Here is a 55728-nt window from a genome sequence, read left to right as displayed (position 1 = left end):
TCCTCACCCCCAGCCTCGCTCCCGCGCTGCGGGTCTTGCGGTGGCCTCCACGTCTGTCTCAGAAATACGCTAGGAGGCACGGGGTTGAAACCCGTCCCTACCAACGCGATGAAAGACAGAGCTGCGGGGGGCGCCCGCACCCCCAGCCCCGCTCCTGGGCTGCGGGCCTTGCGGTGGCCTCCACGTCTGTCTCAGAAATACACTAGGAGGGACGGGTTTGGAACCCGTCCCTACCAACGCGATGAAAGACAGAGCTGCGGGCCGCCCGCACCCCCAGCCCCGCTCCCGTGCTGCGGGAGCGGGGCTGGGGGGAAGGTGAGGGGGCTGGGGGGAAGGTGAGGGCCACCAGGCGTGCTCGCAGCACCGACACTGCCACTGTTTCCCTGACCATGATGGAAGTGTCATGGTCAAGACTCATCAAAAGCCCAGGTTTCTGAATCAAGCTCTCAGACGTCGCACTGTCGAGACCAGACGTGGTAACACCTCGCCAGCCTTGCCATGAATGGTAAACAGTGGTGGGCGAGCCGCAGTGGTTTGTTCAAGATTGAGGATCAGAACGGTTGCCCCTCTGGATAGGGCGATCCGGGGGAGAGAAGCTGCCGGTTCAACAACGCCTGACGTACCAATTGAAAAGAAGACATCGCAATCGAGCGTCGCAGTGTAAGCAGCCTCTAACGCAGCGACTGGCAGATATTCACCGAACCAGACGACATCGGGACGCAACAAAGCGCCACAATCGGGACATTGGGGCAGCTCTTCATCGTAATCCCAAGTTGTATGCACGGTACCGTCGGCCATGCAGCGCGCACGATGAAGACTACCGTGTAATTCGATCACATCTTGACTACCGGCACGCTGGTGCAAACCATCAATATTCTGCGTGATGAGAGTCAACTTTGGCACCATCTTCGCCAGATCGACCAGGGCATAATGAGCCGGATTGGGCTGAGCAGCACAGGCTTTGATCCGTCGCTCGGCGTACCAGCGCCAGACCAATCCTGGATTGCGGGCAAAGCCCGCCGGTGAAGCCAGTTCTTCCGGATCAAACTGCGACCAGAGACCGGTTTGGGCATCGCGGAACGTAGGAATACCACTTTCCGCCGAGATACCTGCACCGGTCAAGACTGTCACGTGCTGCGCGGCATGCAGATGGTGCGCTAGAGCAGTGATAACCTCATCAAGATCGCTCATACCTCATCTCCGCCCAATTTACGACGGTTTAAATACCAGATCAAAGCGGCATGCACGTTGCGGCGAGAAGCTGACGTGCCAGACACCGCAGGTTGGCGCCGGGTTGCCACCGGGGTAAACATGGGAACGGAGATCGATCTGATCATGGCTTAGTTCGAGCAGAAATGCACGAATTGGTGAGCCATGCGTAATGATAGCAACCCGCTGATACGGCGAATCGAACAGACTGGCTAGCACCTCGCGCACCCGCGCCCGCACCTGCTCAAATGTCTCCCCCGGTGCATGTTCCTGTACTAGTGTGGTAAATGAGACCGGTAATCCAAGGGCATCGACTAGCACCTCTGCCGTTTGGGTCGTGCGGGCAAATGGCGAGACTAGAAGTTGCTCTACCCCTTTATCGGCCAGAAATGCTGCTACCTGACGCGCCTCGGCCCGACCACGTTCAGACAAATCAGGTCCTGGCGGAAGCTGGTACGGAATAGACGGATTGTGCATTGGTTGCCCATGACGAATAAGAAAAAGATCGGAAAGCACTGAATTTCCTTACATCTTGATGTAGCAGTAGTGTTTAGGTATTATCATGAATAGTGTACCATAGAAGATTGACGGGCTGAACTGCAACATATACAATTGATGCGGCGTCGCATCGACAGCAGATAGTAGTTTCTGTGTAGAATCACCGATCAACAAAGGATACATCAATGCGGCTGATCCTCTATCTTGGTAAAGGCGGCGTCGGCAAAACTACTACCTCGGCAGCAACAGCAGTACGGGCAGCCGAATTAGGCTATCGCACCCTGGTTGTCAGTACCGATGTAGCGCATAGTCTGGCCGATGCACTTGACACTCCATTAGGTTCATTACCTACGCAGATTGGCGAACGTTTGTGGGGGCAGGAGATCAATGTGCTCGATGAGGTACGCCAGCATTGGGGTGAACTACGGGTGTACCTGAGTAACCTGCTCCGCCGCCGGGGGGTTGATGAAGTGGCAGCCGAAGAGCTCGCTATTATCCCCGGCATGGAAGAAGTGGTAAGTCTGCTCCACATTCGACGACAGGCGCGTGAAGGCAATTTCGATGTTGTGATTGTTGATGCTGCCCCCACCGGTGAAACGGTGCGTTTGCTAACAATGCCCGAAACTTTTCTGTGGTACGCAGCGCGCGTGATGGATTGGGAACCGACCACGCTTAAAGTGGCGCGACCGTTGGTCAAGCAATTGGTACCGGCAACCGATGTGTTTTCTAAACTCGAACGACTGACCAAGGGTGTAGAAGCGCTACGAGCGACATTGACCGATCCCCAAATCAGTTCTTACCGGCTGGTGGTCAATCCTGAACGGATGGTGATCAAAGAGGCGCAACGGGCTTCAACCTATCTGGCCTTATTTGGCTATCCGGTTGATGGGGTCGTGCTCAATCGGGTGTTACCGGTCGATAAGGTGGAAGGGGCTTTTATGCAGGAATTAGCCCGCATTCAGCAGGGTTATCGTCAGATGGTCTACGACCTCTTCCGGCCCTTGCCGATCTGGGAAAGCCCCTACTATGCCCGTGATCTCGCCGGCATAAAAGATTTGTCGATAGTTGGTCAGCAATTGTTCGGTGATGATGATCCGGTCAAAGTTCATTTTATCGGGAAGACGCAAGAGATTGTGAAGCAAGGCGATGAGTATGTGTTGCGCCTGCCATTACCGCACGTCGAGATTGGAAAAGTATCAATGACCAAACGCGGCGATGAGTTGTTTATTGAAATCGGAAACTTCCGCCGTGATATGCTGCTACCGACTACCCTGGCCGAGCGTCCGGCACGGCGTGCGTACTTCCGCAACGGCGTCCTTGAAGTCTTCTTTGGCCCACCAGAAACACTGTCGTTACAGACCGATGCGTCTGATGAGAAAGAGGAATCGACTTCTCCATGACGACCGAACAACAGATTGCGATTCTTGGGGTACCAATTGATCTAGGGGCAGGACGACGCGGCGTTGATATGGGACCGAGCGCGATCCGCTACGCCGGTCTGAGCCGTCGTCTTGGTGAATTAGGCTACCGGGTGGTCGATTGTGGTAATCTGGCGACACCGATGGTCGAAACCTCACCACTACCACCACCCAATACACGTTTGCGCTACCTTGAACCGATTGCTGAGATGTGTGCACACCTGGCGCAGCAGGTAGCCGATATTGTTCAACAGGGAATGCTCCCCCTGATTTTAGGCGGCGATCACAGTCTGTCAATAGGTTCGGCAAGTGGGAGTGCGCGCCATCGTCGCCTTGGCCTGATCTGGATCGATGCCCACGCTGATTTCAATGACGAACATACTACGCCAAGTGGGAATATCCACGGGATGCCGCTGGCGGTCTTAACCGGGCGCGGTCATTCGTCGCTGATCACGCTGGCCGGTCGGGTACCGGCTTTCGATCCGACACGAGTGGTGTTGATCGGGGTACGCGATCTCGATCCGCTTGAACGAGAAGCACTGCGTGCTTCGCCAATCACTGTCTTTACCATGCACGAGATCGACCGCTGTGGGATGGCAACCGTCATGGAAAAAGCCTTGACGATCGCTACCGCTGATACTGCGGGATTTCACCTGAGTTTTGATCTTGATGTTGTTGATCCACGCGAAGCACCAGGTGTAGGTACGCCGGTGAACAGCGGCATTTCGGCGCGCGAGGCACATCTGGCGATGGAGCTAATCGCCGAGAGTGGTGCGTTGCGCAGTCTTGATGTGGTGGAAGTGAATCCAATTCTTGATGAACGTAATGCAACGGCACAATTGGCGGTTGATCTGGTGTTGTCGGCTTTGGGCAAGCGAATTTTGTAAGTGCGAGACACTCATCACAAAAGGTTACCCGATCTTTAATTTGCGCTTGACGGGTGCATCATCCTTCCTTCATCCATCGCAGTTATGCTTTAATGGGAATGTTGAAAGAAGGAGCATAACCTGTGACAGCTTCATTCAGCGCAGCCGATCTACACATTCATACTACGGCTAGTGACGGCGCCGCCTCTCCTGAGGCGGTGTTGTCATATGTAGCAACACATACCGACTTGCGCATTATTGCAATCACCGATCACAATACTCTGGCAGGAGCATTGGAGGCGCGCCGCCTGGCGCCGCACTACGGTATTGAGGTGATCGTCGGTTGTGAAATCTCGACCCAGATCGGGCACGTGCTGGCGTTGTTTATCGAACACCCTATCCCGGCGGGTCTCAGCCTTACCGAAACAGTCATTCATGTGCGTGAGCAAAACGGTATGGTGTTTGCTGCCCACCCATTCGGTGCACTGGTACCATCGGTTGGACGTCAACACCTGCTGGGGCCGGAACGTAACGACATCGATTGGAATATCCTCGACGGGATTGAGGTCTTTAACGCCAGTCTCTGGAATCCGCTTAACAATCAGCGTGCTCTCCAGAAAGCTCAGGAGTATGGTCTGACCCAGCTTGGCGGCAGCGATGCGCATCATCTTGCCACGATTGGCTTGGGCCGCACCCTGTTCGCCGGTCATACTGTTGATCACTTACGACAGGCATTACAGCGCGGCGAAACGGTCGCGGTCGGTCAGTATTGGGGCTGGCGCGGGATTGCCGGTGCAGTAAGTGCCCGTATGCAGCGCTGGAGCAGATGGCAGACTGCTCCAGCACGATAAGTCAACCATTGCGCTGGACAAGGGCATTTCAACGATCTTTACTATCCTGGCAGTTGGTGATGGCGGAGGGAGGAGACAAAATAGTTTCCCAAGCCCATTGCAGACGCAACCCACAATGTACATAGCACCGACACTGTCTGAGTCACCGATCAATGAATGCTCAGAATGCTCAGACCAGCGCTAACCCTCACTGTGCAACAGGCGCTCGATCACCGTTGGGCCAAGTGCAGCGGCAACGTGATCGGCCAATCGGTCGAAAGGATCAACCTTCGGTGTATTGATTAATGTCGGTTTCCAGCCCAACTGACGTAACCATCCGCGACGGAAATCGTCGTTGGCAAAGATACCGTGCAGATAGCAACCCCATATCCGTCCATCGGGACTCAGGCAGCCATCCTCGGCAGTGGTTGGATCAGCGCCGCGCTGCACAATCTGTAGCAGAGGTTGAGCGGTTCTCAAGCGATAGCTCTGACCCATGTGAATTTCGTAGCCGCTGACAGGGGTGCGACCAGCCCAGGCGACGTGTGGGTATGCAATGGTGCGTGTAGTTTGTTTGTGGGTGCTGAACGTCGTTTCAATAGGGAGCAAGCCCAACCCGGCCTCTTCACCACCATCGCCTTCGACGGCCAACGGATCGCTGATGCGTTGGCCCAATAGTTGATAACCACCACAAATACCGACAATCGCGCCCGAAAATTGGTGTAACGCAGCATCAAAACCGTGTTCGCGCAGCCAACGACGAGCCGCCAGCGTGTGCTTTGTGCCGGGGAGAATCACCGCTGCTACGCCGCTCAGTTCTGTAGGGTGCTCGATATAACGTACCGTCACGCCGGCCTCTCGAACGAGCGGATCAAAGTCGTCGAAGTTGGCAATGCCTGGCAAGCGAATGACCGCAATAGTCAAGCCTTGAGACGGTCTATCTTGCATGTGCTCAAGAGCAACAGCATCCTCTTCGGGTAAGCCGATGTCTTCTAGCCACGGCACAACTCCCAACACCGGCAAGCCACTGCGCTCTTGTAAGATAGTGATGCCATCGGCGAACAATGACGGATCGCCGCGAAACCGATTGACGATCAGACCGGTAATGAGTGAGCGCTCGTCAGGTTCAAGGAGCATCAGGGTTCCCAAGAGTTGAGCAAAAATACCGCCGCGATCAATATCGCCGACAAGTACGGTACGGGCCTGAGCGTAGTGGGCCACGCGCATATTGACAATATCACCCGCTTTAAGATTGAGTTCGACCGGACTACCGGCGCCTTCGGCAATGACAAGATCGTAAGTAGCACGCAGGTGGTCGAGATTGCGCGTGACTACCGACCAGAGCTGGGCTTTGCGTTGCCAGAAATCGCTAGCGGTGAGTGTATGCCAGGGCCGACCCTCAACGATGATCTGGCTGCGACGTTGCCCCTCTGGTTTGATGAGGATTGGATTCATCGCTACATCAGGTTCTATACCGGCAGCAGCAGCCTGTACTGCTGTACTGCGGGCTATCTCTTTCCCATCCGCGGTGACAGCCGCATTGTTGCTCATGTTTTGGGCTTTGAAGGGCGCAACACGCAAGCCGCGACGATAGGCTAGTCGGCAAAGTGCAGTCACTAGAGTGCTTTTGCCAACAGATGAAGCAGTACCGACAACCATCAAGACAGGTGCTGGCATAGGGTTATCCTCTTGTTGTTGATAAGGTTTGCAGGGAAAGATGACCCCCTCGTTGCGCTATCCTCATTTAGACAGTATCTCGCGCCAAGCGGCCAGAAGCCGTGCATTGTCGCCTGGTCGGCGCGGGGCAACTCGTACCCATTCTGGCAAACCAAACGATGTGCAGTCTCGTACCACACACCCGCGCCTAAGCAATTGGTGCCGAACTACCCCCGCATGCGTACAGTTAACGAGCATGAAGGGCAGGTCTGCCCGCCAGACAGTCAGACCGATCTGACGCAGATTTTGAGCAAGCTCATCGCTGACGGCCCAGAGTTGCGGTATGGTTGCAGGCAAAAATGTGGTATCGGCAAGCATCGCCAGCGCTGCCGCCTGAGCCGCGCTGTTAACACTCCACGCCGGTTGGTAGTGCGCGATAGCGGTTACTGTTTTGGGGTCGGCGATCAGATAACCGATGCGGAGACCGGCAACGGCATAGCTTTTAGTAAGCGAGTAGATACGGATCAGGTGCGGTACGCTGATATGGTCAAGCGGATCATGAGGAGTGGCGTTGTGTTTGAGCGTCAGATACGCCCGATCAAGGATGAGACGTCCCCCGACAGCCACACAGGCCTGCGCCAGTTCACCGATCATATCAGATGAGAGATCAATGCCGGTAGGATTATTGGGAACGCAGAGCCAGCACAGACGAGGACGGAGCCGTTCGATGGTAGTGAATAAGTCGGGGAGATCGGGATGAAATCCTGTTGCAATCGTACTCTGTTGCTCGACAACCTGCATACCGGCCAGTCGTGACGCATGCGCGTACTCGCCATATGTCGGCCCGACAACCAACGCAGTAGCACCAGCTTCACCAAGGGCGCGGGCAACGAGATGGATCAGCTCGTTGGCACCATTTCCGACCAGGATGGCGTTGGTAGCACAATGGTGAAGCGCGGCCAACTGTGTGCGCAAACGAAGACAACTTCGGTCAGGATACGGTGCCGGATTAAGGCTCCGCAGCGCCTGCAAGACCGAGTCGGGTGGGCCGAAAGGGTTGATATTGCTGCTGAAGTCGACCAATTGACCGGCACTCAACCCTAAACGAGCCAGTTCAGTTTCATCGAGTGCGCCGTGCACTACTGGACTGTACGATTCCATGCTGCCTCCAGGGTACGCAATTCTACCGCAATACCGCAGGTCACCAGATAGACTTCTTGCGCCGCTGCCGCAACCTGTTGATTGACCCATCCCAACAGATCGCGATACCGTCTGCCGAGTGGGTAGGCCGGTACGATACCCATTCCCACCTCATTGGTGACGGCAATCAATGTGAGATTGCGACTATCTACAGTTGCCAGCAATGATGCGATTTCGTGATGAATTGCCGGTTCTGGTGCTGACTCATTGGCAAGTAAAAGATTACTGACCAGGAGTGAGAGACAGTCGAGTAGTACGACTGTACCGACCGGCAGATCGGCGAGCGCGGCGGCGACAGCAGTCGGTGCTTCAATGGTGTGCCAGGTTGTTGGCCGTCGAGCACGGTGATTGATGATGCGCTCGCGCATTTCGTCGTCGTCGGGCGTGGCAGTCGCTAGGTAGATAACATGCTCGCTGAGGCGAGCTGCGTAGCGTTCGGCACAGCGACTTTTACCGCTGCGAGTGCCGCCGGTGAAGAGGATGATGTTCTTCATAGGCGATGACCTTTCTGGATGATGAAACAGGCGATAGCACGGAGGTTGCAGACACACGCAAACAGGTGTTTTGAACGAGGCGAGATTCCTCACGCGCTAGGTGCAGGTTTAGAACTCACACCTTTTCTCACTCCTCTATCTTATACTGGCATTTCTCATCGCTGCGGCAACGAACCGTTCGGCAGCGTGTGGACAAGAGAGAAAGTGTATGTGAATGTACGAAGCCAGGGTATTCTTGATCACCACACCTTCGGTTGCAGTATGAGGCCGTAGTTCGTCGGGCAAACAGGTGTAGAGCGACGGTAGTGTTGGTGGTCGCTCTGCCCACACCGAGTAATGAAACTCGTGACCGCGCAGGGTCTCACCGGCACGCCAGAGCCACGTGTCGGTTTGAGATGTTATAGTGCGATACCCCAGTGTCAGACGCTGCGTCATACGCGATTGACCGGGCAGCACGCCGACCATAGGGAAAGCCTGACCGTGCTGGTCAATGAGTGTTTCGGTCAGGTACATCAACCCGCCACATTCGGCGTATATCGGCACTCCGGCTTCGGCAGCGATGCGAATTGCCTGGCGAAGCCTGGTATTGGCGCTCAGTTGTGCGGCATACAATTCAGGAAAGCCCCCGCACAGATAGATGGCAGCGGTCCGTTCTGGAAGAGTAACGTCGTGTAACGGGCTGAAGAAGGCTAATTCGGCGCCAGCAACCTGTAAGAGATCGAGGTTGTCGGGGTAGATAAAGTTAAAGGCTTCATCACGAGCAACTGCAATAACCGGTTTGGTGTTTGTGTCAGGTGGTGAAACGGTTGGCAGCGGCGTTACAGGGAGTGGTGGTGCAGTACGGGCAATATTGAGCAAATGGTCGAGATCAATGGTAGCAGCAACACGGTCGGCGACATGCGATAGCCATTCCTGCCAGCGCCCCGGCTCAATGACCGGTATCAGGCCCAGATGACGTTCAGGCAGCGTCAGTTCCGGAGCACGTTCAAGAAAGCCTAGTACCGGCACGCCAATCGTCTGTTCAATTGCACTACGGATGAGTGCTGCGTGACGCGGACTACCGACGCGGTTCAAAATAACGCCACCGATCCGTAGCCGACGATCAAAGTCGCGTAAGCCAGCGATGAGTGCAGCAGCGGTACGCGCCATTGCGCGCGCATCGAGCACGATAATCACCGGTGTCGCTGTCAGGCGGGCGATATGAGCACTACTGCCGGTATCGTCTGTCGCACCGTAGCCATCGAAAAGACCCATCACTCCTTCAATGAGCGCCAGATCGGTTCCAGCACTGCGTCGCGCCAGAATACCGGTCATCTGTTCGGGGGCAACAAGCCAGGAATCGAGGTTGTGGCATGGCCGTCCAGCAGCCAGCGCATGGTAACCGGGATCGATGTAATCGGGACCGCATTTGAACGGCGCAACTTGCAGACCACGCCGTCGGAGCGCAGCGATCACGCCGGCGGTCAGGGTCGTCTTTCCACTGCCGCTCATCGGTGCGGCGAACAGTAGTCTGGGGAGCAGGATTGTCTTTTCGCTCAAGGTGTTCATATCTCTTCCCAGAGCATTGGCTCTGCCGGATACTGAGCCGGGTCGTACCAGGCCAGGGTGTCGGCCAGCAGTGCCACGTCACCCACGACGAGCACTGCCGGCGGCGGAAGTTGCGCTAACCGTTGATGTTCAGCCATCGTGCCCAACGTTGCTCGTAAGGTTCGCTGTTGATGACTAGCCCCACGACTGATCAGGGCAGCCGGCGTGTCAGGATTACGGCCAGCAGCGATCAGCGCAGTGCAGACCTGCTCGATCCGACCGAGTGCCATCAGGACAACCAGAGTGGGGGTAGCGGCAAGCAATGACCAACTGATTCCACTACAGCCGTGGTCGGTGACTTCGTGACCAGAGACGACGGTGAACGCCGAGGCGATGCCGCGCCAGGTTAGGGGAATACCGGCGCAGAGTGGCACTGCCAGCGCCGACGACACACCTGGTACAATCTCAAACGGCAGACCGGCGGCGGCCAGAGCTGCCGCCTCTTCGGCGACATGGGCAAATACGCCCGGATCACCACCCTTCAAACGCACGACCTGCAAGCCATTACGCACCAGACGAACCAACGTCTCATTGATGCCATCCTGTCGCCAGGCGTGATGACCGGGACGCTTGCCGACAAAGATGCGTTCAGCGTGCGCTGGTGCTTCGTCGAGTAGGGATGCGGCAATGAGACGATCGTAGAGCACGACATCAGCCTGCCGCAATACATTCAGACCGCGTACTGTTATCAAATCGGCCCGACCAGGGCCGGCGCCAACGAGGTATGCTTTACCGCTCATGGGTGCTTACTCCAATAGTTTCTAGCCAACTGGCGATGGCATCGCGTAAGGCGGTAGATCGGGTGGGAGCGCTACCGATACTGCTCACAGTCACAGTGATGCCGCCACTGCGATAGACAGCCGGTACATGAAAGTCACCTTCGGTCGGGTTATCGGCTACATTGCAGAGCGCTCCGATGGCAATGGCAGCGGCAGCAATCCGTGCATTGACAGTACGATCGTTGGTTGCCGCAAATACCAGTCTTGCGCCATTGAGATCACCTGGTTGGTAGGTTCGACGTTCCCAGATGAGCCGCCCCTCCTCGGCCCATGCCATTAATTGAGTAGTCGCGGTTGGGCTGATTAGTCGTACCGGTACCCCGGCTGCTAGCAGGCCGCGTACCTTACGTTCACCGACATTGCCACCGCCAATAACGACTGCCGGGAAATGAGCGGGTTTGGTCAGAATGATCGGGTAGTCGCTCGCTCCGGTTGCCAGCATAGCAGTGGTCGGTTGATAAGGGCGCGTTGTGTAGCCGCGTGGAGTGACCACATGCCCAGACAGGTGAAAGCTCTGGCTATTCCCGACCAGTACCAGTGTCAGCATGTCGGCCAGAGCAGGATCGGTGGCTGCCAGCGTGGTAACGGTAATCTGTTCATCGTCACGGCTCACCTGTCGGCCAAAGACAACCGGTGTTGTTGGCGGGCGATGGTCGCGCAAAATAGCGAGAGCAGCGGCGAGTTGCCAGTTGCGCCCTTGTGAACGTGGGTTGTAGAGTGCGACGACGAAATCGGCCTGGGCCGCAGCACGCAATCGCCGTTCGATCAGCGACCACGGCGTGAGTAAATCGCTGAGGCTGATCAGACAAAGGTCATGATTGATCGGTGCACCGATGCGAGCAGCCAGCGCCTGAAATGCACTGACACCCGGAATAACTTCAACGACCGGATCGCGGCCATTCCAACCGATGGCCTGTAATTGCTCGAACACAGGAGCAGCCATCGCGTAAATCCCTATGTCACCACTGCTTACCAAGGCTACACGCCGACCAGATCGCGCCAGGTCAATCGCCATCTGTGCCCGTCCTATCTCGTCACCCATAGCTGGTGTTGCAATCACCTCTTGATCGGCACGGAGCAGGGGCCTGATCAGGTCGATATACCGTGCGTAACCCATCACAACCTCCGCATTGCTCAGCGCCCGCCGAGCTAACTCGGTGAGATGGGCCAGATCGCCGGGGCCAATACTGACCAGCCTGAGCTGACCGGTGGCAGAAGGCAAAGCAATGGAAGCGGCTTGGCCGAGGGCAACAGCAACCGTGCATTGGGCAAAGACCTGTTTGGGAACCAGGAGTGGCCCTTGGGCTGCGATTGTCGCACATGGCTCGGCTACACCGGGGAGAGCAAAGCGAGTTGCGGCACTTGGGCTAAACGCTTGCGGATCGAGGGCTTGCAGTTGATCGGTGTTAATGACCGTAAGCGGAACACCGAAATGATCGGCCAGCGCAATAATACCGGCCTCATCGGCCTTCAGTTCGGCGGTCGCAAGAGCAGCGACACACTCGGTCAGCAGATCATGCTGCGCCAGTGTTGTTGTGACTGCGGTAGCAAGTTCATCAACCGGAACACCACGACGACAACCGATGCCGATCACCAGCGATGGGAGAAAATAACGTAACGCTTTGTGGCGTAATTTATTCCAGAGAGGGTCAAGCCGCCGGTACGAAACAAGAATCGCTGCGGCAAAACGGGGATCGGTCAGCAGCTCGGCTTCATTCACCCATTCAACCGTTGCCACCGAAGCCAACTCGGTGGTTAACAGGGCACGCGCTGCCGGTAGCGCCGGATCGACCCACACCCCAACGGGATCGCCGTTCACCAGGCAAGCCATAACGTGAGTTGTGGCTGAATCCGGCGCCAGGCGCCAACCCTGTTCCTTTCCGATGAGATCGAGGGCTGGCAGGCCCTGAACGTCGCTTGCAGTCGTGATAGCGGCCAGACCGGCGGTGATGGTTGCAATCCGACGGGCTAGCGCATTCGCACCGGCACGATGCCCGCCAACCAGGGGTACAACAACCTGACCCTGTTCATCGAGGCAGATCACCGCCGGATCGACTGTTTTCGCGTTGAGCAGTGGTGCGATCAAGCGCACGGCAATCCCGGTTGCGGCGATGAAGATAATCGCGCTACTCTGACGCCAGGCCATCTGCACCGCTTCGCGCAGTGTTGTGTACGTCCGTCCGCCAGGAACTGTCGCAACGAATCGCTCTGGCACCCAGATCGTCGCCGGAACGTGTTGTGCCAACCGATTAGCAAGTTCGACGCCGGCACGGCTAACGGCAATGATCGACGATGGTGTCGTAGCTGCCTCTGCCGGGGTATATTGATCACTGAGTTTCCTCTTCATTTGCTATCTTTATCTGTCTTGGTCAAGAGGTGCTTGTTCTTGCTCAGGAGATCGCTCTCGTTCCTCATATCAGGCCTAAGAATGGAAAGCAGACTGATCGCTGTTCTCACCATTTCCATCATCTGACACGATACGCCGTCGAAGGCGATGGCTAAACTGCGGATTGTAGAGATGGCTGGTCGGTCGGTCAGTACGTTTGTGGGCTGGATCGAGCGCCGCACTGACTAGAATCAGAGCCTGACGGGTAAAGCCAGCAGCCTTCACGCTGGCGACAATATCGCCTAACGTGCCGTGGATGATCACTTCATCGGGCCAGGAGACGCGATAGGCCACTACAACCGGCGTTTCTGGCGTGTAAACACCACCGGCCAAGAGATCGTCAACCACCTGCTGAATACGGGTAATCCCCAGGTAGATCGCCAGCGAAGCACCGTGAGCCGCCAGGCCGCGTAGATGTTCGCGTTCTGGCAACGGTGTTCGTCCGCCGGGGCGGGTCAGGATGATGGTTTGCACCAGTTCGGGCACCGTCAACTCAACACCAAGGCGTGCGGCGAGGGCGAAGGCTGCGGTGACACCGGGTACAATCTCGTAGGGAATACCGGCTTCGTCAAGCGCCACCATCTGTTCGTGAATCGCTCCGTACAGCGCCGGATCGCCGCTGTGTAAGCGAACCACCACTTGCCCGGCCCGTGCCGCTTCGCTCATCACCTGTACGATCTGCGCGAGGTGCATTTCGACCGAGCCGATAATGCGTGCTTCAGGCCGGGCATACGCCAACGGTAGGGCTGCATCTACCAGACTATCAGCGTAGAGGATCAGGTTAGCCTGTGCCAGAAGATCACGTCCACGCACTGTAATAAGATCGGGGGCACCGGGGCCGGCACCGACAAAATAGACGGTACCTGGAGTAGCAGGGTAGATCATAGCCATCCTCCACGACGAACGATGACCAACGACAGATAAGGACGATGCTGGAGATCGAGTGTGCGCAGATCGCGGGTGATGAATTCGCCCTCCAACCCGACTCGCTCGGCGTAGAGGGCATTGTCGAGCAGATTGAGTTGCTGCAAGGCTGTGACAATTGTTGGTAGGGCCGTACCGGCTTTCATCAGCACAACGGTATTGAAATCGTTGAGCAGCCGTTGCAGAGTGAGCATGTCGGTTTCATAGCTGGCCGGCAACACGACGAACCGCTCGTCGGCCATGGTCAACGGGACACCACCGGCAGCGGCAGCCGCAGCAAATGAGGTGATGCCGGGAATGATCTTGACGGTGATGTTGGCAGCAGTGTGTAGTTCACGCCACAGATAACTGAATGTGCCGTACAGTAGAGGATCACCGAGTAAGAGATAGACACCCCGTTGTCGGCCGGTCAGTTCTTGCTGAATCGTTGCGGCAGCCGCTTGCCAGGCTGGGCGCAATTGACCGGCATCGCGAGTCATTGGCAGAGGCAGACTCACTAGACGCTGGCGCTCTTGATCGATCCAGGGTGTGGCAATCTGTAGCGCGATACTGGCATCACCCTCACGACTAAGGGGGGTGAAAATGACATCAGCGCTTTGAATGGCGCGTAATCCCTTAAGCGTAATCAATTCCGGATCACCGGGACCAACGCCGACGGCGATCAGCTCGGGAAGTTCAGTCATAGGTTGCCTCTTTTCGCCAGACAACGATATACACTGGGTTGAGTGCGGCAAACCGCAAATCAGTTTGAATTGGTGCCCCACGATTGATCTGAACATGGGTAACCCGGGCCCCTGGTAAGAGCTGCACTACCTGGGCAAGATGGCCGGTCATGACGAGATTGATCACCAATCGCCCGGCAGGGTGCAGTCGTTGGCGAGCCAGCGTTACGATGTCGGATAGACGCCCACCGCTGCCACCCACAAATACAGCATGCGGATCAGGCCACGACCGGCATGCTTCTGGCGCTTCGCCATGAAACACGTGCAGATTGGGCGCCGGGAAGCGGCGCAGATTCGTCTGAATGTGATCAATGAAAACCGCCCGGCGCTCAACTGCATAGACCTGCGCGGTTGGCCATGCCCGAGCTGCCTCAATCGCTACCGATCCACTACCGGCGCCGATGTCCCACAACACCTCACCTGGCCGAATTGCCAGTTCGGCCAGATTGAGCAGCCGAACCTCGCGTTTTGTCAATTGACCGGCTTCAGTTCTAAAAGCTTCATCGGGTAAACCGGGTGGAACCGGCTGACGCGGCTGGTCGTTCCAGACAATCAACACATTCAACGGATCGAACGTACTGTTCACGATCTCGGCGAGCGTTGCTCGTACAACTCGTTGTTGTGTTCCGCCGAGCTGTTCACATACCGCACAGCGACTATCTGGTGCTAATCCGGCAGTGATCAACGCCTGCGCAATGACTGCTGGTGTCTGCTGATGATCGGTCAGGATTGCTGCCTTAGCTGCGCCAAGAACCGCAGGAATGATATTGGCAAATGGACGCCCGTGCGCACTGAGTAAGATGGCGTCGTGCCAGGGTTCGGCGAGGGCGGCAAACGCAAGTTGGGCCGCCGTAGGTGCCGGTATGATCTCAAGCGCTTCGGGTGGAAACCGCCGGCGCAAGCTACTGCCAATACCGTACCAAAGAGGATCACCCGATGCCAGCACGACGGCGGTTTCTCCGCTCTCCCAGGCACTATACAACCGCGATAGGGCCGGTTCAACGCTAGCTTCGATGGTCAGGCGTTCAGCGGGAACATCGGCAAACGCCGCGAGCTGTCGCTTACCGCCAACCAGCAAATCGGCGCGCCGAATCCGTTCGCAGAGATGAACGGGCAGGCCCTCGGCGCCGGCAGCAGTCAGACCAACAACCAAAATAGGTGTGCGTCGACTCATACATCCTCCACCGGCTCGTCGGTCTCAGGCAACGGTTCGTTCGGTAGACGTTCGATCAGCGGTGGCGGTGGTGTTATCGGTGTCGTTGGTTGCATACCGGTTCTGGCCGCACGTGCAAGCACGTTCCCGTCGAAATCGACGAGAATCGTCTCAAAATCCATCGTTCCACCCAGACTGGTAATGAACCGCAGACATTGATCGAGCGCCAATTCGACAATCCGTTGCAGTGGTGCTATCAGACCATTGGCCTGGCACAGTTCGAGAAAGTGCCGACCAGTGTTGGCACGTGCTACTTCCTCGACGAAGGTATCTGGCGCACCAACTTCGCGACAGACCTGAGCCAGAAACGTAAAATCAACCTGATTACCGGCGACGTGGGTTTGCATGTGGCCCTGAGCGGTTTTGATCATCTTGCCGATCATACCTACAAATGCAGCCGCTGAAACCCCATGACTGACACATACCTTCAGAGCATCGCCAGTGAACACACTCAACTCGACAAACGCAATTTCTGGTAATTCGGGAAAAATCTGCATAGCGAATTTTTCTGAACGACCACCGGTACATAAGATAATTTTTGGCACACCGTTCCGAGCTGCCATTTCCACAGCCTGGATCACACTGGCTCGCCAGGCTGCCGTACTGTATGGGAAGACTTTGCCGGTTGTACCGAGAATACTGATACCGCCCACAATCCCAAGTCGGGGATTTAGAGTCTTCTGGGCGATCCGTTCGCCATCGGGCACACTGATGATAACCTCAAGCCCCTGCCGATCAAGAAAGGCCTCACCATCGGGCGCATATTCACGTACTGCATCGATAACATTCGCGGTAATTTGTTGGCGGGGCACCGGGTTAATTGCAGGACCGCCGATTGGTAAGCCGAGACCGGGCAGCGTTACTCGACCGACACCCTGCCCACCCTCAATATGTATCCCCGGTGTGGCAACAATCCGTACCTGGGCGCAGATCAAGGCCCCGTGGGTCACATCAGGGTCATCGCCAGCATCCTTCACCATACAGCAGTATGCACCATCGGCATCAAGCCGGGTGATGGCCGGGGTCATTGTTGCTGTCTCACCGATTGGCAGCGTAATCGTGACCTGTTCCGGCCAGCGTCCACTCAAGAGCGCGATGGTAGCCGCCTTCGCCGCTGCCGCAGCGTTACTGCCGGTGGTATAGCCGGTGCGTGTGCCGCGTTTATTCCGTGGTGGAACCATATCGGCCATGGGCATCTCCATTATGCGCTGTTATCTTCACCCGTTGCCAGCCGCAGCAGCGCATTGACAACCGCCGTCGCCACCGGCGATCCACCTTTGCGCCCGACGCTAACGATCCATTCGACATCGGTACAGGCCATGAGAGCCTCTTTGCTCTCGACAGTGTTGACGAAGCCAACCGGTGTACCAACGATTAACGCCGGTCGTGCACCACGATCGAGCAGAGCGATCACCTCAAGCAGAGCGGTTGGTGCGTTGCCAATCGCCACGATGGCTCCATCCAGGCGACCCTGCTCATACGCCCAGCGCATGGCCGCCGCGCTACGGGTAAGACCAGTAGCAGCAGCGAATGCCAGCACCGGTTCGCTATCGTTGAAACAATCAACACGACCACCGAGATGGTGCAACCGTCGTTGATCGATCCCGACTCGCACCATCTGCACATCGGTGATGACCGCACATCCACGCTGCAAGGCGGTAATACCGGCTTCAACTGCACTAGAGCTGGCCTTGATCAGCTCGGCGAACTCAAAATCGGCGGTGGTGTGAATGACTCGTTCTACGATGGCCACGAGTGGCGATGGTACGATAACGTTGCGGGCAGCCAGCTCGGCACGAATGATAGCAAACGAGCGTGCGGCGATCTCGGCGCCACTCGCCGTTGGCAACGCATGGTTGTTCATGGCATTGCTCCTCGCCGTAATTGAACTGCCACTTCTGCTACGCGCCGCCCCAGCGCGTATGCCTGAGCCAGGTCTTCCTCAGTCACTGCGCCAACAGCAGTTGCACCGTAGTATGATCCGGATCGGATCATCATTTCACTCCACGGTAAGCCAACAATAATCATCCCGCCACCCAACATCCAGTGCAGCACCGAGAGTAGGGTAAACTCGGTACCCGAATGTCGTCCGGCGCTGCTGGTGAAGGCAGCACCGATCTTTCCGGCTAAACTGCCTTCTTCCCATAGATCGCCGGTAGTGTCGAGCCAGCGTTTGAGCGTACCTTTGATCCCTGTCCAGTTTGGCGTACCGATAATGATACCGTCGGCCTCGATCAGATCGGCTTTGGTGGCATGATTGGGTTGGCTGATCTTGACCGTTACGCCAGGCACAGATGTGGCGCCATCGGCAATTGCCTGGGCCAGGTGAGCGATGGTATCACCTACGTCGTGCAGGATGAAGATATGGCACATTGTGTTGTTCATCGTTGAATATGCTCTTTCCAGTAGTGGTAGGTCTTGGCGACTGCCGTGACCACGTTTTTGATCTCTCCATCAAGGCGAAACTGTGGGCCTGCGGGCAACAGCAAGGTGCGATCTTCCCGTCGTACACTGACATTTTCTACGATGATCGCACGTAACAGCCAGATAGCCATCTCTTCGCTCTCGCAAATCAGACCAATCCAGCCTGGTGCGACATCGGTAGTGACCGGCAGATCGGTCACCATCGTCAAGGCGCGGCGAAGTTCAGCAATGACACGGGCGTAGCCTTCTGGATCGACCCGTATGGTTTCCGGATCAACCGGTTCGAGCAGGGTACCGCGATGAGGTGGGCCACCGGCTAATGCCAGTTCACAGAAGGGATTGCTCGGATCATCACCGCCCCAAATGCGATCCCACGCCACCTGCCCGGTTTCGTCGAAGACAAGCGGCGCTGCACTCATCGGTGCAGCACTTACCGGACGACCGCCACGGTAGCGTGGCGGCAAGATGGTTTTCATCCCGTTGTTCGCTGTCTCGCCACGCAACCCGTGTTCGTGATCGCTGGTCTGTGGCCGACCAAAGTCGGCGGTGTAGCCCGGAAACAGGCGTCGATATTTACAAACATCACAGTTTACTGCGGCGTACCCCTCGGTTGCCTCTTGAAATCGTTGCTGGATGGCGGCAATCACGCCTTCGTGAAGCCCAAGATGTTCGGTCACCACGAAATCATGATCAGGATAGCGTGAGCGTGCATCGTTGACCTGTGATCTGATCCGTTGCAAAATACGCCCACTGAAGAGCAGATACGGTATCACAATGATCCGACGGGCGCCAAGCGCAACACAGGCTTTTATCGTTTCAGGTACCCTTGGCGTGGTGATACTGTAAAAGCCATACATAACGTGAGCATAGCCGCGCCCTTCCCATAGCAGACGCGCCATACGCGCAACGTCGGCATTGCTGTCGGGGTCGCTACTGCCTCGTCCGATCAGAGCGAGGGCGGTCTCGGCGCGAGGAACCGGCGGTACTGCCGCTTCAGCCTCATGCAACCGGTCAGCTAACGCCTTGAGTAGGGCATACTGGACGCCGAGCGGAGCGCCGTAGTGAATGGTCACGTCAGGCCAGCGTAGTCTTGCCTGCTGCAAGGCCACCGGAATATCGTTCTTCTGATGACCGGCAGCCCCTAGGAGCAACGGTAGGGCGATGATGCGCCGATAACCAGCGCGAGCGCACTCATCGAGCGCCTGACCAATCGGGGGATCGGCCAGCTCCAGAAAACAGGGTTGTACAGAGCAATCGAGCCGTTCTTGCACCAGACTCGCCAATTGGTGATATTCAGCAAGGCCGTCTGGATCGTCGGTTCCGTGTCCAATCAAGAGAAGAGCTGTCTTCGTCATTGCCATTACCTCTGCCAGCGCTGGAATACCACGCCGATACCTAACCCGATCACCACCATCCCTACCGCCAAGCGCACGATCTGTCGGGCCTGCGCGATCATGGCGGCATTGGGAACGCACGAGCCACTGCCGAGCGCGTAATGATCACGCTTCGTGAGTATCGTATCGAGCGCTCCGGCCATTGCCGCCATCGGCCAGCCCGCGTTAGGTGAAGCCGTCTTCCCTGCGTCACGTCGTGCAATGTGCCAGGCCTCTCGTCCACGCCGGTTGACGATCTGCGCCGCTAATGCAATCAGGATCGCCGTCAGACGAGCCGGTATGATGTTGAAGCCATCATCGCAGCGCGCAGCGACCTTGCCCAGGTATTCGTAAGTTGGTGTACGATAGCCCCACATCGCGTCGGCAGTGTTGGTAAAACGGTAGATTACCATTGCCGGTAGACCGCCGATCAATAGCGCCAGGAGGGGTGCGATCACGCTATCACTGAGGTTCTCGGCCAGCGACTCGATTGCAGCCCCGGCAACCTCAGCCGCACTGAGATCGGCGGTAGGGCGACTGACCAGGTGCCAGCCCAGTAAGCGACGTGCTGCAACGAGATCACCGTTGGCGAGGGCAGTTTCTACCGCGGCCACGGCTCGATCCAGGTCACGATAGGCCATTAGGAACGAGGCACAGCCACTCTGTGCCAACCAGTGCTGCGGTAGCCAGGACACAACACTACTGCTCAACCACCAGCCCAACCCTAGCCAACCTGCTCCCCAAACTAAGCGCGCCCATGATGTATCGGGGGCATATCGCTCGCCCAGGCGCAGCCAGTGTCCCATGAGCGCAACTGGGTGCAGATTCCCCAATGGATCACCCAGACCCTGATCAATCGCCAATGCTAAGAGCGCGATGGTGCACCGCCGGCGTAGTCGTTCAATGCTCATCACACCATACCTCTGGCGGAGCGATGAGCAGACGGATTGCTTCATCGTTCCATAGTTGTCGGGGAGAACCAACCGCAGCGACGCTGCCTCCGTGCAACACAATCACCAGATCGGCCCAGCGCCTGGTGAGCGCGAGATCATGAGTCGCCATGACGACGGTTCGTCCTTGGGCAACCAATCGATCAAACACCCGCAGAATCTGCTGCCTCGCCCACAGGTCCAGCCCAGAGGTGGTTTCATCGACCAGAAGATACTGCGGCCGCATCGCCAGTACCCCGGCCAGCGCCACGCGCGCCTTTTGCCCACCGCTCAGCGCGTGGGTTGGGCGGTCGAGGAGATCGGTCACGTCGCACAATGCAGCGGCTTCACGTACCGCGTCCTCTGCTTCTGCAGGGCGTAATCCCAGATTGAGTGGCCCAAAGCTGATGTCTTGCCAGACACTGGCACTAAAGAGTTGCTCGTCCGGTGATTGCATCACCATTCCCACATACTGCCGAACGTACCGCATGTCGGCGCGTGCATAGCCGATTGGACGATCACCAAGACGAACCTGGCCCTGTTGCGGACGAAGCAGCCCTGCACCAACCAACAGCAACGTACTCTTCCCGGCGCCGTTGCGCCCCAGAATCGCAACCCGCTGCCCGGTGGGAATCGTCAAGGAAACGTTCTGGAGTGCCGGAACCGAAGAACCGTCAAAGCGGTACGAGACTCGTTCAAACGTCAGCATGGCTGTTATCCCCACATGCGTGCCAGGCTCACGGTGATCACCATGAGCACCAGAAAGGCCCACAAGCGCCAATCGTGGTGATACCTGATCGGTAACACGCGCACCTCGCCGCAGAATCCGCGACCGATCAACGCCTGTTCGAGCATCCGACTGCGCTGATACGCAGCCATGAACAACTGACTACCAATAAGCGCCGAGCTCCGCAGCGTTGAACGCCAGGAAGCATATCCCAGTCGGGCTTTCTGCGCGATGACCATGCGCTCGAGCGTGTCAAGCAAGAGAAAGATAGCCCGATAACTTAGGATCATCACCTCGATCAGAATAGTCGGTATCCGCCATCGGTGGAAGAGATCGATCAGATCGACCAGCGGCGTGGTCAAGGCCAGAACATTGAGCGCCGACACGCACGCGATCACCCGGATGAAGACCTGCCCCGCGAGCAGGACGGATGAACGGTCCATACTCACCCAGAACGGCCCAATCGGCACCGCAGCAGTCGATGCGTCAACGCCGAGGCGTACCGCAATCCCGATGACCGATAGCATCAGAAACATACTCTCGGTGCTCAGGACGGCAATCACGACTCGCCATGGGAGACGCGCATAGCCGATGGCAAGACCGACCATCCAGAGCAGCGCCAGCCCGCTGACCAACGGTCGGTCGAGGACGAGGCAGAGCACGATCGTTGTCAGTGCGATCGCGCTCTTCTGAGCCGGATCGACCATGCGGAGCCGATTGGTAAAGGCGTAGCGATCGATCACCCGCAGCATGGATCACCGATCTCGTTGTTGACGCCGACCGTGCTGCCAGCCAAAGAAGTAGCCGATCACGCCGGCGCCTAGCCCGGCTTGAAGGGCAAACAACAGACTTTCTGTCTCGCTCCCCGGTGGCTCAAACAGGGGCACAACCCATGGCGTATAGTCGGGGTTCACCTCGGTAATCGCCTGTGCTGCCGCAGCATCGGCACCACCGAACTCGGTATCGCGAATGAGCAGCAGCGGCGCGACTGCCAACGCAACGACGATCAGACTCAAGATCATAACGACCGGCCAGGATAACGGTTGTGCGTTCATGGACGGATTCCTTTCACCGCAAGGGCTTCCAGTTCTGCTTTGGCATTCGTTTGCAAGGCATTCATGATCAACACCGTCAGGACCCCTTCGCTGATCGCGAGCGGTATTTGCGTGACGGCAAAGATGGCGCCGAATTTGATAATGGATGCGCCGATGCCACCGACCGGATCGGGATGCGCAAGTGCCAATTGCAGGGCGGTGACCACATACGTGGTGAGATCGGCCAGCGCTGCCGCCAGAAAGACGGTTACCCAGAAGGGTGCGCGTCCGTTCAGACTCCGCCAGATGAGCCATGCCACCCACGGGCCGACGACCGCCATACTAAATGCATTCGCGCCGAGGGTGGTGAGACCACCGTGTGCAATCAAGAGGGCCTGAAACAGCAACACGATCGAGCCGAGAATACTCATCACCCATGGCCCAAACAGGATGGCACCGAGCCCGGTGCCGGTCGGGTGACTGCTCGATCCGGTGACACTGGGCAATTTCAGGGCACTGAGAACGAAGGTAAATGCGGCGGCAAAGCCAAGCAAGAGACGGACTTCAGGAGTATCGCTGATAAGTGCACGGAGGCGACGAACACCGATGACCCAAAAGGGAATGACCACCACAAACCAAAACAATGCCCACAGTGGCGGGAGAAACCCCTCCATGATGTGCATCGCATACGCCGGTCGCGCCTCAAACACAAGGAAGAGGACCGCCCCTACACTGACGATAAGCCACCGCTGCCATCGTTTCATCGGAGACCTCCATTGCTGATACATTGCTACTTCGATTGCTGCTCACCTTCCGACACACCAGCTTCAGCAAATGTTGCCATCTCGTCGAGTATTTTGCAAGCTGCCTGACAGATTGACATTGCCAGGACTGCACCGGTACCTTCTCCCAGCCGCATGTTGAGATCGAGGAGCGGTTGGAGATCGAGATGGCTGTAGACGGCACTATGCCCACGCTCAACCGAGCGGTGACCGGCGATCATATACGGCGTGGCGGCAGGTGCTAACGTTGCTGCGATCAGGGCTGCTGCCCCCGAAATGAAACCGTCGATAACGACCGGCACCCGTCGGGCCGCCGCGCCGAGTATGACACCAGCCAGGCCGCCGATTTCCAGGCCGCCTACCTTCGCCAACACGTCGAGACCATCGTTCGGATGAGGACGATGGAGCGTCAGGCCCTTCTCGATGACCGCAATTTTTCGAGCCAAACCGGCATCGTCAATACCGGTACCGCGTCCGGTCACCTCGCTGGCCGGGCGACCGGTGATCGCGGCGACAATGGCACTCGCTGCCGTGGTGTTGGCAATGCCCATTTCTCCGGTAGCCAGCAGATCGACTCCACTATCAATCGCTTCATTCGCACACGTAATACCAACTTCTATTGATTGTCGGGCAAGCTCGCGACTCATTGCCGGTTCTTCGGTGAAGTCGGCTGTACCATACGCAAGTTTGCGACTGATTAGCTCAGGATGGGCCGGTAAATCGGTTGCAACACCAATATCAACTACGATCACACGGGCGCCGACATGACGGGCCAGCACGTTGATCGCTGCGCCCCCACGCAAGAAGTTTAAGACCATTTGTGGAGTAACCTCTTTTGGAAATGCACTGACACCCTGGCGGGCAACACCGTGATCACCGGCCATGACAATCACAGCCGGCGTAGTTAACCGTGGCCGTTCGCGTCCGGTGATACCGGCAATCCGGATCGATAGCTCTTCCAATCGTCCGAGTGAACCTGCTGGTTTCGTAAGCGTATCCTGGCGGCGACGCGCAGCAGTAGCTGCCTGATCGTCGAGTGGCCCGATCTGATTGATAGTTGTTTGAAGCAGATCCATGGGTTCCTCCTTTCCTTTGTTTATTGCTACGCTGATTCGTGATAGTCGTCCTGTGCCGTAGACAGTCCCTCGCGCACAGCTTCACCCTGGTTCAGAATCTCGGCGATGGTGGCTTGGGCTTCCGGTGAAGGATTACGCCACATTCCTCGACCAATTGCTTCGTTGAGCCGTTCGGCAATCGCCTGTAATGCCCAGGGATTCACTTCTTGCAACCACTGCTGTACGTCCGGATCACGTACATACCGTTCTGTAACCTGCTCATACATCCAGTCGGCCAGTACCTGGGCCGTCGCATCGTAGCCGAAGAGGTAATCAACAGTTGCCGCCAGTTCTAGGCCACCTTTGTACCCGTGCCGACGCATACTTTCCAGCCATTTCGGATTGACCACCCGCGCCCGAAAGACACGACGGGCTTCTTCACGTAGATCGCGAGTGCGCGGTCGTGACGGATCACTGCTATCACCAAAGTAGCGCGCCGGATTCCGTCCGGTGAGGGCCCGAATCGTTGCGATCATGCCACCGTGAAACTGAAAATAATCATCGCTGTCGAAAATATCGTGTTCGCGATTGTCCTGATTTTTGGTAGCGACCTGTACCGTGCTGAGCGCAGCCGCAAAAGCTGTTTCTGCCGGGACACCCTGTTCAGTGGCGGTGTACGCATAGCCGCCCCAGCGTAGATACACGTGCGCCAGATCGGTATCGTTCGTCCAGTTTTGCCCATCGATCAGGGGGAGCATCCCGGCACCGTAACTTCCCGGTGGGCTGCCAAAGATGCGGTAGCGCGCTTCACGTTGTGCCGTTTCAACGGGCATACCACCCTCTGCCAGGGTCTGCGCTGTCAGGTGGGCATGCTTACGCGGGAAATTCAGTTCAAGCGGTTCCTCAAGATCAATGATCGTCTGCACTGCCTGATCAAGCAGCTCAATCAGATGCGGAAACGCATCGCGGAAGAAGCCACTAATCCGACAGACGACATCGATGCGTGGCCGTCCCAATTCGGCGAGCGGAATAACCTCAAAGCCGATAACCCGCCGATTTTCGCGTTGCCAGCGCGGTCGCACGCCCAACAAGGCCATCACCTGCGCCACATCATCACCCGCAGTACGGATAAGACTAGTACCCCAGATGCTGATACCCACACTTTCGGGCCATGTGCCGTATTCCCGCTGATAGCGGCGCAACAAATCATTTGCCAGCCCCTGGCCGGTCTCCCAGGCAGCCATACTGGGCACGCTACGCGGATCAAGGCTGTAGAAGTTGCGTCCAGTGGGCAACACATGCGCCATTCCTCGTGTGGGGGCACCACTTGGCCCTGGTGGTACGAAGCGTCCGGCCAAGGCTGCCAGCAGATGTTCGATTTCGGCAGCGGCACTCTGGCGGAGCCGTGGCACAAGCTGGTCACAGGCGTAGTGTAGGGCTTGCAAGATAGGTGAACTGTCACTGCAACCGGGTAGCACCTGTGCTACCACCTCACCAATTGCCGACGCAGCCCAGTCGTGGTCACAAAGCTGACGCAGTAGGGTTCGACAGAGTGTTTCGATGTGTTCAATCAGATCGGCATTCGTCAAAAAGTGCTCGTCTCCGGCGCGCCGCCGCCCTGGCGCTTCCTGTAATGCCGACCAGTCAACGCCAAGTGCAGTGGCGACGGCGGCTGGCAGACTAGGGGCATCGAGATTTGGCAACCGCAGCAGATGATACACGAGATCGACGAACTGCTCACCTTCTGGCAATGTACCGAGAATATGCAACCCATCACGAATCTGGGCACCGGTCAGCTCGCACAGATACCCTTCAATGTCTTCGAGGAGATGGGCCACCTCGCGCCCCTCTAGTTCAGCCAGGACAGTCGGTGTGCCATCATCCAGCACACTGCCATCCCACTCGTGACGATGATCACCGTGATCGGCCTGCAATATGTAGCGTAGGTCATCGGCCAATTGACTACGTTGGAGCACATTCCAAATCTGCCGTTGCAAGAGTGGTAGCTTGGTTGGATCGAGTCGCTCCATACGATAGTACTCATCAACCAGTTGAGCCAGCTCGGCCAGATCACCATATGCACCGGCACTTGTCATCGGTGGGGTGAGATGATCCACAATGACCGCGTGGGCGCGCCGTTTTGCCTGTGTACCCTCACCGGGGTCGTTGATGATGAAAGGGTAGATCAAAGGCATATCAGCCAGGAAGGGATCGGGAAAACAAAGGGCACTCAAACCAACCCCTTTACCAGGCAACCATTCGAGGGTACCGTGCTTGCCGAGATGGATCATGGCATCAGCTCGCCATTCATCACGCAACCAGCGGTAAAGGGCGTAGTAGTTATGCGGTGGCGGTAAATCAGGTCGGTGATAAATGGCGTCAGGGTCCATATCGTAGCCACGTGGTGGTTGGAGGGCGATAAAGCAGTTGCCAACTTCCATTCCGGCCAGCGCCAGATCACCGCGGTGTACATACGCCTGGCCGGGGGGCGGTCCCCACTGACGGATCATAGCCTCTTGCAACGGCAGCGGTAATTCGGCAAACCAGCGCCGATAGGTTTCGCCAGGAATACGATAGGCCTGTGCCAACTGCTCGGTTGTCAGCCAGGTCTCATCATACGAACAGCGTGCGATTAGACTGGCAATCAGGTGATCACCACTCTCTGGTAATTCACCCACGGTATAACCAGCTTCACTGAGAGCCGCAAAGATACGCATCAACGACGCCGGTGCATCCAGGCCAACAGCATTTCCGATCCGTTGCGCTTTCGCACTGCTATTCGTCAAGATGATAGCAATTCGCTTCTGGCTGTTCGGCTTCCGGCGCAACCGGGTCAATCGCCAGACCAACCCAGCTAGGCGCTCGATCCGTTCGTGATCCGGTAATGAATGGGCGGCTGTTTCCCCTTCCTGCGACTTGAACGCAATCGGCACCCCGATGATACGGCCATCGAGTTCTGGTAGAGCAACGTTCATGGCTGTATCGAGCGGCCCAAGGCCACGACCATCGCGTTGCCACACCTCACGACTGCTGCTACTGAGCAGTGCCTGCACCACCGGAACATCAAGACGACTGAACGGATGCGGATCATCAGCACCAAGGGCGAAACTAAGGGTCGAAACGATCACATCCGGTGGGCCAGCTTGCTGCAACAATCCTAACCCAATCGGCAAACCGTCGGAAGCGGTTGACTTTAGCGATTGCGTATAGACAGCGCGTACCTGCATCCCACGTGCCTGCAAGCCCGTGATCAGTGCATCAACAAACGCTGTATTCCCGCTCAGAAGATGGGCACGGTAAAAGAGCACACCAACTGTCGGTGCATCGCTTGCTGCCGCCGTGATAGTCGCCGCATCTTGTCTGCGGCCACGGCGTGCCGGTCGTGGCGGGGTATACATCCCATGCAAGGGGAGATCAATCGGCGGATCGTAGCCCCATCCGCTTACCAGCAGATGGTCACTCAGACATTGCAGTCCGTTGGCCAGATTCACCGCCCCGCCTGCCCGAAAATAGGCGCTGATCAGCATCGCCAATGGTACTCCCACCGTTGATCGGGCCATTAGATCAGGGTCTACCTCATCGACTGCTGGCAGGCAGAGCAGAAAACCATCGGTAGCCGCAGCCCACTGCTGTAACCGTTCCAAACCGTACAGAAACGCAGCCGGACTATGGAGCCGCACCACCACAATGGCTGCCGCCGGTAGATGTTGTTCAAGCAAGCGATCTATTGCAGTTGGTTCGGTCAAGCGGCCAATATGCGCCATATACAGCGGAGCAAAACCTTCTGGGAGCAGCGTCTGTGCCTGCTCGAGGGCCAAGAGATCGGTGTCGGCCTGACTCAAAACAAGAATCCCACTGCCGGCCACTGCTGGCAAACGGTCGAGAGTAGTTGTCGCAGCTTCCACGCCATTCCAGGCAAAGCCATTGAACACATGCGGCGCCAGCGCTGGTGGTGGCGCAACAGGACGCTCAGCAGCCAACAAGTCTTCGATAAAATCGTACAGAACCGGTACTAACGCCGGATCATTGAGCGAGTGAAACCAATAGGGACGGCCATCAAACAACAAGAGGGCAACATTCGCCAGCGGGCATGGCCCCAGACACCCACCCTGACTGAGATGAACGCGATTGCGCAAACGACGGCGTTCCCATTCTTGATGGTACAGATCGGTCGGAACCGGCGCAAAACCACGTTCCGTATGACCACAGCAGCAACCGGTTGCGCAGACGATCAACATCCCCCGACGGGCGCCGGCATTTACCAGCCGCCCATCGAGCCGCTGCACCATATTGCGCTTAAGCTGTTCGCCCATGTGTCCCCCGTGTACCGGCTTAGGGAGCTGTTAGTACTCAATCCCTGGCTGTGCCCGAATCCCCTGGTCGCGGAATGGATGCTTTACTTCACGCATTTCCGTGACCAGATCGGCATACTCGATCAGTTCTGCCGGTGCATAGCGACCGGTAATGATGAGATGTAACATTGGCGGCTTGTTCGCTCGCAGCCACTCTACAACCTCAGTGGCAGGCAGCCAGCCATAGTGCATCACATATGTAAACTCATCGAGCAGAAAGACATCGAAATTACCACTCGTAATCTGTTGTTTGGCGATTTCCCAGCCATGCAATGCACGGGCCTGGGTCTCATCGAGATTGCGGCTCGTCCAGGTAAACCCATCACCGAGGGGCGTCAACGTAATCCCTATGCGTTCGAGTGCCCGCAATTCACCAAATCTTGCCTGTTCGTGCTTGATAAACTGCACACCACCGACGCGCATATTTCTTCCCCAGGCGCGCAACAAAATGCCAAGCGCGGCGGTAGTCTTCCCCTTCCCTTCACCGGTGTTGACAATCACCAGCCCCTTCGCTTGATGACTGGCGCGAACCGCTTTACGACGTGCAGCCGCTTCGGGCGAGGAACCCGGCCCAACCGGTGCAGTTGTCTCCTCAGACAAGGCCATCTCCTTCCATTGACATATAAACAAAAACCCCGACCTTCTCGGTCGGGGCTATGAAACGATGACGCCACATGATAGCCTCATGCAGGCCTCGTTCATCCTCCTTAGCTCGAGAAGGGCTGAACGAACACTCTATCGCGGCAGGCGTCCTGGCTTCCGGCTTATAGTAGCCGGTTACAGTTGCGGCACAGCGCTGGACTCTCACCAGCTTCCACCTTTACGCCCTGGCATCCGGGCCTACGGGTCACCGCGACGGATGATTGAATGTGCAATGTACAATGTGCAGCAATTATAGCACAGGTTTGGCAGCGAGGTGTGCAGTGGTGAGACATCGATCACATCTGCGTACCGGCTATCCCTCACTACACCGAACAGGGTGATTTCTAAACCTGTTCACTGAAGCGTGTGGATGTAACCCCGCCATCATGTTGTTATCCATCTACCCGTACCCATCCCCACATCGCCACTATGTCACTATGTCATAATGTGGTAGGGGCACAGCACCGCTGCGCCCCCTGGGTGCGCGGGCCACTGGCCCGCATTGCCCAGCGCCATATTCATCCCCGCATCGCCACTATATCGTAATGTGGTAGGGGCACAGCACCGCTGCGCCCCCTGGGTGCGCGGGCCACTGGCCCGCATTGCCCAGCGCCATATTCATCCCCGCATCGCCACTATGTCATAATGTGGTAGGGGCACAGCACCGCTGCGCCCCTACCAAAACTCCGTCTTGACCTCTGATAGCTGTATCCAACCACGGACTCTAAACCCGCCCTACCGTTTCACGACCATCGAAACGCCACCAGCTAAGGCCCTTACGGCCCAGTCGCCGCCAGAGTGAACTGATCAGACGGCGGTGCCGTCGTCGGGCACGGCGCGAGGCGTAAAAGGGGTCACTCTTGCAGAGCTGGCGGCGAATATGGAGACTCCGCCCAGAGAACAACCCACCGATAAATGCACTCAGATCGGCCAGTGAAGCCAGTTTGTCAGCTACCGCTAATACCCACCCTTCACGAGTGGTTGGACGTGGGCCAAAGGGGTACATGTGGCTAATGATAGCTGCCGAAACTGCTTCCGGCTCGCCCAGCTCAGCAGCTACCCGTGCCGCAATAGCGCCATGAGTGGTCAGGGTACCATAACGCGAGTCGAGGTCGTGTAAGAGGGCAGCACGAACACACGTTACCTGATCGGCGCCAAAAAATGGTGCCAGATAGTACGAGAAGTGTACCGAACGCATAAGATGATCATGCTTGGGAACACTGTGGTGCATATGGTAACGTGTCTCGATAACTCGTGGGTGGTGTAACAGATCAGTGATGGTTTCCCAGTACATCGCGACCCTTTTCCTGTATGTTGTTACCTGTTATGTTATACCATCTCTCGCACACTAACGCAATAGTAGCACAATGATTCTACCAGAGTATAACCAAGCTTGCCTTAGAAAGTTCTGAGAATGCTCCTATGACCCGGAAGCGCGAGCTGCTAGCCCGCGCTTGGCGTGAGCGGTGAAACCTGTTCAGACTGCTGTTCAACCGTCCTGGTATAGGTTGGCCCGATTGATACGGACGATGTAGCGGTCATCTGCGGCAAACCTCTGGTTGTCCCACCAATCATGCTCGTCACCGTATGGTAAGGGAAGGTTTCCCCGACCTCGCCTTGCGAGGGCCTGGGGGATGATGGCATCCTCATGCGACACACGATGGTTTCTTGCCATGTTACTGCAAGACCCAGACCAGAGACCTGCGCGCCCAGGCAAGCGCATGGGTCGGGGACCATCGGCAACCGTTCGGTCCAAACGATGAAAACTTTGCAAACGCCGACTGTCCCTTCATCAGCGCCGATTTTATTTTATTCTTCAGGTATAATATCTATGAAGCCGTGATTTCCAGCAGTATTCGGAGAGAATGTCATGAAGTTAAGAGGACGAGTTGCAATTATTACCGGTGCTTCTAGTGGGGTTGGTTACGCCGCTGCCCGGCTCTTCGCTCGCGAAGGAGCGACGGTCGTGGTCGCTGCCCGGCGACGTGAACGGCTTGAACATTTGGTCAGCATGATCACAACCGAGGGCCACAACGCTTTCGCAATTCCAACCGACATTACGGTCTCATCACAGGTCCAGTATCTGGTGGACACGACCGTCCAGATGATGGGGCGAGTCGATATCTTGTTAAACTGTGCCGGCAATATCGAGAAGATTGCGCCGCTCGAGCAATTTACCGACGCCGAGTGGCAAGAGGTTATGAATACCAATCTTAACGGCGTATTTTATTTGATGCGGGCAGTGGTACCGTATATGAAGCGTCAGCGGAGTGGTACCATTGTCAATCTCGGCTCACGGGTTGGGAAGGTTGGCGTGGCGAACATTGCACCGTTTTGCGCCGCCAAGTTCGCGTTATCGGGCCTGTCACAAGCCCTGGCACAAGAGTTACGCCCGTACAATGTCTTTGTGACTACCGTATACTCTGGGATGATCAATGCTGATATTGCACCGCTGAACCCGGCTGAAGATTTGCGTAAGCGTCTGATGACGGTTGATGATGTGGCGCAGGCGTTACTCTGGGTGTGTACACTGCCACCGAGTCTGCGCGTTGATGAATTGCCAATTATGCCGCGCACTGTCGATCTGTAGGCGGGTCAGGAGTTTATAATGCCCGAACAGGCTTCGCGTGAGTGGTGGGAAGAGTTATTTCAGGTCTATGAATTTGCTCATTATCGGCAATACGCCGATGAGCTAACCCGCCGTGAAGTTGATTTTCTGATCAACGCCCTCGGCTTACAAGGCGTTGAGACAATCCTTGATCTAGCATGCGGCAATGGGCGGCACAGTCTGATGCTGGCCGAACGTGGCTGGACGGTGGTTGGGCTTGATGCTGCGGAGTCGGTGATCAGCCATGCCCGTACAGCAGCCACCGAACGGGGGCTGAATGTCGAGTTTGTCACCGGCGATATGCGCAGTTTACCCTACCACGAGCGCTTTGATGCCGTTTTGTTGATGAACAGCAGTCTTGGCTTTTTCGACGATGAGACGAATCAGGCCGTCTTGAACGGCATTGCGCACACTTTAGTGCCCGGTGGCAAGCTCTTGTTACAGTGTCTCAATCCCTACCAGATTGGTCGTTATCTGCATGACTTTCGGAGTGGCTGGTATCCCATTGGAAGTGGTTTCGTTTTACGCGAAGCCCGCTTTGACCCGCGCCGGGCAGTGCTCGAAATTGATTACCGCTATGTTGATGTCAGTCGTGGTATTGATGTTACTCATCCTGGCGATCAGATTCGACTATACGGGTTTCCGGAATTAACAGCGATGCTACGCACTGCCGGACTACGCCCGCTCAGTGTGTTCGGCGATACAAGCTTGCCGCCAGTTCCGTTCGATGAGACGAGTATCTGGCAGGTGGTCGTTGCAGTTCGCGACCGACCGGTCGCGAGGGAGGCAGAGGATGCGGATTGCGCTGATCGGTGAATTTGAGGCAGCGTACCATCCTGAAGCAACACCGGCGTTGGTGTTACACCATCTAATCCGTGGCTACGATGCTGTGGTGCTGAATGCTGATGAGGTAGCTGTACTACGCGAACTGCTCGGTTCGGTGCAGAAGCGGATTCGTGAGCTGGGATCGTACCGTCTCATCCTTGGCGCTTCCGGCGATCTGGCTTTTTATACAGCCTCTGGGCAGCGGAGTGCATATCTGAATGCTGATCAAATGCGGCAGTTAGCACGTCTGATCGATGCCTCACCACCCCAACCGGCTGAAGTTCACCAGTAGCGTAAGTGCACCTTTTCGGCAAGTGCGTTGACGGTAGCGTAGGCGATGTGGCCGGGAGCCAGCGTTTGGGCATCGGCTGCGCCACAAGCGGTAGCCAGCCGGAGTGCCGTAGCGAGTGGTTGCCCGCGTTCAAGCGCGATAGCCAGGCCGGCAAAGAATGAATCTCCGCAACCAATCGGGTTTTGAACCGATACTGCCGGCGGGGTAGCTTTGACAACCGTTGTTCGATTGACACCAATCGCACCATCGGCACCAAGTGTAACGATCACCTGCTCGATCCCTTCCCGGTGTAGACGGATGGCGGCCTGGTAAGCGGTGTGTTCATTATTGATATGGTCGCCGAACAGACCCCCTAGCTCTTCGCCATTGACCTTGACCACGTCCGGTTGAGCGGTAATTGCCATTGCCAGCGCTGCACCGCTGGTATCGATCAGAACCCGTTTTCCTCGTATACGCAACGCTCTGATTAATGCTGCTAGCGTTGATGCTTCAACCCCCGGCGGGAGGCTACCACAAAAGAGATGCCACGTCGCCGGATTGTCTAGGATCGCTTGCTCGAACGTTACCCACTCCGTAGCAGTAAGCTGTGGCCCAATTTCGTTTAGGACGGTGACCTGTTGCGTAGCCAGATCGACGACCAACGTACAAACTCGTGTCTCATCGCCGATAGGAACATCACTGAGCGCTAAACCCTCACGCCGAGCCAGGTGTGTAGCCTGTTGACCGGTAAAGCCACCGAGTGGCGCCAGGATCGACGCAGTAACACCAAGTGACTTCATTGCTCTGCCTACATTCAAGCCTTTGCCGCCAGCCGCGATCCGCGATTCTTGTACCCGTTGCGCCTGACCAATCTGGAGTGCGGGAACGACCAGTATCCGATCAATTGCTGGATTGGGTGTAATGATGAGGAATGGTGATAGTTCGCTCAGGTCGTTATATTCTATCATCGCGCAAGACCTGCTTTCAAATGTTGAACGGATCAGTAGAGGCGAGGCACCGCCTCGCCCCTCCTACCTCCCAATGGACGGGCACAGGGCTGCTCGCCCCAACCGAATTCTGTTGCTGCAACAGGGTATGTCGGACAGGCGCTCCACGATCATCACCGTGGACACCTGTCGGGGCGAGGAGGCGCCTCGTCCCGACCAGTACCCGCCACCCAGCGCATCGACCATTCCCACGTTGCCTACCCCGCAACGCCACCATCAGACGCATCCCGCCGCCCTCTTCTCGGCGCAGCGACGCTGCACCCCGACCAATCTTCTGCTGCGATAGGAGATTTCGGATAGGCGCTTGATATTGTTCGCTGATGGCAGAGCGACGCCTGCTTCATTCCGATCAGCAAAGGACTGAAAGCAGCAACATTAACCATCACTTTCCCAGAAATCCGGATCATACGCTGGCAGTTCACAGCGTAGCTTCGGATATTTGCGGTAGCCCATCACAAAATCGGCCTGCAACAACTCTTGCAGTTCGCGAGTGCCTTCGTAGATAATCGCACCGCGCGCATTGCGCAAATACCGTTCAACTGGATACTCATCGGCGTATCCGTATGCACCGTGAATCTGAATGGCATCGTCGGCAGCCTCAAAGCTACTGACAGTCGCATGCCACTTGGCTAATGTCGTCTCACGAGTGTTGCGAATACCCTTATTCTTCATCCAGCCCGCCCGGTAGACGAGGAGCCGCGATGTATCGAGTTTGCGCACCATATGACTGATCATACGCTTCACGAGTTGATGTTCAGCAATGGGAACGCCAAACGTTTGTCGTTCGCGGGCGTAGCGGATACTCGCCTCAAGGCTGGCCTGGATCAGACCGGTTGCGCCAGCGGCAACGGTATAGCGTCCATTATCAAGCGCAGCCATCGCGATCTTAAAGCCTTCCCCCTCTTCACCAAGCCGGTGCGAGAGCGGTACCCGCACATCGTTGAAGACAACGCCGCCGGTGTTGCCGGCGCGTACTCCCAATTTGCCGTGAATGGGGTAACTGCGGACACCGGGCATCGAGCGCTCGACGATAAAAGCAGTAATACCGCGTGGCCCGGCGCTGGGATCGGTCTTGGCAAACACCAGAAAGTTATCGGCCAGATCGGCAAGGCTGATCCAAATCTTCTCACCATTGAGAACGTATTCATCACCTTCACGGCGGGCGGTCGCCTGCATCGCTGCGGCATCAGTACCGCTATTGGGTTCAGTGAGACAGTATGCAGCCAGCTTCTCACCGCGCGCCTGCGGTACCAGAAAGCGTTGTTTTTGCTCTTCCGTTCCCCACTGAAAAATCGAGAGTGAGTTTAGCCCGGTATGCACACTCATCACCACACGCAGAAAGCTATCAACACGCTCAAGCTCCTCGCACACCACGGCAAGCGCCAGATAATCCATGCCGGCCCCGCCGTAGCGCTGCGGAATACAGATACCGAGAAAACCCAGCTCTCCCATCCGTTTCAGAACCGGACGCAGATACGGTCGATCCTCTGGCCCTTCCGCCTTTGCGCCGCTTCGATCCCACTCGCGGATGTATGGTGCTACTTCCCGTTCGGCGAAGTTACGCACGGTCTGGCGCAGCATCTCGTGTTCGGGGCCGAGAAACATATCGTAATTTGCCGTCAAATCCATTGTGATACTCCTTTGTATCGGGCAGCGCAAAAATGCACGCTTGCCGTTCGTCGAATACTCTGATTATACCGCGATTTGGGGGCAAGGCTCTTTCCTTCGCCAGTAGTTGCACAGAGCGACAAGAACACATTCACACCCCTGCCAACGGATAATCACCGATCCGTATGGTCACCTGGTAGCACGGGCTGAAAGGCCGTGTTTTGGGATGAACGGCTGGAACCCTCACCCACCTCATCAACCCCTTCCTCATCTCTCCCCATACCAGTACATCTGCTACAGGCCCCTCCGCGAGCAGGTTGGGAACCTGATTCTATCTTTCCGGTGAAGGGTATTGTCCTCCGTACTCCCTGCTCACTTCTCACTCCTCACCTCATTTCCGCTCTCTCCGCTCTCTTCTCAATTATGCACCCCTTGTGCTATAATACAAACCGACCGGTCGGTCGGTATAAGTACAAAATTGAGGAGAGTACAGCTTATGAACAGTGAACGACAGCGGAATCAAATTCTGGGACTCCTATTTGTCGGTGTCTTAATGGCAGCGCTCGATATTGCGATCGTTGGGCCGGCATTGCCGGTCATTCAGCGCGTCTTTGCCGTCGATGAACGAGCGCTGTCATGGGTCTTTTCAATCTACGTATTGGGCAATCTGGTTGGTACACCCACCATTGCTGCCCTCTCTGATCGCTTTGGACGCCGTCTCTTGTACGTCGCCAGTCTGGGCGGATTTGCCCTCGGCTCACTGTTGGTTGCTATCGCACCATCTTTTACCCTACTGTTGGTAGGTAGGCTAGTGCAGGGAGTCAGCGCTGGTGGTGTCATTCCGGTCGCTAGTGCCGTTATCGGTGACACATTTCCACCCGAGAAACGGGGATCAGCCCTCGGTTTGATCGGGGCGGTCTTCGGGATTGCCTTTCTCATCGGGCCGATTATTGGTGGATTGCTATTACTGCTCGGCTGGCAATGGCTCTTCCTGGTCAACATCCCAATTGCAGTAGTTCTGATTCTGTTCAGCCTGCGGCTCTTGCCCGGACGCACGCGCACAACGACGACACCGTTCGATATGGTAGGGCTGGTAACTCTTGGCATCATGCTAACGGCACTGGCTTATGGGTTGACCAGCCTCGAGCCAGATCAGCTTCGCGGCGGGACATTACCACTACTGGCGATAGGTGCGCTGATCGTGGCCGCCGCACTTGTGCCGGTATTCATTGCCGTCGAGCGACGGGCTGTCGAGCCGATCCTGCAACCAGCCATCTTTCGCTCACGGCAAATCTGGTTGACAACAGCATTAGCCATCGGCGCAGGGGTCGCCGAGTCGTCTATCGTCTTTGTACCAGCATTGCTGACCGCAGCCTACGGGGTAAGCAGCTCAACGGCCAGCTTTATGCTCTTACCAATCGTGCTGGCAATGGCTGTCGGTTCGCCGATTTCGGGGCGTATGCTCGACCGGTTTGGCTCGCGGATGGTCGTGAGTGTTGGAGTTGTGCTCAGCGGGATCGGGATGGTACTGCTGGGAGTGTGGTCAACCTCGCTTGTCATGTTCTACATTGCGTCAATCGTTATCGGCTTGGGGCTAGCAATCTTACTGGGCGCAGCGTTACGCTACATCCTGCTCAACGAAGTACCGGCCAGCGAACGTGCCGCTGCGCAAGGCTTGCTGACGGTTACTATGGGTAGTGGTCAGTTGCTGGGGGCAGTGTTGGTCGGCTTACTGGCAGCAACCGGTGGCGGTGCAGTTGTCGGCTATAGCTTTGCATTCCTGGTGATTGGAGTCATGATGCTGATCCTCACACCGCTGGCACTCGGGCTGAAGAGTCGGGCGGCTGAACGGGCGACGGCACTGGCAGGCGTTCATTCATGAAATACACCGTCGTTATCGGGCGGGGCGGGGCCAAACCCGCCTTTCTTGTATGTTCCTCAGCCCCCACAACTAGGCGCAGACCGGCGACCTGCGTTCGTAGGGAAACGGTGGGGGCCAGGCAACCTGATGACCCTCGTTGTCAACTGCCTGCGACATCGGAGTACAATATAGGATAGGTATATACCGGCATTATTATCACGAACCATCGTATGAGTCGACAACAGCATTCAGAACAGACTCGGAACCGGATTATCGATGAAGCGGCGCGCTTGATCGTGACGTATGGCTACGACGGCATTGCCATGCGCGAGATTGCCGAAGCTGCCGGTTTATCGAAAGCTGGCCTCTACCATCATTTTCGTGATAAAGAAGACCTCCTGGTCGCAGTACTGAACAACTGGGCGAACGAGATGGCGGAACTCGTTCAGTCTGCTGAACGCCAGCCAGATACACGCAGCCAGTTGACAGCGTTGATCCGGGGGTTGTTTACTCAGGCACCTGCTCAGCGGGCACTGCTGCGGCTGAGTAATCACGATTTACCTCGTCTGAGCACAACTGCCCGTGCCAGTATCGAGCATTGCTATGCCAAGGGGTTAATTGCGCCGATCTCAGCCATTATTCGCGCCGGCATCGAACGTGGCGAGCTGCGACCGGTTGACCCTCATACCGCAACCTGGTTGCTGTTGGGGATGCTTTACCCATTCTTTCACACCGAACAAGCTAAACCTGAGATGCAAGGTGATGTGGTTGCCGAACTGATCATTACAACCTTCTTCGATGGATTGGCGCAGCGGTAGTCAAGCGAGCCCGTTGCGCAGCGCATAGATAGCGGCCTGAGTCCGATGTGCCAGGCCGAGTTTGCGCAGAATGCCGGCAACATGTGTCTTTACCGTCTCTTCACTCACCGACAGCCGTACAGCAATTTCGGCATTGGTCAGCCCCTCTGCCAGCAGTCTTAGCACCTCGCGCTCGCGTTCGGTCAAGACATCGCTACTTTTCATCGTCTGAGCCTGAATGATACGCTGCATAAGCGTTGGTTCAAATATTGCTTTACCCTGCACTGCTCCCCGCACTGCTTCAAGCAACTGCTCCGGCTGGCTGTCTTTCTCGACATAGGTGATTGCACCGGCACGCAAGGCACCAATGACGCGAGCGTCGTCAGCGTATCCGCTCAGGATGATGATTTGCACCTGTGGGAGAAGGCGCTTTAAGCGACGAGTGGTTTCGATGCCGTCGATACCACCTGGCATAAGCACGTCGATCACAATGACATCCACCTGCCAGCTCTCTGCGAGTTGTAACGCTTCCTCTCCACTACTGGCCTCCCCAACGACAATAATATCGGGTTGAGCGGCAAAGTAGGCGCTTAATCCGCGTCGAACGATTTTGTGATCGTCAACGAGAGCAACACGGATAGGATTCATAGGTTGTCTCTCTATTTCTTGTACTCCCTCCCCCTACGCTCACAGACGCAGGGGGAGGTTGATAATACCCGACAAGGGTTCCTTACAACGTCGATGGGTGACTCGCCTCTAGTGTTATTCTCTGAGTTTTGCCGTAAGTCAGGCTACGCCACACCCACTCCAATGGGCCGTACTGGAAGTGGCGAAGCCATAAGCGGCTGATCCCGATTTGCCCTACCCAGATCACGATACTGATCAGCAACCCGGCGAAGGCGCCTACCTGTCCAAACAACCCCAGTCCATAACTGTAGAAGATCAGGGTACAGATGATTGATTGAAGGATGTAGTTGCTCAACGCCATCCGACCTACTGCCGCCAGCGGTTGCAGACGACGGCGCCAGGCAGCAGTGCTCGTTAACGCTACGAACAGTGCCAGATACCCGTAACTCAGGATTGGGCCAGCAACCAGTATCAGAACAGGCCACAATCCTGCCAGTGGTGATAAGGGATTCGTTACCTGAATCTGCCACGCCAGTGCAAGATTGACGGTCAATCCTGCTACAAGGCATACACTACCAGCAGGTAGCCGACGCTCAGACGCTGGCTTTTCGTTCAGACGCTGGAAGATCTGGCGCTTGCCGAAATACATACCGATCAGAAAGAGCGCCAGAATTTGGAGCATACCTCCGTTCAGGAACAAGAAAAACTGGAAAAGCAACCACTCAATGGTACGCCAGACGAAGATCTCCCCCCACGAGCCACGGGCGTAGATTTCGATAGTGCGCTGCTCCAGGTCGCGAAACATCGCCATTCCTTCTGCCGCGCCGCTCATGTCACCCGCCAACAGTGTGCCTAGGGCCACGAAGCCGGTACCAAAGATGACCGGAATTGCGACCAGGACGCCTGCCCAGATCAGGAGCGTGCGCGGTTGAACCTTGCGGAAGAGGAGCGCTACCAGCCCGACCAGCGCATAGACGAACAGAATGTCGCCGTTCCAAATGAGCAGCGCATGTATCAGACCAAATCCCATCAGGACCAGCAAGCGGCGCACCATAAAACGCCCCGGATTGCCACCAACCGCCTGGATGCGTTCTATTTGCATCCACATACCCAGCCCGAAGAGAAATGAAAACAACGGGTAAAATTTCCCGGTAGCCAACGCCATGATGAGGAACTCGGTTGCATAATCGAGTACACTATCGCCGCGTGGTGTACGAGTGAACTGGGCGATATACGGGAAACTGAAGATACCCATGTTGACGATCAGAATACCCAGGAGCGCGAATCCGCGCAGGATGTCGAACAGGTCAATCCGTTCATGTGCCGGGGTTGGGGTGATGCTCTGTTCCATCACAGTTCCTTTCCATTATAAGCCACTAGACTCCGGTTGCAACTCATACCACGAATGAAACCACCAGTTGAGGTTCAGGCTGTCACTTCCGCTGCGCCAGGGCGCGGATGCGCTGCCAGGAGATGATCACCTGCATCGACAGATAGATCCATGTACCGAGCCACCAGGTTCCGAACCCGAAGATCGTCCACGGCGCAATGGTCGGCAGCATACCGGCGCCGTTATCGAACGCCGTGTTGGACGTGTCGAGTCCGCTCCATGCCATTGCCGTCCCTAAGAAGCCTCCCAGGATGCCGGCAATGTTGGTGAGCAGGAAGGTGAGGTAGAGCGCCATCGCCGACTGCTGCGCTTGAAAGGTTGACCATTCGCCAACACGTGCTGTAAGAGTACGTTCGACGCGCCACTTGATCGCCAGTAACACGAGCGCAATCACCCCCATTGCTATCGCGACTGGCGGAATGTTCATCCATATAAACCATCCAATCGCAACACAGAGTGCGTGGTAGACCAGCGTCAAACCACGGGCGATCATACGTAACCGGCGCACCTGCGCATCGCCGACCGGCTCGGCGACCGGTTGCTCTAGTGCCTCCAACCGCCGGATCTGCCGCCGGGTAAGAAAGATGTTGAGCATACCGAGAGGAATAAGCAGAGGATATCCGAGTGCAAGGAATGAGATGAACCAGCGCTGATCGAGCTTATCGTGGAAGAGAGTAACTGCCTGTATCGGCCCAAATAACCCGCTGTAGACCAGAACCTGAAAAACGACCATAAATCCAAGGAGGAAGTAGTATTCGCGCAACTGAGTCCGCAGCGCAGGCATCGTTGCCCATTCAGTCAACCGGGCATCGAGCACCCGGTAAAGGCGCACAAGACTAACGATGGCAACAACCAAAGCAACGGCGATGATCAGCCCTATGGCAATGCTACGTAGTGAGAAGGCGAACCATCCTAGCAAAACCATTAGAAAGATAGCTGTCATGATGTCATACGATCGCAACACCTTCCGCCAGATCGAATCTGGATCATGCTTCAAAGTACGACGGCGCCAGTTCCATGTTGCAAATGCCAGCGGCACACCGGCGATGGCACCGACGATCCCGAAGCTTGCAAGATAAGATAGACCGCTTCCGGTGATCGCAATCAGTAACGGGAATAGAGCGAGCACGAACGCAGTTCCCGTCAGTGCAGTCAGACCACCTGCAACATAGACATGCTGAAGGTTTTCTTCTTTCATACGTCGTTCCTTTTCCTTATCAGCTTCGAGTTCCAGGAGTGGAATGCGAAAGCATACGGTGGTTCCGGCATTCGGTGTCGAGCGCACCGCCAACGTTCCACCGATCGCCTCGATGCGCGTGCGCATGTTGGTCAGCCCCATGCCAGAAGGGGTTGTCGCCGGATCAAACCCCTGTCCGTCGTCAGTGATACAAACGTGCAGCACCTCACTTCCGTTCGTCGTCTCGCAAGTCAGGGCCACCTGAGTGTGGCGAGCCCGTGCGTGGCGCGCCACGTTCGACAGTGCCTCTTGCACAACGCGAAAGATGGTTTCCTGCGCGCCGAGCGGCAGGCGGCCCTCATCGGGCAACACATCGTAATGCAGCTCGGTGGTCACTTCGGCGCGAAAGCGCAGCGCTTCGAGTTGATCGCGGATGGCTTCGATCAGGCCCACGGTTGCCAGCGGTTGCGGGCGCAGTTGGGTCAACAGCGCTTTCATCTCTGCCATCGCCGCCTGCGACAGGTCACGCACATGCTGAAGGTGTTGCACTATGGCTTCAGGGTTGTGATGAAGCAGACTTTGCGCCGTCGCAGCAGCAACATTGATGCTGAACAATTGCTGCTTGATGGTATCGTGCAGATCACGCGCCAGACGGTTGCGTTCCTCTTGGATGGCAGCCTCGCGCAATTGGGCGATCAGTGCCGATTGTTGCTCACTAAGATCGCGCATCCGCAGTTCGATTTCTCGCCGCAACTGAGGGATGATCGCCTGTCGTAAGGTTAATGTAACCAGGAGCAATACTATTCCCTGCCCAACAACGACTGCCAGGGCTATGAGACGGGCTACCTGACGCGATGCTGGTGGAAAACCTGACCAGATGGCGATCAGATCCTGCCCGGAAACAATCAGGAGCGTGGAAGTTACTGCTAGAACTCCAAAACCGGCTTTCAGGATCAGGATGATCAACATCGCAGTTGAGGCTTTTTGATGTTGAGAAGGACGAACGCTCAATGAGAGCAGTACGCTGATGATCCCAATTGCCAGAAACGCGACGCCTATTACCCAATCACCGATAACGATGGATCGTGCACCAAATCCACCTAGAAACCCGCTTGTCACTACCACCAGAGCTGCAGCAACGATTTCGATCCGTCTGATACTTTGATCGCGATCTACCATCATAATCGGCTCCACCTGCTCTATCCAACCGAATGTACAGGAACAGCATACAGGGAGCGGTATCGGTATGCTACCCTTGATACGGTGAATTCAGCTCACTCGTTTGGGGGAGGGATTTGGGAATCGATACCTATGGGGTTGGTATGACTTTGACCGGACGATGCAAAAACGGTGGGACATCGATGAACACCTGGGTGCGCGAGCCGCCAGCCCGCGTTATGTGGAGGTTGGTCCCCACCCTGACCGTGCGCTGACGAGGATAATCAGCGCATCGACGAAGAGCCTGACCGTAGACCACCGTCGGAACAGGAAGCTGCCCCTTCTGCACGCGCTTCTGCTCCTCTCCCCCTCTTTCCGCATCATCTGCTGAGTCGAAGGCAAACGTTTAACAGCCCCAGCACAACACCCCACCACCTTGACAAGCCGTCAGTGCTCTACTACACTGGCAAAGCATTGAACAGCATCCGCATAAGGAGTATCGCATGGCGCGGGTGGTCGCCGTTATCAATCTCAAAGGTGGAATCGGCAAAACCACAACTGTCGTAAACGTCAGTGCTGGTCTGGCGCTGAAGGGCGCTCGCGTGCTGCTTATCGATATAGATGCCCAGGGTAATCTGGCAATGGCGTTGGGTGTGCAGCCAAAGCGTACTCTGTATGAAGCGATTGTTGATCACAAACCGTTGGCCGATGTGCGCGTGTCTGCTCGCCCTAACCTCGATCTGGTTGCTGCCAACGAGAGCTTACTGCTGGCTCATCAGGCAATTGCTGGACGGGCCGATTGGGTGCGTGTGCTCGAACAATTGGTGCGGCCATTGCGTCAGGAATATGACTTTATCTTCTTCGATTGCGGTGGTTCGCTGACGGTTCTCAATCAGAATGCGTTGATCGCAGCAACCGATGTCATTATTCCAACCACTGTCGAGCCGTTTGCGATCAAGGGTCTTGAGAAACTGATAGCCCAAATTGGTCGGGTGAAAGGGGGAACGGCAGTTGTGCGGGCAATCATTCCGACGATGGTCGATCCCCGAATGAAGCAGTCAATTACGTTGCTCGCCCATCTAAATCGCACCTATGGTCAATTGGTGTTACCGCCAGTGCGGGTGAATGTTCGCCTTTCTGAAGCTTCAGCCGTGGGCAAGACGATTTATGAACACGATCCGCGCTCGCGTGGTGCTATCGATTACGCACAGATTGTTGAGTTGTTGAGTAAGATGTGGAATATGCAACCGGCCCGGCTGGTTGCCGCGCAACCACCCGCACCACCAATGGCTGCACCATTGGTAACAGGAGATGGCGCTGTGCAGACAACCACTTGCCCGAATTGTGGTCACGCTCTGCAACGAGCAACGGTCGCCGGATACCGGATTACCTACTGTACGAATTGTCGGTACCGTCGGCAAGAGCTTATCAATGGTGATCGATAGCAAGCAAAACCGTTGAGTGCAGGGGCAGTAAGGACACCGGATCACCTGTGTTATCTGAGCGAAAGTTCTCCCATTTGTTGTATCGGTTGCTGTGTGTCGCAACGATGATGATCGGTGTTGGCGGCTACTGGTTGATTCAGCGTCGACCAGTGAGTATTGCGCAGGGGATCATCGTCGTTGACGGCTTGAGTTGTCTGGTACTCTTCAGCGCTGGGCTGCTGGTGCTAACAATACCGGTTCAGTGGCGACAAGTATGGCAATTGCTGGCGCTGATCGGGGCAATGACCAGTGGGCACATTGCTGGTCTGGCAGGTGGGTTACTGGCTGCAACAGCTCTCAGTCGGCGGTGGGATCATCGGCTTGCCGGGCTGGCATTGGCCGGTGGGTATCTCGGTATTGGCGGAAATGCCACTTCCTGGTGGATCACACTGAGCGGTGATGGCCTCAATAGTGTGAGTTTTGTCAGCTTACTGGTAGGGGCAGCACTTGCGGTCGGGGCGCTCGATGGCGCGATGAAGCGAGTCTCATCATTTGAGCCGCTGATGGCGCTGACAGCGTTGGCTGCGCTGCTTCGTCTCTACAGTGTGGGGCCGTGGAATCTGGGCTGGCAATTTGCGACGTTATTAGTGGGAAGTAGCCTGGCATTGCACGCTGCCTGGCGAGCCGTAACTGCTCAAGATGCCCAAGACACCGAAGTCTGGTTACAGCGTGGTATAAGTAGCCTGGCGCTGATTGCAACCGGCTGTGCTACGCCGGCTGGTGTAGTCGCCACCGGCCTGCTTGTGCTCCATCTCAGTGTGCGACAACTGGGCCAGCCCGCTCTGGGGATCGCGCCATGGGCTGGCTGGCTGCTTACCGGTGCTGTGCCGGGATCGCTCGGCTTTATGGCGTTCTGGTCGGTCAGTGCAGCAGCAATGGCTGCCGGAATCGCCGTGCTGGCTATGGTGGTCTGGGCAACGGCACTCTGCCTCATGCTGGCCGCTGGACGCCAAATCAGTGGGACCCCACAACGACGTGGTGCATTAGCGGCTGTCATTAGTCTGGCCGCAGGTCTGGCAACGCCGATCCTGGTACGCTGGATGCTACGTCCCCTGAGTGATCACCTTCAGGGAGGCCTAACTCCCTACGGCGCCATTGAACCATGGGGGTGGGCCGGTCTACTGGCACTCGATGCCGGGTCGCATCCTGCTGCAACTGCACCCGGTCTGGTACTCCTGATCATGTTAGGACTGATCGGGGCGCTGGCCTGGGTAATCATTCGTTGGCGAGAGCGAGGATGAGCGATATTCTCGGCGCACTTGGTCAGGCATGGTCGCGACTCTTGCTCTACCCCGGTGGCCTGAGTGCAGTGTTGATGGTGCTGATCGTCGCACGTTTGCGCGGGATACCACTGGCAACAGTTGGGCCATTCACCCTGCTCGATCTCCTCCCATCGTTGGGCGTTATCACGTTGCTGCCCCTGACACCAGCCGCACCGTTTGCCTACGGTCTTGATGTTCCAACGGCGCTTCTAATGTTGTTGTGGCCGTCGTTCCGTCGGGCAGCAAGAGAACGGATCGCGCCACAACAGATGCTCGAATGGTATCTCCCACTGCTAATAGCGGCAACAGCTTTGGTCAGCGTAACGACCACGCTCGATCTGAGCGGCCTGCTACGCTGGCCAGCCGAACCACTACGCCAACTTTGTTTTCTGCTTGGGGTACTGGCGTGGATCGCAGCCTTGCCACCGGTCACTTCACTGCAAAGCAATCTGGCAGGAGCCTGTAGTGAGGTGGGATTGTTGCTGATCGGGGTCTTACCACTCATCGCCGGTTTGAACACTCTTCCCATCACGAGAGAGATACCATCATTGATCCTGGTACCGGCAATGCTGATCGTGGCCGTCATGGCTGCCAGTGGCGCTTGCAATCTCTCGTTGCCTGCTCGGTATCTACTCGCCGGTATCGCACTTCTGGTAAGCGGATTTCCCGTCAGGTAAACCTGATTCATGCGGCATCCACCGTGCGATACCCACCATTCCCATGCGGATGAAACGTATCGCTCAGATTCGCGATGATGGTGCGGGCCAGATTCAACTCAGAACGCAAGAGCTGGCGTAATGTCTGGGCATCACGATCTTCCCACTGCTCAAATAAATCAACCATCGTCGAGCTAACCAACTGCACGGCCTCCAATTCGACACGCTGACCGACCGGTTGATATATTCGACGCACTTCAACCGAGATCCCTTCGCCGTCAACAATCTCGGCGGGAAAGTGCCGTTCAAACGCCTGATAAACGGCTCGCTGAAACATCCGCACCAACTCAATATCGCTGCGATCACGGTGATTCGTTAGGGTGACCGTGTACGTCAGGGTCAGTTCAAGCGGATCGGCAGGAAGGTCCCGTCCTTCGCTGATCAATTGATGTACAGGCGACCAGGTGAAATTAATTTCTAACCATGGCGGCATCGTCGCCAACGTCAACGGCTCGGCGTGTTCGGGAAAGAGTTCTATTTTACAAGTACGATCATGCGTCGCCGGAATGACGCTCTCTATCAGCGCATGCTCGTGCAGACCGACGCTCAGCCATGCATCTTCCAGCGCCATCACGAGATCGTCGTAGGTTACCATCAAAGCTACTCCTTGCGTCAGTATCATAACCTTTTGATTGTACCCCAGTCTGGCAATGATAGCAAACCTGTTTATCATCCAGGACATGGCAACGTTTTCATCCTACCCGGCAGCAGGGAGCGGATTGGAGAGGCAATTTCCGCCCTGCTCCCACTTGCTGCCATACCATGGCACACTGTCGGTCACTGCACGGTAGGGGTGAGTTCCGGTCATCGCACGACACAGACCAACGCTCTAACCGACTATGAAGCCAACTGCCGCAACTGCGCTGGATCAACCAGAATGATTGCATCATCAACAACACGGATCAAGTTTGCTTCGCGCATATCACCCAGCGCTTTAGTGACAGTCTCACGGTATGCGCCGATCATCTCAGCCAGTTGCTGATGCGTGTAACGCACGAGACTTGGTGGTGTCATGCCGTCAGCCGAGTCACCGGCCAGATCGAGCAATAAGGCAGCGAGGCGTTGCGGTACACTCTTGAATGCAATATCGGCCAGGCGCTGCTCCATCGTGCGGAGACGCACACCCATCAGCTCCATCACATCAATGGCGGCACTGGGATAACGACTGAGAAAGCGCCGTAACGACTCTCGTTCGATCTGTGCCACCACACAGTCAGTCATTGATTCCGCGCATGTGTCGTGGGTTCCCGTTCCAATGAGTGCCATCTCGCCAAAGAGACTCGGCGGATGCAGAACTAACAGCGTTAGCGCACGTCCTTCGGGCGACAGCTTGTAAATGCGAACCCGACCCTGTTGCAGAAAAAAGACATGGCTACCGACCTCGTTCGGCAAGTGAAAGATGTGGCCTGCCGGATAGGATGCCACCTGCAACAACGCCTTTAGGTCGGCGCGAGCAGCCGGATCAAGATCGTGAAACAGATTTAGAATATCGCTTGCCTCCGTCATTCTTGCCTCTCTGCGGCTATAAAGCGTGTACCACCGTTGTGCAGACCGGCCAGGTTGACAATCCGTACACTGGCTGCACCACGGTTCAGGGCTGACAGGGCTGACCGCACTTTCGGGATCATGCCGCCACTAATAACACCGGTAGCAATGTAAGCTTCCACCGCAGCCGGCGTCAGAGTTGGGATCACCTTTCCCTCAACCAGAACACCGGGGACATTACTGATAAAAACTAGTTCAGTACTACCGAGTTCACCGGCAATCGCTTCGGCGACCATATCAGCATTTACATTGTAGCTCAGACCATCCATGCCCAACCCGACCGGAGCAATAACCGGCAACCAGCCCAGGTTAAGTAAGGCGCGTAATGCAGCACCGTCAACGGACGTAACTGTTCCCACCCGACCTAAATCGCGACCAGCCGGGCGGTACGGTTCACAGCGCAACAAGCCAAGATCGAGGCCACTCAACCCCAACGCTTTTACCCCAGCCTGCACCAGCGCGGTCACAATTCGTTTATTAATCGTACCGCAAACGACGCGCTGCATAATATCCATAATCGCCGGTGATGTTACACGCAGGCCATCAACAAACTCGACCGGTAACCCGGCCTGCTCAACCGCAGCGCTGATCTCTTTCCCGCCGCCGTGCACCAACACTGCCGGCTGCTGAAGATCACGAAGAGCGACTACCAAACCGTCGAGGAATGTCGGGTCATCAAGTTCATGACCACTAACTTTCATCACACTAATCATTGTCACCATGAAGCGTACCTGTTCTGTCAGATTGATTGACCAACCAATTTCTGCTGTTGTACAGCCACCCGATGCGCTAAATCGCGACCGGTGTACCTGATCAATGCCTGCTGATAGTGGAGTGTGCTCCAGATCGGGACAAGCGGCATTGCCACGGCCAGCCCAATCACCCAGGCAATTGCACTTAGCCCACGGGTAAGCGGATGTTCAGTACCAAGGAGTAACCCAAACGGCACCGGTAATAAAACACCGATTGCTACCGTCACGATCAGGGCAATGGCACTGAAGATCAACGCTGCACAGATAAAAACCAACAGATTATATCCGAAACGAGTGAACAAAAGGCTCCACGATACACGAAAAGCCTTACGCAGCGAAAGGGTACGATCGAGTAGCGGTTGTGCTCCGTACAATGCCGCCAGCAAACCTGCACCGACAAACACAAAATAAAGGAGATACGTTACCAGAAAAAGAAATAATAAGAGTGGCAAAAACAATGCACCAAATAAAGAATTGGTCATGACACTCACAAAAAGAATGATATACAAAACAAAAAAGATCACACCACAACTTATACCAAAGAAAAATCCAAAAATGACAAAAAAGATCGTCATCCACATCATCGCCAACAGACCACTGTACCCGACCGCCAACAATCCACGCCCAATTTGGGGTCGCTGCCAGATCACGTTACGGAGCGATGGTGGATGTCCAGCAAGTACCAATTGCATCGCTCGGATGAGCGGTGGTGTCATAAGTAGGGGCACTAACAGCAGACTGCTAGTAAGGAGCAGAATATCTTCAACGCTGGCTTCAAACAGGTCTTCGATAGTAAACAAGAGTTGAAAGGTAATAGTCATTGCTGGTAAGCTAAAAATGCCTGCCAGGGCCAGAAAAGAACTTACGTGACGCCGATAGATCATCACACCGGCGTCGAGCAAGATGATCACTTCATCGAGCATTGCGCGGAAATCGCCTGCCATAGAATAGTCACCGGGCTACAGTTCGTGATGATAGCATACCACAGATAGTTAGATAGATCGAAGTCGCAGGTTAAGCGGAAAGCACATTATTGTTCAAGGTTGTCTTCTGAAAAGCCACACTGATCCGGCATCATCTTGATACACCTGGGAAAAACGCGAATGATCTGAAGCCATCCACTCACTCTCCGGCCAGATTATTGTCTTATCATTAAAAACGACAATGAGATCGATTTGATTTTCAATCAGATTCTGCAACCACATCTCTCGATTTGGTTCACTGCTACGGTTGTCAGGGAGTGAAGTAATGGGCTGATTAGGAGGAATTGGTTGCTCAACTTCGTGGAGAAGCTGTCCCTCGCCAACATTTATCGCCATGACGCGATTTTTTATATGATGACCAACCAGCGGTAGTGGAACATTCGTCCCAATGTAGGCAATGCGCTGGCCCGTTGTATATTCGTTCACCCATCTCCAGATGCGACCTAAATGAGCGTAATGTGCCCGATTGTAGGCAAAAAACTCATACCGGTCGTACCATTCTAGCCCTACAGATAGTGCACACATGAGACTGAAGCTGCTCAAAATCAACACCAATCGTGGGCGTTGTAACCAGCGATTATAGATATACTGGCCAAGATAAGCAAATACACCGATACCGAGCAGATATTGAATGACCGTCCAGGCCGGTATTTGTTTGGCATAATCCCACAACACCTTGCCAACGTTTAGATCGAAATGGAGGGAAACAGGAGATGGCTCGAACAAGTTGGTTCCCATCGATAGTGCGCTGGTAAGCAAGCTAATGATAATTCCGATACATGCTCCCATGAATAGCCATCGCTGTTTCATCTGTTCAGAAGAAAGGATGTCAACCGAAACGAAATGAGCGACCAATAGCAAAACTAATAACATTGGCGCTGCTAGAAAGCGAGGAGATTTGATTGGTAGTTGCACCATGAATATAAATACGTAGGAAATAATCAACAAGAGTAAGAATATGTGTTGAAGTGACCATTTCTTCTGAAGAATTGATCGGAAAATAGAAGGGATTGCCAGGATGAGCAAAATGCTTATATTGAAATATCCTGGCTCGAACGGTAACAGATGTAAATCATAGATAGCAAAAGGATGCAGCATACTATCAAGTATTTTCTTATCAATAACTCCAGGAAAGGAGAACAAACCGATCGTCAAGCGATATGGATACAGCGGATTACCTGTTACCAGCCAATTTCTTATATAACTGAAACCTCCAAGGAGCACTATAGGAATCGCAATGGCTGTTATACCAGCTATGGCGTATCGCCAGGATACTCGACATTGCCGCCAGAGGATCACTGCAATCCATGGCAAAAACAGGCTGCAAAAAGCAATCGCAAAACCTTTCACACCAATGGTGAGACCAATGGCAATTCCGGCCAGTACAATGTCCCTGATGGTCTTTGTGCGACTGGCACGCAAGACAGTTGCTAAAGATATTAACCAGCTTGCTACGAAGATCACATCGTTTGTTGACCAAAGTGTGCCGGTAACGTTGATCATTGGGACAAATAACGTTAACAACGCGGCCCATCGTGCTGCCGTTACCGGCATATCACCTTGTCGAGCGACGGCGTATAGCCCAAGCGCGGTGATTAGCACAAACGGTGCCTGCCCGATATCGGCAATGGCGAGCGAGTCAAAAGGGAGCATGAGCCATAGGTAAAGAAGACTGGAGTTGACAGGATAATATGGCGGAGCGGTATCGCCAAAAGGAAGTGGTACCATGGTAAGCGTACCCTCGCGGTACCATGTTGCCGGAAAGTAGATATGATAGTTCAGTGAATCCCAGTTACCGGGAGGTGCTACTAAATTAATCGTCGTCAGTAAAACAATGAAACCAATGCCAACGAACAGGAGGTTTTGTTCGAGGGTTGTCCAATTTTTTAGGATGGTACCGTAGATATGGTGATTTGAAGGTGTGACTGGATTATACAATTTTACACATATATATGCAACGGAACTTGTAAGTAACACAAGGAGTATAGAGTAACGTAACGAAATCATTCCAAAGAAATGGAGTGTTATCAGATAGATAACTATCTGCGCCCAAATTAGAAGGGTAATTACTAGAATTTTTTCATATCTCTGATAATTATGACTGAAAAACGCCTTCTGAAACCATAACGCATTAATGACAACCAGGGCATTAATGAAGACTCCGAGAATAACCCGCACAAAGGTAACTAAGAGAGTTAATTCTGACATCTTATCCACCCATACCAACAAACACTGTAAGAACGCGGCCCCGATTATAGCATGAAACCGTTTCACAAAAATGGCTTCGTAAGTTCTAAAACCAATGAGCAGCACAGGTATTGTCTTCGGCTATACCCTGGATGAAGTCGTCTTTTATTTGCACCACATCTTTTAGATGAGTTTGTGGCAGGATTAGTCATCACAGATACAGCATACTCTCGAGGTCATTTTGTGCAAAATCTCTCAACAAGTTCGCAGTATCCCCCGATCCCCTCAGCACACAATCTGATCACTCTCAGCCACCAGCCGCAGCAACTCAGCTTCGCTCAGATCGGGCCGCCGTAGCTCAGCCAATATCCGCCGCAGCTTTTGCTGATCGATGGGACGAATCGCCGCCAGTTGCGTAACAAATGCCTCATCATCGAGTGTCTGTGCAATGCCATACGGCTGGGCAAGGCGCCGCCGGAGCATATACCGGTAGTGCTCCGCCGCATACGCAATCTGTCGCGTCTTGTGAAGCATCATCGCCATGCTGTCAATGTATTCAGTACTGCTCCGACGGGCAACTTCACTCCGTAGTGGTAAGGGACGACCAAAACGACGACTGCTCGCTAGCAGGTAAAGACCAACGACGGTCACGCTGTAGATCACTGCCCAACCCAGCGGATGGTTCAACAGCAGCGCACGCAGATCGGCATTCGGTACAAACCCGTGATGAAACTCGTCAAACACGATACGCTTGTCGGCGGGCAGCCAATGGAGCAGATTGAGGAGAAAGGCCGCCGATGTCGGATCGCGCAGTCCGGTGTTGGTAAACGGGTAGAGACTTGCCACCACGATAACATAACCCTTCCCCAAACGCTGTCCGGCAACGATGGGTTGCCCTTCTGCGAGTGCAAGTGGCGCCAGCACTGATTGTGGTGCAGTGCTCGCTATCGCGACACACGTCTCTAGCGAGAAGTTCTTTAACGCTGGTGAACCCAATGCCGGATGAATCGCTGTCGCTGAAGAGATACACGTGCTCCTTTTCAGTTCTAGATCAAAGACTGCTAGGAGCGGCGCTACAGCACTACGCGGTGTCGGACGATTATCGGCTATCACCAGAACACCACCATTCTGAACCCAGTTGGTCACAGTTTCTACATGCGATGGTTCGTACCGTTCACTCGGTCCTAATACGAACAGCAACCCATCCGCATCGGTAAGCACAAAGGGACGGTACGCCAGTCGATCAATGCGACCGCTGTACATCCGTTCAAGCCAGCGGTAGAGAGCCAGAACGCCGTTACTGTCGCTGCTGAACGAGGTTGTCCGACTGTTCAGCGTTCGCTGACCGCTCTGCTCGGCAGTGTATGCCGCAAAGGCACCCAATCCGAGAAAGAGAATGATCAGGACGATGACATCAAGCCGTAGCTTCATGATAGGTTCCTGTTTGCCCAATCAACGTCGCTACCTGTTGTTCGTATGCGCGAAAGGCTTGCTCTTCGATGGTTTGTAGCCCGTACCAGACCGCCTCGAACGTAGCGATGATCGGCGTCAGTTGTGTGTAGAGTGGTGGTTGATCACGAAGCCGGGACAGGTATTCGCGATTCGTCAGTTCACGTTGGAAGGATAACAGCTTCTGCTCATCAAGCCAAAGCAATGCCGCCAGGTAGAGGTAACGAACGGCATTCCGCCGATCTCCGGCCCGTCGCGCCGCTTCAGCCATTCGCTGCGCCTGGCTGAAGGTGACCGGTTCTGCTTCAACGCCAGATTCAGCTATGCCCACCACCGGCCGTAGTGCGCGTCGCATATTCCTCGCCCAAAAGAAGATCAGACCCCCGAACAACAGCGCTGTAATCGCCAGTATTCCCCACGCAACCGGCGTTATCCACGAGGGATCGCCCGGCGTTGGCGTTACGGGCATGTCGGGAAGATCAGGGAGCAGGTCAGCCAGACCGTCGAGCAACCAATCGAGAAAGCGGGTAAACCAGCTCTCAGACTGATCACGGTTGAACGGCGGTTCGTTCAAGACCGCTTCCCAATGTTTCAGTGCATCGGTGACAACCGCTGTACTCGGTGGCAACGCATCAATCAGTGCTCCTAATCGGGCTGCAATCGCCGATGTATCCGGCGCCGACGGCGCTAACGCCTCTGCCAGCCAGCGGTGATCGACATGGGCTGTCTGACCATCAGGCATCCGAACCTGGTTGATCGCCGTCAGTTCAGCGGCCAGCGTCTGCAACTCTAACAAATCGCCACGCTGGGCAGCAGCGTAAGTAGCACGTAACAGCCGATCATAATCGGCCAGCGATAATTCCATCGGTTGCGCAAAGATGTGAACAGGCCACAGCCACCAGCTTATTATCCAGATCGCAATGCAAAAAGGTTTGAGTCTCATCAATTTTATCCTTGACCGTTAGAAAACTTTACGGTATAGTAAAAACAAGAGCGTAACAAAACCTGTGCAACTTCTTTATCGTGGGAGGATGACCAATGGCCCCGCAACGTCGGGAAAAGCTGAACGGTATTTGGATTTCAGACATCTCGATCCGTCAGCCCGTTTTTATTACCATGGTGATGCTTGCATTCATCACCTTTGGTATTCTCTCATTCCGCTCAACCCCCGTCAATCTGCTGCCGGAAATTGATGTTCCCATTATAGCGGTAAGTGTGACCTATCCCGGTGCTGGCCCGGAAAGCGTTGTGGATCAGGTTGTCAAACCAATTGAGAATGCAGTCAACACGCTTGCCGGTTTAAAGCACATCACCGCACAGGCGAATGAAGGATCGGCGTTGATCATTCTCGAGTTTGAAGCCGGTAACGATGCCAAACAGCTCGAAGAAGACGTTCGCCAGCGCGTAAACAGTATTTTACCTCAATTACCTCGTGATGTTCGCCAACCGGTATACCAACGCTTCGATCCCAATCAATCACCGGTGATGCAGATCGCAGTGGCCGACACCTCCGGTCGTTCACCGCTTGAACTGCGAACCTTGATTGATGAAGAGATTGTTCCGCTCATCCAACGTGCTCCTGGTGTTGGTTCGGTGACGGTATCCGGTGGTCAGCAGCGACAGATCAACGTCTGGCTCGATCTGGCTAAACTTCAGGCCTACGGTTTGCTACCCGCACAGATCAGTCGTTCACTCCAACAGGCAAACGCGAATCTTGGCCTTGGCACATTGGTTGAAAACAACACCGAGATCAGTCTTCGCGTACCATCGCTTCTGCGCAGCGTCGAAGACATTGCCCGCGTACAGATTTCAGGGACACCTTATCGGATCGGCGATGTCGCTGTTATCGAAGAGGGGGTAGCCGACGTTACGACCATTTCGCGCCTGAATGGTAAAGAGGCGATCATTCTCAATGTCCTCAAGCAATCCGGCGCCAATACGGTGACGGTTGCCGATAACGTCTATCGGGCACTTGATCGGGCATTTGCTGCCTACCCTGAACTTACCTACTCTATTCCGCTTGACACCTCAGAGGCGGTGCGGTCGTCGGTGCTCTCCTCGTTGGAAGAGCTGGTGTTCGCCTCAATTGCCGCCTTTCTGGTGGTCTGGTTCTTCTTCGGTAATTTACGCAGCACCATCATCACCATGTCCGGTCTACCGGTCATTCTGATCGGTACGTTCATCTTCATGCCGATCTTTGGCCTGACGATCAATCTGGTCACGCTCCTCGCCCTCTCGCTCTGTGTCGGTCTGGTGATCGACGATGCGATTGTAGTGCGCGAAAATATTTTCCGTCACCTCGAACGGGGCGAGAGCGCCCGCGTTGCCTCATCACGCGGTACGTGGGAAGTCGGTCTGTCGGTCGTGGCGATGACGCTCACCATTGTCGCCGTCTTCGTACCGGTGACGTTTGCTGAAGGCGTGGCTGGGATTGTCTTCAAGTCGTTCGGCCTGGTCGTTTCGATAGCCATTCTGCTCTCGCTCGCCGAGGCCTTTACGTTCGCTCCGATGCTCTCGGCAAACCTGTTTCCGAATATCAAGCTAAAGCCAAAACCGCATCGAGACAACCACCAACCAATTGTCGAGGTGCCGATTTCCGATGAGGTGAGCGAGCGCGACATTGGTCTACTGCAAGAGGCCAACGAAGACCCCGGACGTATGGGGCGTTGGTACGGTAAACTGCTCGGCTGGACACTAGCGAGTTTGCGTAACCGGCTGATCGTTGTTAGTGTGGCCATTGCCGTGCTGCTCCTGAGTGTCTGGGTTGCCAGTGGGCTGAAACTGACCTTCTTCCCTGAACAAGACCCACACGAGTTTATCATGCGCTTTGAATCAGCACCTGGTACAACATTGGCCGAGACCGATCGCCTTGCCCGACAGGCCGAGCAGATTCTGCTGAATGACCCGGCAGTTGAGAATGT

48 protein-coding genes and 1 riboswitch are annotated in these 55728 nt (G+C 55.6%); of the genes, 12 read left to right on the top strand and 36 right to left on the bottom strand.

The window, feature by feature from the left end; genetic code table 11:
- Positions 1–438: 438 nt before the first annotated feature.
- The gene (locus JE47_RS0104330; RefSeq protein WP_031458567.1) at positions 439–1191 is read right to left on the bottom strand and encodes an SIR2 family NAD-dependent protein deacylase; all 753 of its coding nucleotides are present in this window, start codon (positions 1189–1191) and stop codon (positions 439–441) included.
- An 18-nt stretch (positions 1192–1209) separates the two neighbouring features.
- Complete coding sequence (locus JE47_RS0104325; RefSeq protein WP_031458566.1) at positions 1210–1725, bottom strand: histidine phosphatase family protein; 516 nt, start codon at positions 1723–1725, stop codon at positions 1210–1212.
- A 167-nt stretch (positions 1726–1892) separates the two neighbouring features.
- Here JE47_RS0104325 and JE47_RS0104315 point away from each other — a divergent pair, with 167 nt between their 5' ends.
- The 3 genes from JE47_RS0104315 (at position 1893) to JE47_RS0104305 (ending at position 4842) form a co-directional block, all read left to right on the top strand.
- On the top strand, positions 1893–3107 hold the full coding sequence (locus JE47_RS0104315; protein ID WP_031458565.1) for an ArsA family ATPase: 1215 nt from the start codon (positions 1893–1895) through the stop codon (positions 3105–3107).
- Positions 3104–4012 (top strand): arginase, encoded by a 909-nt coding sequence (rocF, locus tag JE47_RS0104310; RefSeq protein ID WP_031458564.1) that lies wholly within the window; start codon positions 3104–3106, stop codon positions 4010–4012. Before JE47_RS0104315 ends, rocF begins: the two co-directional genes overlap by 4 nt.
- Before the next feature lie 122 nt (positions 4013–4134).
- Positions 4135–4842, top strand: coding sequence for a PHP domain-containing protein (locus JE47_RS0104305; protein ID WP_031458563.1), 708 nt, complete (start codon positions 4135–4137; stop codon positions 4840–4842).
- 180 nt (positions 4843–5022) lie between these two features.
- Here the strand turns inward: JE47_RS0104305 and JE47_RS0104300 are convergent, their stop codons facing one another.
- The 22 genes from JE47_RS0104300 to JE47_RS0104190 all read right to left on the bottom strand — a co-directional run bounded on the left by JE47_RS0104300 (position 5023) and on the right by JE47_RS0104190 (position 30394).
- Positions 5023–6498, bottom strand: coding sequence for a cobyric acid synthase (locus JE47_RS0104300; RefSeq protein ID WP_031458562.1), 1476 nt, complete (start codon positions 6496–6498; stop codon positions 5023–5025).
- Between the two features lie 63 nt (positions 6499–6561).
- Positions 6562–7638, bottom strand: coding sequence for a pyridoxal phosphate-dependent aminotransferase (locus JE47_RS0104295; RefSeq protein WP_031458561.1), 1077 nt, complete (start codon positions 7636–7638; stop codon positions 6562–6564).
- On the bottom strand, positions 7617–8171 hold the full coding sequence (cobU, locus tag JE47_RS0104290; protein WP_031458560.1) for a bifunctional adenosylcobinamide kinase/adenosylcobinamide-phosphate guanylyltransferase: 555 nt from the start codon (positions 8169–8171) through the stop codon (positions 7617–7619). Before cobU ends, JE47_RS0104295 begins: the two co-directional genes overlap by 22 nt.
- A 135-nt stretch (positions 8172–8306) precedes the next feature.
- Positions 8307–9719 carry a cobyrinate a,c-diamide synthase gene (locus JE47_RS0104285; RefSeq protein ID WP_031458559.1) on the bottom strand — a complete coding sequence of 471 codons (1413 nt, stop codon included), beginning with the start codon at positions 9717–9719 and terminating at the stop codon, positions 8307–8309.
- Positions 9716–10498, bottom strand: coding sequence for a uroporphyrinogen-III C-methyltransferase (gene cobA, locus JE47_RS0104280; RefSeq protein WP_031458558.1), 783 nt, complete (start codon positions 10496–10498; stop codon positions 9716–9718). Before cobA ends, JE47_RS0104285 begins: the two co-directional genes overlap by 4 nt.
- Entirely contained in the window at positions 10488–12884 is a 2397-nt protein-coding gene (gene cobJ, locus JE47_RS0104275) for a precorrin-3B C(17)-methyltransferase (RefSeq protein ID WP_051871062.1), read from the bottom strand. The genes cobA and cobJ overlap by 11 nt, the downstream gene beginning before the upstream one ends.
- Before the next feature lie 75 nt (positions 12885–12959).
- Positions 12960–13808 carry a precorrin-4 C(11)-methyltransferase gene (gene cobM / locus JE47_RS0104270; RefSeq protein ID WP_035418971.1) on the bottom strand — a complete coding sequence of 283 codons (849 nt, stop codon included), beginning with the start codon at positions 13806–13808 and terminating at the stop codon, positions 12960–12962.
- Positions 13805–14530, bottom strand: a complete 726-nt coding sequence (gene cobI, locus JE47_RS0104265) for a precorrin-2 C(20)-methyltransferase (protein WP_031458555.1) — start codon at positions 14528–14530, stop codon at positions 13805–13807. Before cobI ends, cobM begins: the two co-directional genes overlap by 4 nt.
- Positions 14523–15743, bottom strand: a complete 1221-nt coding sequence (locus JE47_RS0104260) for a bifunctional cobalt-precorrin-7 (C(5))-methyltransferase/cobalt-precorrin-6B (C(15))-methyltransferase (protein ID WP_031458554.1) — start codon at positions 15741–15743, stop codon at positions 14523–14525. Before JE47_RS0104260 ends, cobI begins: the two co-directional genes overlap by 8 nt.
- Positions 15740–16972 (bottom strand): cobalt-precorrin-5B (C(1))-methyltransferase, encoded by a 1233-nt coding sequence (locus JE47_RS0104255; RefSeq protein ID WP_031458553.1) that lies wholly within the window; start codon positions 16970–16972, stop codon positions 15740–15742. The genes JE47_RS0104260 and JE47_RS0104255 overlap by 4 nt, the downstream gene beginning before the upstream one ends.
- A gap of 11 nt (positions 16973–16983) precedes the next feature.
- On the bottom strand, positions 16984–17646 hold the full coding sequence (locus tag JE47_RS0104250) for a precorrin-8X methylmutase (protein WP_031458552.1): 663 nt from the start codon (positions 17644–17646) through the stop codon (positions 16984–16986).
- Positions 17643–18167 carry an NAD(P)H-dependent oxidoreductase gene (locus tag JE47_RS0104245; RefSeq protein ID WP_031458551.1) on the bottom strand — a complete coding sequence of 175 codons (525 nt, stop codon included), beginning with the start codon at positions 18165–18167 and terminating at the stop codon, positions 17643–17645. The genes JE47_RS0104250 and JE47_RS0104245 overlap by 4 nt, the downstream gene beginning before the upstream one ends.
- Entirely contained in the window at positions 18164–19561 is a 1398-nt protein-coding gene (locus JE47_RS0104240; RefSeq protein ID WP_031458550.1) for a sirohydrochlorin chelatase, read from the bottom strand. The genes JE47_RS0104245 and JE47_RS0104240 overlap by 4 nt, the downstream gene beginning before the upstream one ends.
- A gap of 5 nt (positions 19562–19566) precedes the next feature.
- Entirely contained in the window at positions 19567–20490 is a 924-nt protein-coding gene (gene cbiB / locus JE47_RS0104235; RefSeq protein ID WP_031458549.1) for an adenosylcobinamide-phosphate synthase CbiB, read from the bottom strand.
- Positions 20480–21217 (bottom strand): energy-coupling factor ABC transporter ATP-binding protein, encoded by a 738-nt coding sequence (locus JE47_RS0104230; protein ID WP_236631133.1) that lies wholly within the window; start codon positions 21215–21217, stop codon positions 20480–20482. Before JE47_RS0104230 ends, cbiB begins: the two co-directional genes overlap by 11 nt.
- Before the next feature lie 5 nt (positions 21218–21222).
- Positions 21223–21987 carry a cobalt ECF transporter T component CbiQ gene (cbiQ, locus tag JE47_RS0104225; protein WP_031458547.1) on the bottom strand — a complete coding sequence of 255 codons (765 nt, stop codon included), beginning with the start codon at positions 21985–21987 and terminating at the stop codon, positions 21223–21225.
- 3 nt (positions 21988–21990) lie between these two features.
- Complete coding sequence (locus JE47_RS0104220; RefSeq protein ID WP_031458546.1) at positions 21991–22290, bottom strand: energy-coupling factor ABC transporter substrate-binding protein; 300 nt, start codon at positions 22288–22290, stop codon at positions 21991–21993.
- A complete protein-coding gene (locus JE47_RS0104215) occupies positions 22287–23033 on the bottom strand; it encodes an energy-coupling factor ABC transporter permease (RefSeq protein WP_031458545.1) in 747 nt (248 codons plus the stop codon). Before JE47_RS0104215 ends, JE47_RS0104220 begins: the two co-directional genes overlap by 4 nt.
- Before the next feature lie 26 nt (positions 23034–23059).
- Positions 23060–24127, bottom strand: coding sequence for a nicotinate-nucleotide--dimethylbenzimidazole phosphoribosyltransferase (gene cobT / locus JE47_RS0104210; RefSeq protein WP_031458544.1), 1068 nt, complete (start codon positions 24125–24127; stop codon positions 23060–23062).
- 26 nt (positions 24128–24153) lie between these two features.
- Positions 24154–28419, bottom strand: coding sequence for a cobaltochelatase subunit CobN (gene cobN, locus JE47_RS0104205; protein WP_031458543.1), 4266 nt, complete (start codon positions 28417–28419; stop codon positions 24154–24156).
- Between the two features lie 30 nt (positions 28420–28449).
- On the bottom strand, positions 28450–29058 hold the full coding sequence (gene cobO / locus JE47_RS0104200; protein ID WP_031458542.1) for a cob(I)yrinic acid a,c-diamide adenosyltransferase: 609 nt from the start codon (positions 29056–29058) through the stop codon (positions 28450–28452).
- Positions 29059–29183: 125 nt separating this feature from the next.
- A riboswitch (cobalamin riboswitch) is annotated at positions 29184–29328 on the bottom strand.
- A 496-nt stretch (positions 29329–29824) separates the two neighbouring features.
- Entirely contained in the window at positions 29825–30394 is a 570-nt protein-coding gene (locus JE47_RS0104190) for an HD domain-containing protein (RefSeq protein ID WP_028459596.1), read from the bottom strand.
- A 576-nt stretch (positions 30395–30970) separates the two neighbouring features.
- Between JE47_RS0104190 and JE47_RS0104185 the strand changes: the two genes are divergently transcribed.
- The 3 genes from JE47_RS0104185 to JE47_RS0104175 are packed head-to-tail and all read left to right on the top strand — an operon-like array spanning position 30971 to position 32825.
- Positions 30971–31690 carry an SDR family oxidoreductase gene (locus JE47_RS0104185; protein WP_031458540.1) on the top strand — a complete coding sequence of 240 codons (720 nt, stop codon included), beginning with the start codon at positions 30971–30973 and terminating at the stop codon, positions 31688–31690.
- Between the two features lie 18 nt (positions 31691–31708).
- The gene (locus JE47_RS0104180; RefSeq protein WP_031458539.1) at positions 31709–32524 is read left to right on the top strand and encodes a class I SAM-dependent methyltransferase; all 816 of its coding nucleotides are present in this window, start codon (positions 31709–31711) and stop codon (positions 32522–32524) included.
- Entirely contained in the window at positions 32502–32825 is a 324-nt protein-coding gene (locus JE47_RS0104175; RefSeq protein WP_031458538.1) for a hypothetical protein, read from the top strand. The genes JE47_RS0104180 and JE47_RS0104175 overlap by 23 nt, the downstream gene beginning before the upstream one ends.
- Here JE47_RS0104175 and JE47_RS0104170 read toward each other — a convergent pair.
- The gene (locus tag JE47_RS0104170; RefSeq protein WP_035418968.1) at positions 32816–33772 is read right to left on the bottom strand and encodes a 1-phosphofructokinase family hexose kinase; all 957 of its coding nucleotides are present in this window, start codon (positions 33770–33772) and stop codon (positions 32816–32818) included. The genes JE47_RS0104175 and JE47_RS0104170 overlap by 10 nt on opposite strands.
- A 414-nt stretch (positions 33773–34186) precedes the next feature.
- Positions 34187–35440 (bottom strand): acyl-CoA dehydrogenase family protein, encoded by a 1254-nt coding sequence (locus tag JE47_RS0104165; protein WP_028459591.1) that lies wholly within the window; start codon positions 35438–35440, stop codon positions 34187–34189.
- 475 nt (positions 35441–35915) lie between these two features.
- Here JE47_RS0104165 and JE47_RS0104160 point away from each other — a divergent pair, with 475 nt between their 5' ends.
- Complete coding sequence (locus JE47_RS0104160) at positions 35916–37301, top strand: MFS transporter (RefSeq protein WP_031458536.1); 1386 nt, start codon at positions 35916–35918, stop codon at positions 37299–37301.
- Positions 37302–37510: 209 nt separating this feature from the next.
- Positions 37511–38098: a TetR/AcrR family transcriptional regulator gene (locus JE47_RS0104155; protein WP_031458535.1), complete on the top strand. Its 588-nt coding sequence runs from the start codon at positions 37511–37513 to the stop codon at positions 38096–38098.
- Here JE47_RS0104155 and JE47_RS0104150 read toward each other — a convergent pair whose 3' ends face one another.
- The 3 genes from JE47_RS0104150 to JE47_RS0104140 form a co-directional block, all read right to left on the bottom strand.
- The gene (locus JE47_RS0104150) at positions 38099–38725 is read right to left on the bottom strand and encodes a response regulator (RefSeq protein WP_031458534.1); all 627 of its coding nucleotides are present in this window, start codon (positions 38723–38725) and stop codon (positions 38099–38101) included.
- Positions 38726–38807: 82 nt separating this feature from the next.
- Positions 38808–40055: a DUF418 domain-containing protein gene (locus tag JE47_RS0104145; RefSeq protein ID WP_031458533.1), complete on the bottom strand. Its 1248-nt coding sequence runs from the start codon at positions 40053–40055 to the stop codon at positions 38808–38810.
- 82 nt (positions 40056–40137) lie between these two features.
- Positions 40138–42453, bottom strand: a complete 2316-nt coding sequence (locus JE47_RS0104140; RefSeq protein WP_236631131.1) for a sensor histidine kinase — start codon at positions 42451–42453, stop codon at positions 40138–40140.
- 479 nt (positions 42454–42932) lie between these two features.
- Here JE47_RS0104140 and JE47_RS0104135 point away from each other — a divergent pair, with 479 nt between their 5' ends.
- From JE47_RS0104135 to JE47_RS0104125, 3 genes are all read left to right on the top strand, one after another.
- On the top strand, positions 42933–43874 hold the full coding sequence (locus JE47_RS0104135; RefSeq protein ID WP_031458531.1) for an AAA family ATPase: 942 nt from the start codon (positions 42933–42935) through the stop codon (positions 43872–43874).
- A 77-nt stretch (positions 43875–43951) separates the two neighbouring features.
- Positions 43952–45154, top strand: a complete 1203-nt coding sequence (locus tag JE47_RS0104130) for a hypothetical protein (protein WP_236631130.1) — start codon at positions 43952–43954, stop codon at positions 45152–45154.
- Entirely contained in the window at positions 45151–45852 is a 702-nt protein-coding gene (locus JE47_RS0104125; protein ID WP_031458529.1) for a hypothetical protein, read from the top strand. The genes JE47_RS0104130 and JE47_RS0104125 overlap by 4 nt, the downstream gene beginning before the upstream one ends.
- Before the next feature lie 7 nt (positions 45853–45859).
- Here JE47_RS0104125 and JE47_RS0104120 read toward each other — a convergent pair whose 3' ends face one another.
- From JE47_RS0104120 to JE47_RS0104090, 7 genes are all read right to left on the bottom strand, one after another.
- The gene (locus JE47_RS0104120; protein ID WP_028459582.1) at positions 45860–46486 is read right to left on the bottom strand and encodes a hypothetical protein; all 627 of its coding nucleotides are present in this window, start codon (positions 46484–46486) and stop codon (positions 45860–45862) included.
- 242 nt (positions 46487–46728) lie between these two features.
- The gene (locus JE47_RS0104115) at positions 46729–47397 is read right to left on the bottom strand and encodes a Crp/Fnr family transcriptional regulator (RefSeq protein ID WP_031458528.1); all 669 of its coding nucleotides are present in this window, start codon (positions 47395–47397) and stop codon (positions 46729–46731) included.
- Positions 47394–48155, bottom strand: a complete 762-nt coding sequence (gene argB / locus JE47_RS0104110) for an acetylglutamate kinase (protein ID WP_035418974.1) — start codon at positions 48153–48155, stop codon at positions 47394–47396. The genes JE47_RS0104115 and argB overlap by 4 nt, the downstream gene beginning before the upstream one ends.
- A gap of 20 nt (positions 48156–48175) precedes the next feature.
- Positions 48176–49132, bottom strand: a complete 957-nt coding sequence (locus JE47_RS0104105) for a hypothetical protein (RefSeq protein WP_031458526.1) — start codon at positions 49130–49132, stop codon at positions 48176–48178.
- 93 nt (positions 49133–49225) lie between these two features.
- A complete protein-coding gene (locus JE47_RS0104100) occupies positions 49226–51379 on the bottom strand; it encodes a glycosyltransferase family 39 protein (RefSeq protein WP_152555991.1) in 2154 nt (717 codons plus the stop codon).
- Between the two features lie 264 nt (positions 51380–51643).
- The gene (locus JE47_RS0104095) at positions 51644–52789 is read right to left on the bottom strand and encodes a DUF4350 domain-containing protein (RefSeq protein WP_031458524.1); all 1146 of its coding nucleotides are present in this window, start codon (positions 52787–52789) and stop codon (positions 51644–51646) included.
- On the bottom strand, positions 52773–53750 hold the full coding sequence (locus JE47_RS0104090) for a DUF4129 domain-containing protein (RefSeq protein WP_031458523.1): 978 nt from the start codon (positions 53748–53750) through the stop codon (positions 52773–52775). Before JE47_RS0104090 ends, JE47_RS0104095 begins: the two co-directional genes overlap by 17 nt.
- Before the next feature lie 95 nt (positions 53751–53845).
- On the opposite strand from JE47_RS0104090, the gene JE47_RS0104085 reads away from it, so the two are divergent.
- Positions 53846–55728 (top strand): efflux RND transporter permease subunit (locus JE47_RS0104085; RefSeq protein WP_031458522.1); only part of this gene is annotated, 1883 nt, incomplete at its 3' end.

The sequence above is a fragment of the Chloroflexus sp. MS-G genome (genome assembly GCF_000735195.1).
Taxonomy (GTDB): Bacteria; Chloroflexota; Chloroflexia; order Chloroflexales; family Chloroflexaceae; genus Chloroflexus.
The sequence above is the reverse complement of the archived record's forward strand: the minus strand, read 5'-3'. Positions and strand labels throughout refer to the sequence as shown.

Coding starts and splice junctions, on each gene's coding strand:
- JE47_RS0104295 (WP_031458561.1), bottom strand. CDS start 7,638: ATGGAATCGTACAGTCCAGTAGTGCACGGCGCACTCGATGAAACTGAA.
- JE47_RS0104220 (WP_031458546.1), bottom strand. CDS start 22,290: ATGAACGCACAACCGTTATCCTGGCCGGTCGTTATGATCTTGAGTCTG.
- JE47_RS0104185 (WP_031458540.1), top strand. CDS start 30,971: ATGAAGTTAAGAGGACGAGTTGCAATTATTACCGGTGCTTCTAGTGGG.
- JE47_RS0104160 (WP_031458536.1), top strand. CDS start 35,916: ATGAACAGTGAACGACAGCGGAATCAAATTCTGGGACTCCTATTTGTC.
- JE47_RS0104260 (WP_031458554.1), bottom strand. CDS start 15,743: ATGAGTCGACGCACACCTATTTTGGTTGTTGGTCTGACTGCTGCCGGC.
- JE47_RS0104165 (WP_028459591.1), bottom strand. CDS start 35,440: ATGGATTTGACGGCAAATTACGATATGTTTCTCGGCCCCGAACACGAG.
- JE47_RS0104095 (WP_031458524.1), bottom strand. CDS start 52,789: ATGAAGCTACGGCTTGATGTCATCGTCCTGATCATTCTCTTTCTCGGA.
- cobT (WP_031458544.1), bottom strand. CDS start 24,127: ATGGATCTGCTTCAAACAACTATCAATCAGATCGGGCCACTCGACGAT.
- cobN (WP_031458543.1), bottom strand. CDS start 28,419: ATGGGCGAACAGCTTAAGCGCAATATGGTGCAGCGGCTCGATGGGCGG.
- JE47_RS0104170 (WP_035418968.1), bottom strand. CDS start 33,772: ATGATAGAATATAACGACCTGAGCGAACTATCACCATTCCTCATCATT.
- JE47_RS0104315 (WP_031458565.1), top strand. CDS start 1,893: ATGCGGCTGATCCTCTATCTTGGTAAAGGCGGCGTCGGCAAAACTACT.
- JE47_RS0104155 (WP_031458535.1), top strand. CDS start 37,511: ATGAGTCGACAACAGCATTCAGAACAGACTCGGAACCGGATTATCGAT.
- cobJ (WP_051871062.1), bottom strand. CDS start 12,884: ATGAAGAGGAAACTCAGTGATCAATATACCCCGGCAGAGGCAGCTACG.
- JE47_RS0104250 (WP_031458552.1), bottom strand. CDS start 17,646: ATGAACAACCATGCGTTGCCAACGGCGAGTGGCGCCGAGATCGCCGCA.
- rocF (WP_031458564.1), top strand. CDS start 3,104: ATGACGACCGAACAACAGATTGCGATTCTTGGGGTACCAATTGATCTA.
- JE47_RS0104190 (WP_028459596.1), bottom strand. CDS start 30,394: ATGTACTGGGAAACCATCACTGATCTGTTACACCACCCACGAGTTATC.
- JE47_RS0104150 (WP_031458534.1), bottom strand. CDS start 38,725: ATGAATCCTATCCGTGTTGCTCTCGTTGACGATCACAAAATCGTTCGA.
- cbiB (WP_031458549.1), bottom strand. CDS start 20,490: ATGAGCATTGAACGACTACGCCGGCGGTGCACCATCGCGCTCTTAGCA.
- JE47_RS0104230 (WP_236631133.1), bottom strand. CDS start 21,217: ATGCTGACGTTTGAACGAGTCTCGTACCGCTTTGACGGTTCTTCGGTT.
- JE47_RS0104145 (WP_031458533.1), bottom strand. CDS start 40,055: ATGGAACAGAGCATCACCCCAACCCCGGCACATGAACGGATTGACCTG.
- JE47_RS0104285 (WP_031458559.1), bottom strand. CDS start 9,719: ATGAACACCTTGAGCGAAAAGACAATCCTGCTCCCCAGACTACTGTTC.
- JE47_RS0104330 (WP_031458567.1), bottom strand. CDS start 1,191: ATGAGCGATCTTGATGAGGTTATCACTGCTCTAGCGCACCATCTGCAT.
- cbiQ (WP_031458547.1), bottom strand. CDS start 21,987: ATGCTGCGGGTGATCGATCGCTACGCCTTTACCAATCGGCTCCGCATG.
- JE47_RS0104255 (WP_031458553.1), bottom strand. CDS start 16,972: ATGGCCGATATGGTTCCACCACGGAATAAACGCGGCACACGCACCGGC.
- JE47_RS0104100 (WP_152555991.1), bottom strand. CDS start 51,379: ATGTCAGAATTAACTCTCTTAGTTACCTTTGTGCGGGTTATTCTCGGA.
- JE47_RS0104115 (WP_031458528.1), bottom strand. CDS start 47,397: ATGACGGAGGCAAGCGATATTCTAAATCTGTTTCACGATCTTGATCCG.
- JE47_RS0104090 (WP_031458523.1), bottom strand. CDS start 53,750: ATGAGACTCAAACCTTTTTGCATTGCGATCTGGATAATAAGCTGGTGG.
- cobU (WP_031458560.1), bottom strand. CDS start 8,171: ATGAAGAACATCATCCTCTTCACCGGCGGCACTCGCAGCGGTAAAAGT.
- JE47_RS0104140 (WP_236631131.1), bottom strand. CDS start 42,453: ATGATGGTAGATCGCGATCAAAGTATCAGACGGATCGAAATCGTTGCT.
- JE47_RS0104125 (WP_031458529.1), top strand. CDS start 45,151: ATGAGCGATATTCTCGGCGCACTTGGTCAGGCATGGTCGCGACTCTTG.
- cobM (WP_035418971.1), bottom strand. CDS start 13,808: ATGATCTACCCTGCTACTCCAGGTACCGTCTATTTTGTCGGTGCCGGC.
- JE47_RS0104180 (WP_031458539.1), top strand. CDS start 31,709: ATGCCCGAACAGGCTTCGCGTGAGTGGTGGGAAGAGTTATTTCAGGTC.
- cobA (WP_031458558.1), bottom strand. CDS start 10,498: ATGAGCGGTAAAGCATACCTCGTTGGCGCCGGCCCTGGTCGGGCCGAT.
- cobI (WP_031458555.1), bottom strand. CDS start 14,530: ATGACTGAACTTCCCGAGCTGATCGCCGTCGGCGTTGGTCCCGGTGAT.
- JE47_RS0104245 (WP_031458551.1), bottom strand. CDS start 18,167: ATGAACAACACAATGTGCCATATCTTCATCCTGCACGACGTAGGTGAT.
- JE47_RS0104105 (WP_031458526.1), bottom strand. CDS start 49,132: ATGGCAGGCGATTTCCGCGCAATGCTCGATGAAGTGATCATCTTGCTC.
- JE47_RS0104120 (WP_028459582.1), bottom strand. CDS start 46,486: ATGGTAACCTACGACGATCTCGTGATGGCGCTGGAAGATGCATGGCTG.
- JE47_RS0104215 (WP_031458545.1), bottom strand. CDS start 23,033: ATGAAACGATGGCAGCGGTGGCTTATCGTCAGTGTAGGGGCGGTCCTC.
- JE47_RS0104175 (WP_031458538.1), top strand. CDS start 32,502: ATGCGGATTGCGCTGATCGGTGAATTTGAGGCAGCGTACCATCCTGAA.
- JE47_RS0104135 (WP_031458531.1), top strand. CDS start 42,933: ATGGCGCGGGTGGTCGCCGTTATCAATCTCAAAGGTGGAATCGGCAAA.
- JE47_RS0104300 (WP_031458562.1), bottom strand. CDS start 6,498: ATGCCAGCACCTGTCTTGATGGTTGTCGGTACTGCTTCATCTGTTGGC.
- JE47_RS0104240 (WP_031458550.1), bottom strand. CDS start 19,561: ATGACGAAGACAGCTCTTCTCTTGATTGGACACGGAACCGACGATCCA.